The organism is Novosphingobium subterraneum, assembly GCF_000807925.1.
GTDB lineage: Bacteria > Pseudomonadota > Alphaproteobacteria > Sphingomonadales > Sphingomonadaceae > Novosphingobium > Novosphingobium subterraneum.
In genome coordinates this window covers 57,081-98,696 of record NZ_JRVC01000019.1, presented here as the reverse complement: position 1 = coordinate 98,696, position 41,616 = coordinate 57,081, and the positions used below count along the sequence as shown (strand labels likewise).

The following is a 41,616-nucleotide window of genomic DNA, read 5'->3' as shown; positions in this document are numbered from 1 at the left end:
GGCATCCCCCATTTTTGTCCAGGCACCCCGGCCTGCGCCGGGAAGACCCCACAAGCCGGGGGTTGTTAAGGGCCTCCGGCTTTCCACACGCAAAGGCCCCGCCTCTCCCGCCCGCCGGAGTGGCGGGGCCTTTGCATGAGCAAAGCTGGAGTCCCTTAACGACCCCGTTCTTGTGTCGTCATCCCGGCGAAGGCCGGGATCCATGACAAAAGTTGGCGAATGCAACAGCGCAAATTGGCCTCGGCGTGCGGCCTAAACCTGCGGCGCCTTGGCAAACGGCGAAAAGTCGGTGTCCGTATCATAGACGTCCGCGCCTTCGCGCGCCTTCAGCCAGCCGACCACGGCATATGTCACCGGCGTCAGCACCGCCTCCCACACCACCTTCATCAGCCAGTTGGTCACCATCACGGTCAGCACCTGGCTCGTCGTCCAGATGCCGAGGAACGCGATGGGGTAAAACAGCAGGCTGTCCACCGCCTGCCCGAACACGGTCGAGCCGATCGTGCGCGTCCACAGCATCTTGCCCCCGGTCAGCAACTTCATCTTGGCCAGCACGAAGGAATTGACGAACTCGCCCGCCCAGAATGCCGTCACCGATGCCAGCACGATCCGCCAGGTCGATCCGAACACGCTTTCGTAAGCCGCCTGCCCGTCCCAGCCCGGCGCGGGTGGCATTTTCACGACCACGAAGCTCATGAACGCCATGAACACCAGCGCGAAGAACCCCATCCACACGCAGCGCCGCGCATTGGCATAGCCATAGACCTCGGTCAGCACGTCGCCGATGACGTAGGACACCGGGAAGAACAGAATGCCCGCCCCGAAAGTGAACCCGCCAACCTGCGCCAGCTTGGCCGCCCCGATCAGGTTCGACAGCAACAGGATCGCCACGAACGAGGCCATCACATAATCAAAGTAGCGGAAATGCCGACGCGCGCTGGTGGAGCCGTCGATTCTCGAAATCTGGGGATCGCTCATGGAGTGTGGTGCTAACCCGGTTTGCACGATCCGCAAAGCGTGCTTATGGGAAGCCGGCGCGCGCCCGTAGCTCATCTGGATAGAGCGCGAGACTTCTAATCTTGAGGCAGCAGGTTCGAGTCCTGCCGGGCGCGCCATCAACACGATCAGGTGTGTTTCCCCACCTACCATAGGCGCGCTGTCTGCGTTGACAGTTGGGACTTCTGGTCCATTACGAAGTCACTACCGCACAAAATCTCAATTCGGCAAAATCAATAACAAGTCTTCCCTCCTATCGATTGGACAGAAGGAGTCGGTCCCGGCAGAGGTATGAGACCGGTTTCACATTGCATGATCGCCGCTGCGAACAGGCGCGCCGGTCGATTGCAGCGTGAGAAAATACTTGCGAGGAGACGGATGCTGCCATGACAAAGCATCACATACCGAGTTTCATGACAGGGATCGCGCTGCTGCTGCCGATCACGCTCACCACGATGGCCGTCGTACTTCTTGCGCCTGTCGTACCCCAGATCATGGCAGAATTCGGTACAACCCCGGGACATGAATACCTTGTCCCAATGGTGTTGACCCTTCCGGCGCTGTGCGTGGCGCTGCTATGCCCGTTCGCTGGCATTCTCGGGGATTATTTCGGCCGCCGTAAGCTCTTGCTGGCCTCCTTCGTGATTTACGCGCTGGTCGGTCTGGCTCCAATCTTTCTGAAGGACCTGACTACCATTCTGGTGTCTCGCGTTGGCGTGGGAATTGCCGAGGCGCTGATCTACGTTCTCTCCACAACCATGATCGGCGACTATTTCAAGGGTGCCGAGCGCGACAAATGGCTTGCAGGCCAGACGGCGTTTGCCTCGATGTCCGCACTTCTGTTTTTCAATGTCGGTGGCATTCTCGGAGATTTCGGCTGGCGCACGCCGTTCTGGGTCTATTCGTCAGCTTTAGTGATGTTCGCACTTGTCTGGATCTTCACATGGGAGCCCGCAGGAGACGACGATGCGGATGAGGAAGCTGATGCCGCTCCTCACAAGCTCAGCTGGGCAGGTTTTCCGTGGGCCCGGATGGCAACGATTGTCGCCGTGACGATCTATGGCTCGGTATTCTTCTATACCGTGCAAATTCAGGCCGCGAGCGGTCTCACCGAACTCGGATTGACCAGCGCCGCCCGAATCGGCTTCCTGACGTCTGTTGCCAGCGTCGGTGTTCCCCTCGGCACCTTCCTGTACTCCCGGATCGCTCGCATCGGTGTGGGCAAGCTTCTTCTCATCGAACTCACGCTGCTGGCTATCGGATTCATGCTGATGGGCAAGGGTGGAAACGTGACGGGATTCCTTGCCGGATGTTTCATCAACCAACTCGGTGCCGGCATGCTCCTGCCAACCCTTCTCGTATGGGCAATGAGCATCCTGCCCTTTGAATTCCGGGGCCGCGGGACCGGCTTCTGGCAGTCAGCCTTCTCGCTGGGGCAATGGCTGAGCCCGCTCGTGGTGACGTTCGTTGCGCTTCGTGCCGGCGGACTTATGGGTAGCTTCCAGGTCCTGGCTCTGTTTGCCGGTGCCGGTGCAGCAATTGCTCTTGCGTCGCTGCAAATCAGCCGGAAGGCGCAATGATGCCTGGTCGTTTAGCCAACAAGATCGCCGTCGTTACCGGTGCCGGCAACGGCATCGGCAAGGGCTGCGCCAAGATGTTCGCTGCCGAGGGTGCCAACGTGATCGGTCTCGACCTCGGCGGCGCGGACACGACGTGCGACCTGCTCGACGAGGACGCGACACGGGCGACCTTTCAGCACATCGGCCAGAAGCATGGCCGCATCGACATTCTTGTCAATGCAGCCGCCTTCGCAGTCTTCAATTGGATCGAAACCATGTCCTATCACGAATGGAAGCGGACGCTTTCAGGGGAACTGGACATCGTCTTTCTCGCGACGCGGGCCGCATGGCCGTTTCTGAAGTCCAGCGGCAAGGCGAGCGTGATCAACTTCGCAAGCGCCAATGCGCGCCATGCTCTCGATGGTTCTCCGGCCATCGCGCATTGCGCAGGCAAGGGAGGCGTTCTTGCCATGACCAGGCAACTGGCCATGGAAGGCGCGCCGCACAACATCCGCGCCAACACGATCGCACCTGGCTTCATCCAGACCGAAGCCACGCGCCGTCATATGGAGATGGACCCAGGTCTTGAAGGGGCGGTCCTCAAGAAGAACATGCTCAAGCGTCTTGGTGACCCGGAGGACATCGCCTGGTGCGCCACATGGTTGGCCAGTGATGAGGCACGCTACGTGACCGGCGCCGACTTTGCCATCGATGCGGGAGCGACTGCCTGGTAATCATTCTTGCACGAAACCTGTGTCCCCGGACAGGATCCGCACAGGGCCAAAATCCGGGGACACAAACAGATTGCTATCAACCAGGCCCAAACGCCGCCTACGAAACCCCTGTTGTCAACCAAGGGGTGTCGCTCACCACGAGCGTCATCGCGGGGGAACCGTCAGTTCGCGGCCGGCGGACAGGGGATGGCCTCGCCCACCCCCTCGATAAGTGCGCTACGGACGCTGACCGTGAATCCCTTATCTGCGCTTAGTCGAAGGGGGGAGCCCACCGCGCCCAACTTCGCACCATGCTCCGCAAAGCATGTCAGTGGGATACGCAGGGTGGCAGCCTTGCCAAGAGCCCCAAGGCTCTTGCCGACGTCCAGCTTCACGCCCGCAAAGGCAACCGTCACCGGCCCCGACCCGCGCGCATCCAGCCGCCAGTCCAGCCGCAGCGCGAAGCCGCCGTTGAGGTGCCGTTGCATATCGACCACCGGCCCGTCGAGCGCGATGTCGCCCTTGCCGCTCCAGGTGAACTGCCGTGCGTCCTCCTGCGCTGCCACATCGACCGCGCGCATGGTGACTACGCTGTCCAGGCCGAGCCGCCACGGCTCGATCACTTTCCCAGCGCGGATGAACGTGGTTTCACTCAGCAGGCTGCCCACCTCGACGCGAGGGTCCTCGTTGACCCTTCCGACGCTCGCGGGCTTTGCGTAACTGAGGCCATGGCCCACCCGCCACAGCGGCTCCACAATCGGCGAGCGCGCATCGCGCGGCCAATCGAACGGCAGCGTGCCGGTGAAATCGCGCGGTGGCTTGCCGTCCTTGCGCGCGACCAGCACATCAGCCACGCCCTGCCCCTGGGAGCCCGGCTGCCACGCGGCGACGAAGGCATCGGCCACGTTCATCTCGGGTCCAACGAACATCGGACGGCCCGAAAGGAACACCGCAACCACCGGCACGCCTTGGGCCTTTAACTGCTTCATCAGTTCCAGTTCGCCCTCGCGCGACTGGAACAGAAGGTTCGGCACATCACCCTGAAACTCGGCATAGGGCTGTTCGCCGAACACCACGATGGCGACATCGGGCCTGACGCTGCCCTGAGCCTTGGCAATCTCGGCGGTACCGCCCGCTTTGGCCACAGCCTCGACGATCGCGCGACCGATGGTGCGGCCCTTGGGGAAGTCGGCGCCTGTCGTGTCGGTGCCCTGCCAGGTGATGGTCCAGCCGCCGGCCTGCATCGCCATGCTGTCGGCCCCCGGGCCGGTCACGAGCACCTTGGCGCCCGGCTTGATCGGCAGCACCGAACCTTCGTTCTTGAGCAGGACGAGCGACTTGGCGACCGCTTCGCGCGCCACATCAAGATGCGCCTGCGCCCCCACCGCCGCCGGATCACCGCGCTCGACCAGCTTCGGCCCCGTCAGGCCGAGCTTGTACTTCACCCGCAGGATCCGCCGCACGGCATCGTCAAGCCGCGCCATGGGAATCTTGCCCTCGCGCACCTGGCGCAGGGTGTTATCGAACAGGCCCTTCCAGCTGTCGGGCGCCATGTAGAGATCGAGGCCGGCGTTGATCGAGGCGGCGCAGTCGGTCGGCGTGCAGCCCTCGACCTGCCCGTGCCCGTTCCAGTCGCCAACCACCAGGCCTTCGAAGCCCATTCGGTTCTTGAGCACGTCGGTGAGCAGCGACCGGTTGCCGTGGTTCTTGACCCCGTTCCAGCTCGAGAAACTGGCCATGACAGTCAGCGCGCCCGCATCGATGGCTGGCGGATAGCCCTGCGCATGCAGACGGACGAGTTCGGGCTCGGCCAACTTGGCATCGCCCTGGTCCTTGCCCTGTTCGGTCCCGCCATCGGCAAGGAAGTGCTTGGCGCTGGCGGCCACCTTCTCGGCCGTCAGCGGCTTTCCGGCGAGAAGCGGCCCCTGCAGCCCCTCGACCATCGCCTTCGAATAGCTGGCGATCACCGCCGGGTCGCTCGAATAGCCTTCATAGGCGCGCCCCCAGCGCAGGTCCTGCGGGGCGGCAAGTGTCGGGGCGAAGGTCCATTCGATGCCCGAGCCGGCAACCTCGGCTGCAGTCGCTGCACCGATCCGCTTGATCAGTTCGGCGTCATGCGCCGCCCCAAGTCCGACGTTGTGCGGAAAGATCGTTGCGCCCGGCAGGTTCGAATGCCCGTGGACAGCATCGACACCAAACAGGATCGGCACCCCCGCCCCCGCCTTGCGCGAGGCTGCGCGGAATTCGTTCACCAGCTTGAGCCACTTGGCCGCATCGGCACGCTCGTCGCCATAAGGCCCGCTGTTGCCCCCAGCGAGGATCGACCCGAGCGGATAGCGGGCGAGGTCCTCGGGCTTGATCGAACTGATATCGCCCTGGATCACCTGGCCGACCTTCTGTTCGACCGTCAGCTGGCGGAGCAGCCGGGTGATCGCCTGCTCGGTCCGGGCATCGGTGATGGTCGACGGGCTGTGAGCAGTCGGCCAGTTCGCGGGATTGGCCACCGGGCTTTCGTGCGCTGCTACCGGCGCAGCGGCAAGCAGGAATGATAGCGCCACCACACTTGCCATGGCAGGACGCAGGCTTCCCTTCGACATCGACTTCCCCAGATTCTGTGAACGTTCTCAATCAGACGTCTCACACGTTTGCGAGTGGAAATCAACCCTTGACGAAACTGGTGTCAGGCAGTCCGTCGCAATCCGGCGAGAAGCAAGGTTGCGCAAAGGGCGAGCAACGCCAGAACCACGAAAAGCGCGCTGAAGCCGAGGCTTGGTACAAGAGCCAGCGTCAGCGCTGGCATCGCCAGCGACGGGATCGTGTTTGTCAGGTTGAACAGGCCCAGATCGCGCCCGCGCCGTGCACTGTCAGGCAAGACCCTCAGGGTGTGGGCGCTGTGCAAGGCCAGGAACGCCGAGGTCGAAAGGCCGAACAGAATGTACCCGGCAATCGCTCCGTCGCGTCCTTCGGCAAGCGCCATGATGATCAGCCCCAGCGCGGCCCCGATCGACGAGATCACCAGCGGTGAAACAGGCTGCCCGGTGCGATCCGCCCTGTCGCCCGCCACCAGCGCGACCAGCGCGCCGATCACCATCGCCGTCAGCAGCACGCGGGCAATGGCGCCATCGGCAAGGCCCGGATCGACCGAGCGCAACCACAGGTAGAAGAACGCGAACAGCGAGGCTTCGGAAATCTGGACCAGCAGGCGGGCAAGCCACATGCGCGTTGCCATGCCCTTGAGAACTTTGCGTGCAACGTCGCTTCCCTCGGCCGGCCTTGCCCGGGTTTGCGCGAAGCCGTCCTCACCCAGAAGCACGAGCGGGAGGACGCACAGCGCCACGATCACGCCCACGACGGCAAAGCGCGTCTCCAGCGAGAAGGCATCGCCCAGAGTCGCCAGTGCTCCGGCAAGGGCGCCCGAGGCCGGGGCGAAAGCCAGCAGGCCGCCGAGCAGCCCCTTGCGCCCATCGGGCACCTGATCCCCGGCCCAGGCAGACAGCGGCCCCAGCATCATGTTGAGCCCGACCTGCCACAGCGCGATCACGGCGGTCAGCGAAAGCAAGGTCCCGGTACGCGGCGCAATCTGGAGCATGACGCTGGAGAGCAGCAGCCCCGCCAGCACGAAGGGGCGGCGCCTGCCCACGAGGTCGCTCGCCCAGCCAAACGCGATGTTGCACAAGCTGGCAGCAATCGCGCCCAAAAATGTCGTTGCAGCAAGCCAGCGCACGGCCTCGCTTCCCGCCAGTTCGCGCACGTGCATCGGCAACAGCAGCGTCAGGAACGGGACATAGGCAATCGTCGATCCAGCCCACGCCAACGCATAGAGCGCCAGAAAGCGGTGCTCGCGGCCTTGTCCGCCAATCACGCCCCGCAGGCCGCTGCCGGGCCGGTAGAGCCGCGAACCTCGAAGCCCATCGGCAGGATCACCGCGCCAGCAACATCTTCGCCCTTCTGCGCGGCGATCAGGCTGCGCACCGCAGTGGCCGTCGTCTCGGCAATCGGCTGATCCACGGCTGTCAGCGCGGGCCGGGTAAAGCGCACCAGCGGAGTGTTGTCGAAGCTGACCAGCGAGAGATCCGACGGGATGGCAAGCCCCAGTTCGTCGGCGATCTCGACCGTGGCCAGCGCCATCTGGTCATTGCTGGCAATGATCGCGCTCGGCCGGTCGAGGCTGGCGAGCAAGGCGCGAGCGGCGCGCACGCCAGAGGCATAGGTGAAGTCCCCTGCCTCGAGCAGGCCCTCGGTGGGAAGTCCCGCCGCGTCCATCTCGGCTTGCCATCCGTCCACGCGCTTGGCCGAAAGCCGATACTCGGAAGGCCCCGAGATGAAGCCGATGCGCTTGTGGCCAAGGCCGATCAGATGCCGGGTCGCCGTGCGTGCGCCGCCTTCGTCATCCATCGAGACCATGATGCCATCGGGCAACCCTTCCTTGTGCACTTGCGCGCCAATGCGGGCGAACGGCACGTTGTGGCGGGTCAGCGTCTCGAGAATCTGGGGATTGTCAGAGTGCGGCGGCGTGAGGATCGCGCCATCGGGCTGTAGTGCCGCAATCGCCGCGCCCAGTTCGCGCTCGACATGGTCGTTGTGGGTGTCGACCAGTTCGAAGATCAGGCGATAGCCATGTTCGGCGCATTCGAGCATGCCGCCCAGCAGCATCTGGTCGACCCAGTCGGTGCCCTGGCGCGCCCGCCAGTCGGCAATGGTGCGTTCGCGGTCGTTGAGGGCCAGGATAAGATAGGAACGCGATCCGCTCATCCGCTGTGCCGCGATCGAGGGCACATAGCCGAGCTTGTCGATCGAGGCCTGGACCTTTTCGCGCATTTCCGGCCGGACATTGGCCTCGTTGTTGATGACGCGGCTTACCGTCTGCAGCGAAACACCTGCATCAGCCGCCACGTGCTTGATGGTTACCGCCTGCCGCCTTCGCGCCATGGTAGCTCAGTTACCCCCGCTCTTCGTTCCGGCGCCCGCGTTAGCGGTTTCGCTGGGCTTTTGCCATACGCGGACCCAGTCAACCGCCATTGCCTTGGGAAAGCCTGAAGCGTTGACGCCCGTGGTGTTGCGCCCCTCTGGCAAGTGACCGCCGATGGCGAGGTTGAGGATGAGGTGGAAAGGCTTGTCGAAGGGCGCACCGGGCTTGTCAGAGCCCAGCGTGTGCCATTCGTGAGGCATGCGTCGAGCGTATTCCTTGCCGTCAACGCGCCAGACCATGCCATCCTTGTCCCATTCGACCTCGTAAGTGTGGAAGGCGGTCGGATCGGGCAGCGGCGTTTCTTCCGAGATATAGCGATTGCGCGGTGGTTGGCCGCCGAAGTGGATCGTGCCAAGCACATGGTTTTCGCGGCCACCCTCGCAGGTCTCGCAAGGTTCGCCAAGATTGACCGCCTCCATGATGTCGATTTCGCCGGAGCGCGCCCAGCCGCCATAGGCCCAGTCTTCGGGCAGCATCCAGATCGCTGGCCAGGTGCCCTGCCCCTGCGGCAGGCGGGCGCGGACTTGGATCTTGCCGTAGAGCCAGGCAGCTTTGCCTGCCGTCGACAGCCGGGCGGAAGTGAACGGCTTGTACCGCTTGGCCTCGGCCTTTTCCATGCTGTCGCGCTGATCGCGCGGGAAGGCAGGGCCGGTGAAGTCCTCGCGCTGGGCGATGATCTCCAGCACCCCGTCGCTTAATCGATGGTTGGCCTTGCGCGCGGTGTAGCACTGGCGCTCCTCGTTGCCGCCGCCCCAGCAGTCCTCGGCCAGGACCCAGCGATTGCGGTCAAGCGTGGTACCGTCGAACTCGTCGGCCCAGACGAGTTGCCAATCGGGTTGGACCGCCGCTGCGGCCAGAAGCAGAAAGCTCATGCTGCGGCCGGAACCTCGGCGCCACAATAGCGCGCCACGTAATCGCCGTGCGAGGGCAGCGCCGCGACGGTGCGGCTGACCTGTTCGCGCAAGCTCCCGAGCAGGTGTTTCAGTTCCTCGTCACGCAGCTTGGCGGCAACCGGGTGGTGGCTTTGCGGATTGATCCCCTGCCCCATCATCACCTGCACCCACGAGTTCTCGGCGAAAAGCTCTTCGTTCTTGCGGAAAACGCGGCCGGTTTCGCGGAACAACTCGATCTTGTGCTCGAGGCTGGCAGGAATCTCCATGCTGGCGCAATGCCGCCAGAACGGCGTGTCACGGCGATCGGTCGCCTTGTAGTGCAGGACCAGGAAATCGCGGATCTGCTCCATGTCGGTGAACTGCTGGTCGTTGAATTCGTCGATATCGCGCTGGCTGATGGCGCCCGCAGGCAACATCCGCACAATGCGCAGGATGGCGCGCTGGATCAGGTGGATAGAGGTGGACTCCAGCGGCTCCATGAACCCGCCGGAAAGCCCCACGGCCACGCAATTGCGGTGCCACTGCTTGCGCCGCGCCCCCGTGCGGAAGCGGATATGGTTGGGCTTGACCAGCTTCTCGCCCTCGACCGTCAAGAGCAGCTTTTTGAGCGCAGCCTCGTGGGCAAGGTAGTCGCTGCAATAGACCACGCCATTGCCCTGCCGATGCTGCAGCGGAATGCGCCACTGCCAGCCCGCCTCGTGCGCGATGGCGCGGGTGTAGGGCACGGGCGGGCGCACGCTCGAAGTCTGGATGGCGATGGCGCTGTCGCAGGGAAGCCAGTGGGTCCAGTCATCATAGCCCGCTCGCAGTGCGCCCTCGATCAGGAGTGCGCGAAAGCCGGTGCAGTCGATAAACAGGTCGCCCGCGATGCGGCGGTCCCCTTCCAGCACCAGCGCGGCGATGTCACCGGTTTCACCGTCAAGTTCCACGCGGGCGATCTTGCCTTCGATCCGGATGGTGCCGTCGGCTTCGGCCATGGCGCGCAGGAACTTGGCGTAGAGGCCGGAATCGAGCTGGTAGGCGTAGTTCATCCGGTCATCGGGAAGATGCGCGAACTTGCCCGCCTCGGCGGCCTTCAGCTCAAGGCAGTATTCGCCATAAGGGGCGGTGTGACCGCGCTCTCGCCCGTTGAGCCAGAAGTGCTGGAAGCCCGCCGACCAGTGGTCCTTGCCGGTACCGCCGAACGAGTGGAAGTAGTTCTCGCCCGGCACCCGCCAATTCTCGAAATTGATGCCGAGCTTGAACGTCGCCTGCGTGGCACGCATGAACTCGGCCTCGTTTATGCCGAGCAGGCGGTTGTAGGTGACCAGCGGCGGGATCGTGCTTTCACCGACGCCGATCGTGCCGATTTGCTCGCTCTCGACCAGCGTGACCTCGGCCACCGGGCCCAGCGTGCGGGCAAGCGCGGCGGCGGTCATCCACCCGGCGGTGCCGCCTCCGGCGATGACGATACGGCGGGGCAGATGCGAAGCGGTCATTGGCTGAGGCTCCTCAGGATGAACTGGTGGATGCGGGCAGCGCCCTGCGCGTCGATGGGGCCCAAGGCGCCCTGCCCCTCTTCGGGAATGTGCGCGCGCGCTTCATCACCGCCCGAGAACACGTAGTAATCGAACAGGTCGCGCCACACCGCGCGGTCCGCCTCGGCCAGGTCTCGGATGGCGAGCAGGGCGTGGGTCAACGCCGTCTGCGGCTGTCCCATGTAGCGCGGGGTATCGCGCCACCAGTAATTGAGCAGGATGTTAAACGGCTCAGTCGCCTCGACATGGTGCCACCACATCGAAGGCACGAACAGCGCGTCGCCCGGTTCGAGTTCCGCCACCTGCCCGTGCTCCAGAGCTTCGGCAAAGCGCGGGTAAGCCTCGAAATCGGGCGCCGCGAAATCGACCATGCTCACCGCGCGGCCCGCTGGCGTGTTGTCGATGGGGCCGAGGTAGAGATTGCGGAACTGGTTCGGCGGGAACAGCGTGAAGCGGCGACGCCCTGCCACGCAGCAGGCGAGGTTGTCGGGGAAATCGTTGTGCGCGGCGATGCGCGTTGGCGATCCGATCCACAGGCTGGTGATGGGATCGCGCGAGCCGAGATCCACCCGGTTTTCGGTATCGACGCCGTGGAAGTGCGTCGGCACGTCGATCGAGCCGAGGTAGATCACGGGGTGATCGGCGCTGCCTTCGTTGGCATCGAAACCTGAAAAGATATCCGCCAGCTTGCCGCGCGCCGTCCTGAAATTCATCTGCATGGCAGCGTCATAGAACAGCCGACCACCGCAGCCGGGGTCGGCCAGCGAGACTGTGAACGGCACGGGTCGCGCCCTTTCGACCAGATAGGCGCGGGCGGCGCGGGCAGATTCAAGGCCCGCCTGCACCAGCGGCCACTCCCGCACCAGTCCGCGCAGCACGAACGGTTCGCGCGTGCTCTGCAGCAGGGCGTCGAGGCCGCCCGGATCGTCAAGCGTCCTTTCGGCAACGGCAGGAAGCTTCGGGGCGGTCGCTTCAGCCACCGGCGACCTTGGCGTTCTTGCGCGCGACCAGATCGCCGAAGTGCGAGAGCGAGGCGATGATCATGTAGATCCGCGCGAGGTGGCCGCTGGCCATGAGGTCCTGCAGCGCAGCGCCGTCCAGGGTCGAGAGCTTTTCCTCGTTGATGGTATGATAGCCGACGAGCGAGTTTTTCGCGCCATCGTCGAGCGTGACTTCCAGCGTGAAGGATTCCGCCAGTTCATAGCGATCGAGCGCGGCGAAGAAATCGGCGGATTCGCGGTGGGCGTGATCGAGGTCGCCCAGCTTGGCGGCGATGTCCTCCAGGTAAGGCGTGGGCTGGCCGCTGGCATCGAACACCCGCACACCCTCGCCCGTCCTGCTGATGCGAGGGTGGTCGAGGTCGACATGGACCTGGCCCACGCCGTCGGGCGTTGGCGCGCGACCGATCAGGAACGGGCGGATCGCCATCGACAGCGGGCGGTAGGGCGCATCCCACCTACCACTGCGCAGGAACAGGTTCTCGCCCGTCTCGAAGCCCAGCAGCGCCAGCGCCTCCAGCTTGCCGGTCGCAAGATCGCGGCGCAGGACGATGGGATAGTGCGCCTGAACCGAGCGGAACTCGGCCGGGACCGTGGCACAGGCCATGACGTTGTCGCCAAGTTCGGCGCTGGCGGCAGTGTCGATGCGCAACTCGCCGTGGTCGGCGGGATTGAGGACTGCGTGGTTGCTCATTTCACTGCCGCTCCGTGCATGGCGATTGGGGCTGCGGCCGCAACGGGGCGCAGGGCATCGAGATAGGTCCGATTGGACGGCAATGCCGCGGCCAAGGCGCGCGAACGCTGGCGCACTTCGGCAAGCGCTTGCGTGGCTGTAGCGTCGGCTGCTCCGCCCGGCACAGGGAAGCCCATGCCGTAGAGCACGTATTGCTGGCTGGCGGCGCAGAACAGTTCGTCCATGCGAGGGAAGTCCCACGCCGACGGCGGCTGATCGCGCCAAAGCTCCAGACACTCGGCAAGGCGCGCCGGGACTGTCGCCGGATCGCGCTGCGCCAGCCAGTAAGGCTCGGGCCGGCGGCTGAGGACGTAGTGCAGCTTGAGAAATTCGACGATGCGGTCCCAGCGGTAGCGGAACAGCTCGTTGAACCGCCCGGCGAGCAGGCCCAACGTATCCGAGCGGCGCGGAAAGTTTTCGGCCAATGCCTTGATCGACAGTTCGATGGTGACGATGGCCGAGGCCTCGAGCGGCTCGATGAAACCAGCGGAGAGGCCCACGGCAAGGCAGTTGCCCTGCCAGAAGCGTTCACGGTGGCCCGTGGAGAACGTGAGCTTGCGCGGGCGCAGGGTCTGCAGGTCAGCGGACGGTAGCCGCGCGGCAATGTAGTTCCGCAGCACATCCTCCGCCCGCGCATCATCCATGAAGCGCGAGGAGAAGACGCAACCGATGCCGCACCGCGTCGGCAGGGCAATGTCCCAGATCCAGCCCGCTTCATGCGCGGTGCCGATGGTCTGCGACGCAATCGGGCTGCCGGGTTCGACCGGGACCTGCACGGCAAGCGCGCTGTCGTTGAAGGACACGTCGGACCGGTCCACCCACGGCACGCCGCAGTGGTCACCGATCAGGATCGCGGCAAGCCCTGAGCAATCGATGAAGAAGTGGCCGGCTATTTCGCGCCCGTCGAGCAGGCGCAGACTGGCGATATTGCCGGCCTCGTCATCGGCAATTGCAATGACTTGCGCCGAAACATGCGTCACGCCGAGCCGCGTCGTCGCGTGGCGCTTGAGCAGTGCGGCGAACTTGCCGGCATCGAGATGATAACCGTAGTTCAGCGCCCCGGCATAATCGGGCATGGCCCTTTGCCTTGGTGCAAGGTTGTCCTCGCAGGCCGCAGCTTGTGGCGTCACCAGCGCTGCGAAGGACAATTCCGGTGCCTGTGTGTGCCACGCCTGCAGCATGGCAGCCATGTCGCCCGGCGGGGGCGGTGTGAACGGATGGAGGTAGCTGTCCTGCGCCGAACCATCGACCCAGCCATCGAAGCGCGAACCCTGCTTGAACGAAGCGTCGCACTCGGCAAGGAACTCGGCCTCGGGAATGCCGATGGTCGAGAGCGTTTCGCGCATCGTCGGCCAAGTGCCCTCGCCGACGCCGATTGTCGGGATGTCGGGCGCCTCGACCAGCGTGATTGCCAGCTCGGGCCGTCGCGCGGCCAGCAGGCACGCGGAGAGCCACCCTGCGGTGCCGCCTCCGACGATGACAACCTGCTTCACCGACCCGATCATCTCTCACCCGTTTCAGCCGCCGGTTGATCCGGCCAACCTGTCAGTCCTTGAAAACCCCTGCGGCCCGCACTGCCGAAGCAATACGGGCCGCCGGTTCCTCGTCACCCGAAGGTCATCCCCTCAGGCTCAGAAGGTAAACCGCGCACCGGCAGCATAGCGCGCATATCCCGGTGCCGCAAAGAACACGGTCTGGGTGTTGCGCTGGTAGCCCTTGCGGTCGGCGTTGGTGATGTTGATGCCTTCGACGAACACCGTCACGCCCTTGCGGATTTCGTACGATGCACTGGCGTCGAACTGGCCATAGGCCTTCACGTAGTACGGATCGAAGCCGTAGCCCGAGAGGAACCCATCGCGCCAGTTATAGGCAACGCGCGCCTGCAGGCCGTTCTTGTCGTAGAACAGCACCGCATTGGCACTGTCGCTAACCCCGTTCACCGCGAACTGCGGGATGGTGTAACGCAGGGTGTTGTCGAACTTCGTGTCGCTCTTCACCACGGTGTAGTTCAGGATCGCACCGAAGCCGGTATCCCAGAAGCTGTGCTGGACCGCGAATTCCCAGCCCCACAGCTTGGCCTTCTGATCGCTGTTGGTCGGCTGCGTGGTGATGAAGTTCACCAGCGGATCAGAGGCTTGGCCGATGACGCCGGTGACGACCCCGTTGTTGTCACGAATGACCGTCGAGGGGAAGTTGGCGCCGATGTAATCGAGCAGTTGCTGCGCCGTAGCATTGGGACCCAGCGCTGCCCGCGCTGCTGCGGCATTGGCACCGGCAGCAGCGTTGGTCAGGCCGAACGCGGGCTGGTTGACCTGCGTCTGGCTGATGAAGTTCTTCACGACCTTGTGGAAGAAGCCCACCGAAACGTAGCTCGCCGGCGCGTAGTACCATTCGGCCGAGAGATCGACGTTGTTGGACTTGTAGGGCAGCAGGCCGGGGTTGCCGCTCGAGGCCGTGCTGCCTCCGATGCGGATCGGCGAAGCCAGCGTGGTGCCACCCTGCAGCGAGGCATAGTCAGGACGGGTGATCGTCTGGCTATACGATGCGCGCAGGCGGACGTTGTCGATCGGCTCCATGTCGAAGTCGATGGCCGGCAGCCAGTTCTCGTACTCACCCTTGAGCGAGGCGGCAGCGACCTGCTGCGGATTGCCATAATCGATCGCGGTTTCGTTGCCGCCGGTCCAGATCGTGCGGACCGGGATCGGAACCTGCGCAGTGGAGTCGACCTTGGTCTTCTCGTAGCGCAGGCCGAAGCGCAGGTTAGCCGTGCCCGCGCCCAGATCGAACGAGTGCTTGGTCTGCAGGTACGGCGCCCAGGTCCGTTCGCGGACGGTGCGGTCGGTCGTGTACTTGGCAATGCAGGTGCCGGCAGTGACGGCGGTGCTGCAGATCCCGATCTTGCTGTCGAGCAGACGGATCAGGCCGTCCGTGTCGATGTTGAAGTAGTTCGGGATGATCGAGCCATCGTTTGAGCCCGACATGCCCGCCAAGTCCTTCGGCAGGTCACGGATCTGGTAGAGGTCATCCGGGGTTTCGGCTGCGGAAAGCGTGCCGCCCCAGGTATCGTTCTGGATAACGCCGAATGCAGAGCGCACCTTGTTCTCGGTGTAGGTGACGCCGAAGTCGAGGCTGTCGATGAACGAGGCGTCGAAATCCCAACCGCCGCGGAAAGTAACTTCGTTGATCTCGTCACGCATGTAGGCGGTGCGGAAGGCGTTGCCGGCAGGGCGGATGTTCGAGGCCTTGATCTCGGCCCCCGGATACATCTGAACGCTGATGACGGGCATGTCGGAGGTGTAATCGACCTTCTGCGACTTCACGCCGAAGATCGCGCTACCGACGGCAATGCCCGAACCATAAGGCTTGGTCGGCTTGCTTTCGGCGGTCGAGTGGTGACCATCTAGTTCGAGGCGCAGGCCGCCGGGGCCATCCCACTTGAGGTTGCCGCCGATCGACTGGTTGCGCGAGCGGTTAGCCGCAACTGCGCCGGTGATGGCGAGGTCCTTGTCGGTGCCACCGAAGTTCTCGGCATAGAAGTTCGGGCCAGCTGCCGGGCCATCGGTCCAGCTGCTCGAGGTGTCGCCGTGGTTGAACCAGACGCCGATCGAGTTGGTGCGGGCGTCGATGGTGTTCTGCGAGAAGGTGTAGTCGACGGTCGCAGTCAGCGTGTCGGTCGGCTTGACCTGCACCACGGCCTGACCGTTGATGCGCTTGCGGCGGAACGTGGTGAAATCGTAGCCCGCGTTCTGCGTCACCTGATAGATGTCGTTCGGGCCGGGGCGGTTCTGGATGTTGGCAGCGCCCGGCGTGCCCGGCTGTGCCAGCGAACCCCAGTTGTTTTCCGAGCCGAGATAGCCTTCGCGCCAGCCCGCGTTGAACTGCGCCTGGCTGGCCTTGCGATCCTGGTAGGAACCGGTCAGCAGAACGCCGATGCGGCCATCAGCAAAGGTATCGCTGATGATGCCCGAGACTTCAGGCGTGATGCTGGTGCCATCGAACAGCGAGGTGTCATAGACCGCCTTGGCGCCAATGCTGCCGTGGAAGCCTGGACGTTCGAGCGGCTTGGCGGTCTTGATGTTGATGACCGAACCGATACCGCCAGTGGCGAGCGAAGCGCGGCCCGACTTGTAGACTTCGACGCCGGCAATGCCTTCGGAGGCGAGGTTGGCGAAATCAAACGAGCGCGAGGCGGGGGCGCCGCTGCTTCCGCCGAGGCTGGAAGCGGGCATCTGGCGGCCGTTGAGCAGGACGAGGTTGAAGTCCGGACCGAAGCCGCGAACGGTCACGGTCGAACCTTCACCGCTGTTGCGGTCGATCGAAACGCCGGTGATGCGCTGCAGCGACTCGGCAAGGTTGGTATCGGGGAACTTGCCGATGTCTTCCGCCGAGATCGCATCGACCACGCCCTGCGCGCTGCGCTTGATGTCGAGTGCCTTCGACAGCGAGGCGCGGATGCCGGTGACGACGATGGCTTCGCCTTCTTCAGCGGGAGCAGCAGCATCCTGCGGCGCTTCCTGCGCGTGGACGGCTTGCCCTGCAAGTGCGAGTGCAAGGGCACCCATGCTGGCTGCACGAACGGCAGCGGAACGTGTCATGGAAACCTTCATGATCCTCCCCTTTTACAACCTCGGCACTGCCACGCGAAATGCTCGCCATCAGCGCTCTTGTGAACGTTCACCTAAATGAGAACGTTCACGCGGTCAAGGGCCTTCGCCGACAATAGCCGGAAAACCTAGTTCTTTTGGGCAATCCAGGCAGGCACTTGCGCGAAACCTGCGCAAATCCGTTTGGTGGTGCGCTGCTCTTGGCATAGCGTTTTGCCCAAGCGGCGGCGTCAATGGTGCCTTCTCTCCTGCCAGCCGCGTCAGGGATTTTCACCCATGCGCGACCATGACCTTCGAAGCAGGGCCGTTGGCGAGATGCACTTGCGGCGCTGGCCGCCCCTGCCGGTCCCTTGCCATATCGTGCAGTGGGTCCTTGCGATCGACGACAGCGAGCGTGCCGATGAACTGTCCGCGATTGAGGCGTTGACGGCGAGCAACGACAGCGTCGGCAACCCAACGCACCGCGAAGGCCGGATCAACCAAAGGGTCACCTTCACCTGGGAACGCCAGAGCGAAGGCAGCAGCCTGACGCTGTTTTGCGCGCCTTGCGATGATGAAGGCTTTCTCGAACCGACGACGGATGTCGAGCTATCGGCCGCAATCGCCTGGGCACGCACTCTGCCTGGCCAGATCGTGCGCAGCACGCGCGTGTGGCTGGCGCAAACCGATGCCGACGTCGAGCGGGTTCTCGATCGCCATCCGATTAATCGCGATGAACTTGTTTCCAGCACACTGGGCGGCGGCATCCGCATATGGTCGGACTTCAGGCTGAAGGATGACGGCTTCGGGCGATTGCTTGCAGCGGCCAACGGCATTGACCGGCGCGATCTCACCCGACAGATCCAGCGTCTTCAGGAACTGGGCAACTATCGCAACAAGGCGCTGCTCGGCCTGCCGGTCGCCCGCGAATGCTGGCCCAAGCTTGATGCTGCCGAAGAACGCCTGAGCGATCTTGCCAACCGTATCGCAGATAGCGACGCACGCGACGACAGCCTGCTGGAGGAACTGTCGCGCCTTGCGCTCGATCTTGCCTCTGTCGCGACTGCAATTTCGTTCCGCATGGACGCCACCCGCGCCTACGGTCAGATCGTCGAGGAACGTCTGGAACAACTCGATGTGCGGCCGGTCGGAGGGTACGCCTCGCTGGTTGATTTCACCCAGCGCCGTTTCCGCCCGGCCATGAATACCTGCATCGCCACCAGCGAGAGGATCGAACGCATCGGTGAGCGTACCGAGCAACTGACTTCGCTGCTGCGTGCGCGGATCGATACGCGGATCGAGAACCAGAATGCAGAGCTTCTGCGATCGATGGAGCAGTCGATCTCGATGCAGGCACGTTTGCAGCAGCTGGTCGAAGGCCTCTCGGCGGTCGCGCTAAGCTACTACGTCCTCGGCCTCATCAAGTACGCACTCTATGCTGTGCCAGACAGCGCATTGGGGGTTTCGGACGAGTTCGTGATTGGTCTTCTTGTCCTGCCGATGGTGCTGGGCGTGTGGTGGACGATGCACACCCTCAAGGACCGACTGATCAAGACTTCAGATCAGCGATAATTCCGCTTGTCCTGACGGCCATATGTGTCCACAGTTCTGGACAGATGGCGCGCTTCCCCTTCTCTGCGATCGTCGGTCAGGACGAAATGAAGCTCGCGCTCCTGATCGCAGCGGTCGATCCCTCCATCGGCGGAGTGATGGTGTTCGGCGACCGTGGAACAGGCAAGTCCACCGCCGCCCGCGCACTGGCCAGTCTGTTGCCGCCGATCATGGTCATGGACGGCTGCCGCTATGGCTGCTCGCCCGAAGCGCCGCATAGCTGCCCCGGCCCGTGCGAATCCAACAAGGCCAGCAAGCGGCCGGTGCCGTTCGTTGATCTGCCACTGGGCGCCACGGAAGACCGCGTGCTGGGCTCGCTCGATCTGGAACGGGCGTTGCGCACCGGGGAAAAGACGTTCGAACCCGGCTTGCTGGCGCGTGCGCATCGCGGGTTCCTCTACATCGACGAGATCAACCTGCTCGAAGACCACCTGGTCGACCTGCTGCTCGACGTGTCCGCCTCGGGCGAGAACGTGGTTGAGCGCGAGGGTCTGTCGGTGCGCCACAAGGCCAAGTTCGTGCTGATCGGCAGCGGCAACCCGGAAGAAGGCGAACTGCGCCCGCAACTGCTCGACAGATTCGGTCTTTCGGTCGAAGTACGCACCCCGCGCGAGATCGAAAACCGCGTCGAGATCATGCGCCGCTGCGCCTCGCACGATGCCGACAGCGAGGCTTTTGCCGCACAGTGGGCCGAGGAGGACGAGAAAGTCCTGCAGCAGATTGCGCGCGGACAGAAAAAGCTGGCGAAGATCGAGGTGCCGGACGGTGTGCTCGTGGACGCCGCCGGTATCTGCAGCGCCGTGGGCGTTGACGGCCTGCGTGGCGAACTGACCCTGATGCGCGCCGCGCGCGCGTTTGCCGCGCTGAAGGGGGCAAAGGTGGTCAAGCGCGATCACCTGCTTCACGTTGCGCCGATGGCCTTGCGCCACCGCCTGCGCCGCGACGTGCTAGACGAAAGCGGATCGACCGCACGGATTGATCGCGCGATCGCCGAACACTTCAGATGACCGAGGCACTGGCAGATGCGCTCCTGGCAGCGCGCCTGCTGGCCGCAGACCGCAAACTTGGCGGCCTGGTCCTGCGTGGCGGCGGACCGGCGCGCGATCTCGTCTTGCAAGCGCTGCGAGGATTGCTTCCGGCGGACACGCCCTTCCGCCGCCTGCCCGGTCATATCGACGAGGACCGGCTGACCGGGGGCACCGACATTGCTGCCAGCCTCGCCAACGGCACGCTCGTAAGGCAACGGGGCCTTCTGGCTGAGGTGGCAGGCGGCGTGTTGGTCGTTCCCATGGCCGAGCGTCTGCGCTCGGACACGGCGGGCAGGATCGCGCAGGCGCTCGATAATGGTCCCGGCTTCCTGCTCATCCTGCTTGACGACGGCGAAGGCCCGGACGAGCGGCCACCGCTCGCCCTGATGGAACGGGTCGCTTTCGACCTCAGCCTGCAAGACGTGCGCCCGGCGGACCTCCACTGCGAAATGCCCGAGCCGGGCGCTCTCGGGGCCGCACCATCGCTCGATAGCGAAGCACTCTCGGCCCTTGCCGCCACCGCAACGGCGCTGGGTATCGCGTCGATCAGGCCGCTCCTGCAGGCAGCGGCCGTTGCCCGGGCGCACGCGGTGCTTGGCGGCCGGGACACGGTTCACCGCGCCGACCTTGAAGCCGCGACGCGCCTCGTCCTTGCCCCGCGCGCGACAAAGCTGCCGCCGGAGCCTGAAGCGCCCGCTCCTCCAGAACCCGAGCATGAGCCGGAAGAGGCAGAGCGGCCGGACAATGACGAAGATGACGACGACAGCGCGCCCGACATTCCCGAAGACCTGCTGATCGAAGCGGCCCGCGCCATGATCCCGCCTGATGTGCTGGAACTGATCGCCTCGGGCCGCGCCCAGCGGGATGCGCGTGGCGGAGGCGCCGGACGCCGCACCGGTTCAGCACTGCGCGGCAAGCCCCTGGGTGCGCGGCCCGGCATGCCCGGCGGCGGTGTGCGCATGGCGCTGGTCGATACGATGCGCGCCGCCATACCGTGGCAGCCCCTGCGCAGGCGTGATCCGGCTCCCGAAGGCGCAGGTCCGATCCGCTTCCGCCGGGACGACCTGCGGGTCCGCCGCTTCGAAGAGCGCGCCACCACGGTCACGATCTTCGCGGTGGACGCATCGGGCTCGGCGGCACTCGCCCGCCTGTCGGAAGCCAAGGGCGCGGTCGAGTTGATCCTCGCCCAGGCTTATGTGAAGCGAGCCGAAGTTGCGCTGGTCGCCTTCCGCGGGACCGATGCCGACCTGCTGCTGCCCCCCACCCGCTCGCTCACCCGCGCCAAGCGCGCCCTTGCCGAACTGCCCGGTGGCGGCGGCACCCCGCTTGCCCGAGGCATTGCCCTTGCCCGGCAGCTTGCCGATGCCGTGATGTGCCGGGGCCGCACACCGTTCCTCGTGTTCCTCACCGACGGCAGCGCGAACGTCGCCGCAGACGGTACATCCGGCCGCGCCCAGGCCAATGCCGACGCGCTGACGGCCGCGAGGGGAATTGCCGGCGCCGGCCTTGATGCCGTGGTGATCGACATCTCGCCTCGCCCTCGGCCCGAAGCTGCCCGCATCGCCGAAGCGATGCGGGCGCGTTACCTGCCGCTGCCCTTCGCCGATGCCAAGGCGCTTAAGGCGGCGGTGACGCTTGCTGCCGAGCCGCAGAAGAAGCGCGCATGAGCGGGCCGCGCTGGGAGGTCGAAGGGCGCAACTGGCCGAACCGCGAAACAAGCCGCTTCGTGGAGACGCCGGGGCTCAAGTGGCACGTTCAGGTGGCCGGCGATGGGCCGGCGATCCTGCTGCTCCACGGCACCGGCGCGGCAACGCATAGCTGGCGTGACGTGCTGCCACTGCTGGCGCAGGACTTCACTGTGATTGCCCCTGACCTGCCCGGCCACGGCTATACCAAGGGCCGCCCGCGACAGGGCCTGACGTTGCCTGGCATGGCGAGTGCCGTGATCGCCCTGCTCGATACCCTTGGCCAGAGGCCGTCGCTGATCGTCGGCCACTCGGCCGGCGCGGCCATTGCGATCCAGACCGTCCATCTGCAGGGCGCGGCCACGCCCCTGATCGGCTTCAATCCCGCCCTGATGCCCTTCCCCGGCCTTGCCGCCAAGCTGTTCCCGTCGCTGGCCAGGATGCTGTTCGTGAACCCCTTCGTCCCGCGGATGCTGGCCGGCATTGCCCGCATTCCGGGCGAGACCGGGCGCTTTCTGCGCCGCGCCACCGGCTCTGCCATCGATGTGCGGGGGATCGCTGCCTACGAGGCGTTGATGGGCAACCATCACCACTGTGGCGGGGCAATGGAAATGATGGCCAGTTGGGACCTCGACGCGCTCAGCCGCTTGCTACCGCAGTTAATAAGCCGCGTGCTGCTGGTCCATTCCAGCGGCGACACAGCCGTGCCGCTGTCGTCTGTCGAACAAGCCGCGAGGTTGATCCCCGATTGCCGTCTGGAAGTGCTGCCGGGGCTTGGGCATCTTGCGCACGAAGAGCGCCCCGAGAAGGCCGCTGAACTGATCCGCACGTTCGCCTCCGCAAGTGCGAGTGACGAAAGCGAGGGAGAGCCAGGATGAATTCGATGAGCGAACACTTTGGCTGGGTGGAAATCGTCTTCACCGCCGTCATCGCGCTGGGCTTCGGCATTTACCAGCTATGGTCGGTCAACCGCGAGATCGCGAAGGACAAGGCGAAGAAGCAGAACCCGGACGACTAGCCACGCGGTATCCGATATGGCAGCATGAACTGCACGATCGGCGAAGAAAAGCGATCAAGATCAAGACTTTCCTGCACCGCCACGACGGGCTCTCCGAACAGGCGCGATGACAGGGTGGAGCGCGCATAGAATGGTGCGTCCTCCCAGGTGCGGATGACGCTGGCGTGGCCCCTGTCCGCCCGCGTCTTGCGCTCCATCTGCCAGAGCGTGTTCGGCAAGGGCGCAACGGGCGGCAGCGCCTCCTCCTCGTGCGGCACGCCGTCCGCGCCAAAGCGCAACGCGCTGGCAAAGCCCTGGCCATTGCGACGGATACCCTCGTAGCAGACCACCGATCCGCTGCGCCCATGGGCGCGGGACCAATGCCAGACGCGGAAGCCCTCCTCCAGCGATTCCGCGCCGAAGTTCGAATCGAGATAGGCGCTGCCCTTCCACTTGAGCCCAGGCTTTTCCATCCGGACCTCGATCCGCGCGCGCGGGGCAATGCAGTGCCAGCGGTGGCGCCCGGCCGGGTCCAGCGAGAAGGCGCGGTCGTTGGTCGCTTCCGGGTAGACGCGGACCTTGCCGGCGACACGCCGCTGCCAAGGCACACCAACCCGCTTGTCCATCTCCTCGATATCGATTTCGAGCGCGTCACCGGTCCAGCGAACCGAACTCGGCCCGATCTGCAGATTGTCGGCATCGCGCGCAACACTGCCACGCTCGCGCTCGGTCATGGTCCAGCGTGCGCCGGGGCCATAGAGCGCCACGTTCAGGGCGCAGTGCTGCAACGGATCGGCGCGGCCGCTCTTCTTGTAGTAGGGCGAGAAAACACTGCCGATGAATGCGATGATCGTCAGCCCATGGCGTCCGCATTCGCTGATCGCATCGACATACCACCAGCCATAGCCACCGGGCGGAACTTCCGCATCGAAGCGAGGTCTTGCACCACAGCCTGCATCGCCAGTTGTCCGGACAAGGCGGCCATCGGCACCCCGGCCCCCGGATGGGTGCTTCCACCCGCGCAGTAAAGCCCAGGGATCCGGGTCCGCGTGCCCTGCCGGAGGAAGGACGCCGCCCAGCCGTGCGAGGCCCGACCATAGATCGCCCCCCCGGTCGAGGGCAAAAAGTTCTCGAAGGCGTTCGGCGTCAGCAGCGTGTGGGGAAAGTCTTCCTCCAGCTCCAGTCCGCAACGCTGAAGGCTGCGCCTCATGGCCTGTGTGCACCGGGCCTTCTCCTCTTCGGTATAAGTGTGGCTGTCGCCATTGGCAGGCGCGTTGACGATGATCTGCAGACGTTCACGCTGGCCCGGCGGCACATCGGCCCCGCCCTCGCGATCGAGCGCGCAGACATAGACGCTGGGATCACATGGCGGAGCGCCGCCACGAATGTCGCTGAATTCGCGGGAATAGTCGGGCGAGAAGAACACGTTATGACGCTGCAACGGAAAGCCCGATGTCCGTGCATTAGCCAGCCAGACCATCGCCGAGAGCGAACGCTTGCGCACGCCATGCGATGGCACCGCCATGGCGCCCAAGGGGCCGAAGCGCCCTGCCGCCAAGGCCTCGGGATCGGCATTGGCGATAACCGCGTCGGCGGCAATGCGCTCGCCATTGCAGAGGATCAGGCCCGATGTGCGTCCTTGCGCGGTCTCAATCAGGGCTGCGCCCGTGCTGAAGCGGAACTTCGCGCCATGCATCTGGCCCAAGCGCATCAACGCACCCGCAAGCGCGCTCATGCCACCTTCGATCAGCCAGACACCTTGCGCTTCCACGTGGGCGATCAGCATCAAGGTTGCCGGTGTCTCGAACGGCGAGGACCCACAGTAGGTCGAATAGCGCGCGAAAAGCTGGCGCAGGCGCTGGTCGGCAAAATGCTGGCCCAACACCTTCCACATCGATTCGTAGGGCCGGATCGCCAGAAGGTCGCCCATGCGCCACAAGCCGATGCGCCACATCAGGGGGAGCGGCCAACTGACCTTGCTCCCGCGCATCATCGGACGATCGATGATGCCGTGAATGCGCGCGGCCTCCCTGCGGAAGGCACGAAAGCCCGCTGCGGCCGAAGCGCCGGCAAAGTCACCAATGGCCTGCTCGCTCAGCTCCGGATCGGCATGGAGATCGAGATGGCGCTCTGGATCCCAGGCGTGACGGGCAATCACGTCTGCGCGGCGAATGTCGACAAAGTCGGCGAGATCGGCGCCGCAAGCCGCAAAGATGCCCTCGAATACGTCGCGCAGGGTGAAGACCGTGGGACCGGCATCGATGGAGGCACCATCGACGATCAGCTGACGCGCCTTGCCACCGGGGTGCGCTGCCTTTTCTACGACGGTGACATCTGCCCCGCGCGCAGCCAGCAGCGCGGCTGCCGTCAGGCCGCCGATGCCCGCGCCGATGATCGCCACCCGCGATGCCAAGGCAAGCTCCTCTCCTGAAGGGAAACCCTCCGGCGAATACAATTGACCTTTACATCATAAATGTCCAATCTTTTGGACATATGCTGGACGTTGCCCCTTTCACGGATGCGCCGCCGGTGCCCCACCCTCCTGAACGGCCTCCCGAATGGCGACGCCGCTGGACCCATTGGCGCAACCGGGTTCTGGGCAGCCCGGTCTTCCAGGACTGGGCGTCGCGCCTTCCCATTTTTGCAAGCGTATCAAGGCGCCGCGCCGCCAGCGCGTTCGATCTGGTGGCAGGCTTCACCTATTCGCAGATACTGCTTGCCGCGGTCCAGACCGGCCTGCTCGACCTGCTCGACGCAGGGCCTTGCAACGCCGATGATATCGCCCGCTCGACCGCGCTGAGTCATGCCGCCGCGACTCGGCTGCTCCGCGCCGCCGCCGCGCTGGATCTTGCCGAAGAAGTTGCCCCGGGATGCTGGATGCTCGGCCAGCAAGGGGCGGCTCTGCGATCAAACCCCGGGGCGCTCGCCATGGTCGCGCATCACCCGCTGCTTTACGCGGATCTCTCCGACCCGCTTGCCCTGCTGCGGCAGGACCGACAGGAGCCGACGGCCCTGTCGCGCTTCTGGCACTATCACTCTGAAACCGATGGCGAAATTGCCGGTCGCTACTCTTCACTTATGGCCGCGTCGCAGCAGATGGTGGCGCAGCAGGCGATGGGTGCCTATGCTTTCGACCGCCATTGCCGCCTCCTTGACATAGGGGGCGGCCATGGCGCTTTCGTCAACGCGCTGGCCCCGGCATGTCCATCGCTGGAGCTGGGCATATTCGACCTGCCTCCTGTTCTTTCCGGTGCAACGAATCTGCCGTCGCGAGTCTCCCTTCATCCTGGTGACTTCTTTGCCGACGCCCTGCCCACCGGCTACGATTGCATAACTCTTTCGCGGATTCTCCACGATCATGACGATGATCGCTGCCTGCGGATCCTGCGCGGAATTCGCGCAGCTCTTCCCGAAAACGGGCGCCTAGTCATTGCCGAACCGATGGCCGGGGCACGCGGGGCAAAGGCCATGGGAGATGCCTATTTCGGCCTTTATCTCTGGGCGATGAACTCTGGCCGCCCGCGCACGCCCACTGAATACGGCGAGATGCTTCACAAAGCGGGCTTCCGGCACTGGCAACAGAAGCGAACGGCAACGCCGGTCATCGCCAGCGTCATTGTTAGTTCATATTGACAGCTATGACCGTCCAATCTGTTTGACACTCTTTGGCGTTAGCGTATGGTGAACACTGCCTGACAGTACCCATCCGGATACTGCGGCAAGGCCCGGATCACCGGGAGAGGGGAAGACCGGCATGGAGTCGCTGGCGGTCATACTGGAAGCACCGAGGCGCATCGCGCTTCGCAGGCTTGCCTTGACCTCAGGACAAGGCTCCGAAGCAGGCTTCTCCGCACTCGCTCCTTCAGACGTCCTCATCGAAGTCCAGTGGAGCGGCGTAAGTGCCGGAACCGAAAAGCTTCTCTGGTCGGGCGAGATGCCGAACTTCCCCGGAATGGGCTACCCGCTGGTGCCCGGATACGAGAGCTTGGGCCGCATCGTCGATGCCGGAAGCGAAGTCCAGACGCGCATCGGCGACTGGGTCTTTGTCCCCGGCGCAACCTGCTATCGCGATGCGCGCGGCCTGTTCGGGGGCACCGCGCGGCAGGTCATCGTCCCGTCCGCACGCGCCCTTCCCGTCTCCGAGTCGCTGGGTCGTGACGGGGTTCTGTTTGCGCTCGCCGCGACTGCGCTTCACGCGATGAACGGTGGCGATCCGCCCGATCTGATCATTGGCCACGGCACGCTGGGCCGCCTGCTCGCGCGCATGACCATCGCTGCAGGTGCCCCCGCCCCCACGGTCTGGGAGCACAAGCCCGCCCGCCGGACCGGCACCCAAGGGTACAACGTCATCGCTCCGAAGGACGACGATCGCCACGATTACGCGAACATCTATGACGCCAGCGGCGATGCCGATTGCCTCGACCTGCTCGTCCCGCGCCTGCGCAAGAAGGGCGAGATCGTGCTGGCAGGCTTCTACGCCAACCGCCCGAGCTTTGCCTTCGCACCTGCCTTCCGGGCCGAGGCACGCTTCCGCGTTGCCGCCGAATGGGGGCCGGATGATCTCGCCTCGACCCGCGCCCTGATCGACTGCGGCGCGCTCGATCTTTCGGGCCTGGTCTCGCACCAACGCCCGGCCGAAGAAGCCCAGGATGCCTATCCCGAAGCCTTCCTCGATGCCGACTGCCTCAAGATGGTCCTCGACTGGAGCAACTGCGCATGACGATGCTGGATACACATGCCGCTGCCCTGCGCGCTGAAGCCGCGATCGAGCCTGACGCGCCGCACACCGGCGAGGTACAGAAGGAAACGCAGATCATCGCGATCTACGGCAAGGGCGGCTCGGGCAAGAGCTTTGCCCTGTCCAACCTCAGCTACATGCTCGCCCAGCAGGGCAAGCGCGTGCTGCTGATCGGCTGCGATCCCAAGTCCGATACCACCAGCCTGCTCTTTGCCGGCAAGGCCTGCCCGACGATCATCGAGACGTCGTCCGCCAAGAAGCTGGCCGGTGAGGAAGTCCGCATCGAGGACGTCTGCTTCCAGCGTGACGGCGTCTTCGCCATGGAACTGGGCGGCCCCGAAGTCGGCCGTGGCTGCGGCGGTCGCGGCATCATCCACGGCTTCGAACTGCTCGAGAAGCTCGGCTTCCATGACTGGGGCTTTGATTACGTCCTGCTCGACTTTCTGGGCGACGTCGTCTGCGGCGGCTTCGGCCTGCCGATTGCGCGCGACATGTGCCAGAAGGTCATCGTCGTCGGCTCGAACGACCTGCAGTCGCTGTACGTTGCCAACAACGTCTGCAAGGCGGTGGAATACTTCCGCAAGATGGGCGGCAATGTCGGCGTCGCCGGCATGATCATCAACAAGGACGACGGCACCGGCGAGGCGCAGGCCTTTGCCAACGCGGTCGACATCCCCGTGCTCTGCGCCATTCCGGCGGACGAGGACATCCGGCGCAAGTCGGCCAATTACCAGATTATCGGCAAGCCCGGCGGGCAATGGGGCAGTCTCTTCGCAGAGCTTGCATCCAATGTCGCGTCGGCGCCGCCGCGGCAGCCCACGCCCCTCGACCAGGATGGACTGCTCGGCCTCTTCTCCCCCGAAGACACCGGAGGCAACGTCGAGTTGGTCCCGGCGACACAGGCTGACATGCGCGGCGGATCTTTCGAGCAGCGCCCCTCTCTCGAGGTGGTCTATGACGAGGTCTGAGGCATGACTGACCTCGCCGACAGGGCGCGTCATGCGCGCGAGCCGGACCGAATCGCTCTCGATCCGCCAGTCGAAGGTGGCGGCTGCCATGCCGGCGCCGATGTGTTGCGCGAGGCGACCAACAAGGCGCAAGGCTCGGAACTGCTCGATCGCTATGCCGCCGACTACCCGGTTGGCCCGCACGATCAGCCGCAATCGATGTGCCCCGCCTTCGGTTCACTCCGCGTTGGCCTCAGGATGCGCCGCACTGCCACCGTGCTCTCGGGCTCGGCCTGCTGCGTCTATGGCCTGACCTTCACCTCGCACTTTTACGGCGCACGGCGCACCGTCGGTTACGTGCCGTTCAGTTCCGAGACCCTGGTCACCGGCAAGCTGTTCGAAGACATCAAGGAAGCCGTCGAAGGCCTTGCCGATCCAGCCGATTACGATGCAATCGTCGTAACCAACCTGTGCGTCCCGACCGCCAGCGGCGTACCGCTGCGGTTGCTCAAGAAGCAGATCAACGGCGTGCGCATCATCGGCATTGACGTGCCGGGCTTTGGCATACCCACGCACGCCGAGGCCAAGGACGTGCTCGCCGGAGCGATGCTTGCATATGCCCGCGAGGAAGTGGCGCAAGGCCCGGTCGCGGCCCCAACCAACCGTGCCGACAAGCCGACCGTAACCCTCCTTGGCGAAATGTTCCCGGCTGATCCCGTGGGCATCGGCATGATGCTCGAACCATTGGGCCTTGCCGCCGGGCCGGTCGTCCCAACCCGCGAGTGGCGCGAGCTTTACGCTGCGCTCGATTGCGCGGTCGTGGCTGCAATCCATCCGTTCTACACCGCCAGCGTCCGTGAATTCGAACATGCCGGGCGCACCGTGGTCGGCTCGGCCCCGGTCGGCGCGGAAGGCACGGCGGCTTGGCTCGATGCCATCGGTACTGCCTGCAACGTGCCAGCCGAAAAGGTCGAAGCCGCCAAGGCGCGCTTCGTGCCGATGATCCGTGCCGCGCTTGCCGCCAACCCGATCAAGGGCCGGATCACCGTCTCCGGCTACGAAGGCTCCGAACTGCTCGTCGCCCGCCTGCTGATCGAAAGCGGCGCTGACGTACCCTATGTGGGCAGCGCCTGCCCGCGCACGCGCTGGTCCGATCCGGACCGCGAATGGCTCGAGGCGCGCGGGGTCCGTGTCCAGTTCCGCGCCAGCCTCGAACAGGACATAGCCGCGGTGAAGGAATTCCGACCCGACCTTGCCATCGGCACGACCCCGGTGGTCCAGCACGCCAAGGCCCAGGCGATTCCGGCGCTCTACTTCACCAACCTGATCTCGGCCCGCCCCCTGATGGGCGTGGCCGGCGCCGGCAGCCTGGCGCAAGTGATCAATGCGGCGATGGCCAACAAGGCGCGCTTCGACAGGATGACCGCGTTCTTCGAAGGCGTCGGCACTGGCCCGGCCGCCGGGATCTGGGAAGAGACGCCGCAGGATCGCCCGGCCTTCAAGAAGAAGTACGCCGCCCTCAACGAAGCCGCGCGCAAGGCGGCAGAGGCGGTGGGCACATGACCCTCGTCCTCGACCATGATCGGGCCGGCGGCTACTGGGGCGCCGTCTATGTCTTCACTGCGGTAAAAGGCCTGCAAGTGATCATCGACGGGCCGGTGGGTTGCGAGAACCTTCCGGTTACCTCGGTCCTGCACTACACCGATGGCCTGCCTCCGCACGAATTGCCGATTGTGGTCACCGGTCTTGGTGAGGAAGAGCTGGGCAAGACCGGTACCGAAGGCGCGATGAAGCGGGCATGGAAAGTGCTCGATCCGGAACTGCCCGCCGTGGTCGTGACAGGCTCCATCGCCGAGATGATCGGCGGTGGCGTGACGCCGCAAGGCACCAACATCAAACGCTTCCTGCCGCGCACGATCGACGAGGACCAATGGCAGTGTGCCGACCGCGCGCTCAGCTGGCTCTGGTCGGAATTCGGCCCGAAAACCGTCCCTGCGGTCAAACCGGTCAAGGACGGCGAGAAGCCCAGGGTCAACATCCTCGGCCCCAGCTACGGCATGTTCAACATGGCGAGCGACGTTCACGAAATCCGCCGCCTGATCGAAGGCATCGGTGCAGAGGTCAACATGGTCTTCCCGCTGGGCAGCCATCTTGCCGATATCCGCAGGCTGGCAGATGCCCAGGCGAACGTCTGCATGTATCGCGAATTCGGACGCAACTTGTGCGAACTGATGGAGCGGCCCTACTTCCAGGCGCCGATCGGGCTCGACAGCACCACTCGCTTCCTCCGCGCGCTGGCCGCCGAACTCGGGCTTGACCCAGAACCGTTCATCGAACGCGAGAAGCACACCACGATCAAGCCGCTGTGGGACCTGTGGCGCTCGGTCACGCAGGACTTCTTCGCCACGGCCAGCTTCGGCATCGTCGCCAACGAGACTTATGCGCGCGGTATCCGCCACTTCCTCGAAGATGACATGGGCCTGCCCTGCACTTTCGCCTTCTCCCGCAGCGCGGGCGTGAAGCCGAAGAACGAGGACGTGCGCGCCGCGATTCACGCGAACCCGCCGCTGGTGCTGTTCGGAAGCTACAACGAACGCATGTACAGCGCCGAAAAGGGCGGCCGGTCGATCTACATTCCGGCCAGCTTCCCCGGCGCCGCCATCCGCCGCCACATCGGCACGCCGTTCATGGGCTATTCGGGCGCGACCTACCTCGTGCAGGAAGTCTGCAACGCACTGTTCGATGCGCTGTTCAACATCATCCCGCTGGCCACGCAACTCGACGCAGTGGAAGCAACGCCCGCGCGCGCCACCCGCGAACTGGCTTGGGATGAAGACGCCAAGGCCCGGCTCGACCAGATCGTCGAGGCACAGCCCGTGCTGGTGCGCATTTCCGCCGCCAAGCGCCTGCGCGATGCCGCCGAACGTGTCACCCGCCGCAACAACGAAACCCGCGTCAGCGCCGACAGGCTCGCCGATGCCATGCTCGAGGCGCAGGTCACATGATCCGCACATCGATCCTTCCGCGCTCATCCCGGGCGCATCAGCTTGCACGGTCGCCCATCTCCGGTCGCCCGTGTTCCCCCATCCACGCGGGTCAGTTCCGCGCGGATACCGAAAGAGGTCTTCCGCCTCTCGCACATCAACAACGACTGGAGATTGGGCAATGAGTGATCATGACGATCGCTTCGGGCTGAGGACCTACCTCACCCCAGAGGAAGCAAAGGAATTCCACAAACTCTTCATGAGCAGCTTCGTCGGCTTCACCGCCGTCGCGGTGGTCGCACACGTCCTCGTCTGGATGTGGAAGCCCTGGCTCTGACGCATCCGCCTGCCCGCGGCGACAGCCTGAGGCAGGACCTTCAACACTTGCACAAGGACTAAGACCATGTGGAGGATTTGGCTTATTTTCGATCCGCGCAGGGCTCTGGTTGCCCTGTTCGCGTTCCTGTTCGTGCTCGCACTGGTGATTCACTTCATCCTGCTCAGCACCGATACGTTCAACTGGCTCGATGGCCCGAATTCGGCCCAGGGCATGGCGAACGCAGCAGCAGCGGCGCCCGCAGCGCCCTGACGCAACTGTGCGAGAGGCGGCGGCGCTCCCGTCGCCGCCTCCTGTGGCAGCCAATCAGAACACAGCTAAGCCCGTCGCGCCGCGGCGGGGAGGGGTAGAACCATGGCACTCCTTAGTTTCGAACGAAAATACCGCGTTCGCGGTGGCACGTTGATCGGCGGCGACCTGTTCGATTTCTGGGTGGGTCCGTTCTACGTCGGCTTCTTTGGTGTGGTGACCGCGATCTTCGCATCGCTGGGCACCGCCCTCATCTTCTACGCGGCCTCGCAAGGACCGACGTGGAATCCCTGGCTCATCTCGATCGAACCGCCAGACCTCAAATATGGCCTTGGCCTCGCGCCGCTGGCGCAGGGCGGGTTCTGGCAGGTCATCACCGTCTGCGCGCTGATATCCTTCAGCAGCTGGGCGCTGCGCGAAGTCGAGATCTGCCGCAAACTGGGCATGGGCTATCATGTGCCGGTCGCCTTCAGCATGGCGATCTTCGCGTACTTCACGCTGGTGGTGATCCGCCCCGTCCTTCTGGGCGGATGGCACTTCGGCTTCCCCTACGGCATTTTCAGCCACCTCGATTGGGTTTCCAACACGGGGTACCAGTACCTGCATTTCCACTACAATCCGGCCCACATGCTGGCAGTCTCGTTCTTCTTCACGACGACGCTCGCGCTCGCCCTGCACGGCGCGCTGGTGCTCTCGGCGGTGAACCCGCCAGAAGGTGCCGAAGTGAAGTCGCCAGAGTATGAAGACACCTTCTTCCGCGATCTCATCGGCTATTCGGTCGGCACGCTGGGCATTCACCGCGTCGGCCTTCTCCTTGCCCTCAACGCGGGCTTCTGGAGCGCCGTCTGCATCGTGATCAGCGGGCCGCTGTGGACCAAGGGCTGGCCCGAATGGTGGACCTGGTGGCTCAACCTGCCGATCTGGTCGTGAAGGAGCACTGAGCGATGGCGACCTATCAGAACATTTTCACCCAAGTCCAGCTGCGGGGCGAACCCGAAGCCGGGATCGCCCTTCCCCCCGGCAGCGAGCCGCGGATAGGCAAGGGATCGTTCAACCACCTCATGGGCCTGATCGGCCATGCGCAGATCGGCCCGGTATATCTTGGCTGGACCGGGGTGTTCGCCCTGATCTTCGGGTTCTTCGCGATCGAGATCATCGGGCTCAACATGCTCGCCTCGGTGGGCTGGAACCCGATCCAGTTCGTGCGCATGCTGCCCTGGCTCAGCCTTGAACCTCCGGGGCCGGAATATGGCTTCACGCCCTTCGTCCCGCTGGCCAAGGGCGGCTGGTGGATCATGGCCGGGTTCTTCCTGACCACCTCGATCATCCTCTGGTGGATCCGCACGTATACCCGCGCCCGGGCGCTCGGCATGGGAACGCACGTGGCCTGGGCCTTTGCCTCGGCGATCTGGCTCTACCTCGTGCTCGGCTTCATCCGCCCGTTCTTCATGGGCTCGTGGGCGGAAAGCGTGCCGTTCGGCATCTTCCCGCACCTCGATTGGACCGCCGCCTTCTCGATCCGCTACGGCAACCTGTTCTACAACCCGTTCCACGCCTTCTCGATCGCCTTCCTCTATGGATCGACCCTGCTCTTCGCGATGCACGGTGCGACCATCCTGGCGGTCGGTCGCTACGGCGGTGAGCGCGAGATCGAGCAGATCACCGATCGCGGCACGGCATCGGAACGCGCGGCGCTGTTCTGGCGCTGGACCATGGGCTTCAACGCCACGATGGAATCGATCCACCGCTGGGCCTGGTGGTTCGCAGTGCTGACGACGCTGACCGGCGGCATCGGCATCCTGCTGACCGGCACCGTGGTCGACAACTGGTACCTCTGGGCGCAGCAGCATGGCTATGCTCCGATGTATCCCGATACCGGGGTCATTGATCCCGCCACGCTGGGGAGTGCGGGCCAATGAAAAGGACAATCGCAATCGCCGCATTGGCGAGCGCTGCTCTGACCCTTTCGGGTTGCGAGCTGGGGCCGAAGCAGTCGGTCCAGAACGGGCATCGCGGCACCGGGATGGACCAGGTCACCTTGAAGAAGGTGGCCATGGCCAAGGACGACGTGCCCGCCCCGCCCTACGATCCGCCCTCGAACGATGGACCTCGGGCTGGCGCCGCCTACCAGAACGTCCAGGTCCTGGGCGACGTCTCGGAAGAGCAGTTCACCTACACGATGGCCGCAATCACCGCGTGGGTTTCCCCGGAACAGGGCTGCAATTACTGCCACAACCCCGAGAACATGGCCTCGGACGAAAAGTACACCAAGGTCGCCGCGCGCAAGATGTTGCAGATGACGCGCAACATAAACTCCAATTGGAACAAGCACGTGGCGAGCACGGGCGTGACCTGCTGGACCTGCCACCGCGGAAATGCGATCCCGGCCAACTACTGGGCGCTGCCGGAAGCTGGCAAGAACGGGATCATCGGCAACCGTCATGGGCAGAATAATCCCGTTGCGGCATCAGCTTACTCGTCGCTGCCGGAAGCGTCGCTGGCGCTTTACCTGACCGGTGATCCGAAGACGGACAGGTCGATCCGGGTCGTTTCCGACACCCTGCATCCGACCAAGGCCAACGAACTTTCCATCAAGGAAACCGAGCCGCAGTATGCACTTATGAACCATCTGTCGCAGTCGCTGGGCGTGAATTGCACGTTCTGCCACAACGCGCAGGCGTTCAAGCCGTGGAACATCAGCACGCCCAAGCGCGCCACGGCGTGGTACGGCCTGCGCATGGTCCGCGATATAAATGGCCAGTATATCAGTAGTTTGAAGGACGTCTTCCCGGCGCACCGCAAGGGGCCGATGGGTGATCCGTTCAAGGTGAACTGCGCCACCTGCCACCAGGGCAAGAACAAGCCGATGGGCGGGTACAAGATGGCCAAGGACTACCCGGCACTGTGGGGCCCACCGATGGCGATGCCGGCGGCAGCTCCGGCAGCGCCTGCGGCACCGGCGGCTCCGATTGCCGCTGCGGTATCAACCGCAACACACTGATCCCCCGCAGGAATGTGGGACCTGAAGGGTCCGCTGGAGCACTCCGGCGGACCTTTTTTTGGGTTTCCAACTCTCGGGGGCAGAGGGGCAACTCCCCCCTAACTCACCCCCAACTCTTGCAGACGGACGTGCGACTGTCAGAGGCTGCGGCGACGGCGCATGACGTCGACTATGTGCACCGGGAAGGACAGCGCGATCGGGGCCGAAATCCACGGCCAGTCCGCTCCGACCAATGCGGCGCGAAGTCCAACAACGATCAGCGCTGCGGGAAGCAGCATGGTGAGGAGATCCCCAACGCTCCAACCGCGCCAACGCAGCCAGAGCGCTTCGAGCAGGAGTGCGGCGAGGACAATGTCGGCGGCGTGGCCCGAGGCGAAGAGCGCTTCCATGGTGCCGGGCGAGGCCCTTCCCTTAACCGAACGGCGCGTTGAGGCGGACGATTTCCCAGTTGAGTGCGCCGGCAACGGTGACCCAGGCGATGTAGGGTAACAGCAGCACCGCCGATAGGCGCGAGATGCGGCCGCAATACACGATCAGCGTGGCAATCGAGAGCCACAGCAGGCAGAGTTCCCAGAATGCCCAGTCGGGCCGCTGCATCCGGAAAAAGAGCAGGCTCCACAAGATATTGAGGAAGCCGTTCAGGGCGAACAGGCCGATCACCGTGTCCGACGTGCGTGAGCTGCGTGCTGCGCGCCAGGCTGCGACTCCGGCGATGGCGCACAGGGCGAAGATCGTGGTCCATGCGATCGGAAAGACCGGGCGTGGCGGAGTGAAACCGGGTTTGATCAGCGAGTCATACCAGGGCCCGAGATCGGTGATCGTCCCGCCGACCAATGCCGTGGCGAAGGCGGCCAGCGAGGCGATGCCGATGGGAATGCCGGCAGGCATGAGCGAGGCGGGCTTCATCCGACTGCAGGCCTCAACCCGAGCAAGTGCGCGCAATCCTTGAGGAATATCCGCACGTGCGCCATCGGTTTGGCGCGCACGAGCTTCTTGTTCATGTAGGCCTGCCAGGTCAGTTGCTGCACGTCCTTGTCCGCGCACATTTCGACGAAGCGTTCGCGCCGCCTGTCGCTGGAGTACCAGAAGTACTGCATGATCCCGAGTATCCAGAACACGCGGCCATGTTCGCGCAGGAACGCCTTGCGCGCCCGCTTCAGCAGCGAAGGATTGCCGCTGGCAAGGAAAGCGTCCCCAGTTTGCGCGGCGATCCGCCCGCAGACCATGGCATAATAGATGCCCTCGCCCGAGGCAGGGGCGACGACGCCGGCAGCGTCCCCTGCGACCAGCACGTCGCGGCCATTGTCCCAGCGCTTCAACGGCTTGAGCGGGATCGGGGCGCCTTCGCGGCGGATCGTCTCGCAACCTTCAAGGCCGAGTTCATCGCGCATCTGCTTGACCGAACCGCGCAGGGAAAAGCCCTTGTTGGCGCTGCCGACGCCGATGCTCGACGTTTCGCCATGAGGGAAAACCCATGCATAGAAATCGGGCGAGAGCTTGCCCTGATAGAGCACGTCGCAACGCGAGGCATCAAACCCTTGTTCCGTGCTTTGCGGCGAACGGACGACTTCGTGATAGGCGAAGACGCACGGGTTACGTGTCGCACCAGGAATGTTTTCGCGCGCTACGCCCGAGCGCGCGCCGTCAGCACCGATGACGAGGCGGGTGCGGACTTTCCGGACTTCGCCGCCGCGCGCTTCATGATAGCACACGATCGCGCCGGGCTTGCCGTCACGCTCGATCCGTTCGTAGGTGCCGACGCGGCGGTCAGCTCCGGCCCTGGCGGCACGGGCCCGCAGCCATTCGTCAAAGTGATCGCGATCGACCATGCCGACATAGCCGATCTCGCCCACCGGCATGTCCACCGCCCGGTTCGACGGCGCGACCATCCGCGCCGATCGGGCGCGAGCCACGAGCAGCGATTGCGGCACTTCGAATTCCTCGAGCAGACGCGGCGGCACTGCGCCGCCGCAGGGCTTGATCCGCCCTGCCCGGTCAAGAAGCAGGACCTTCCGGCCCAAGCGTGCCAGATCCCAAGCGGCCGTGGCGCCCGAAGGTCCACCGCCAATCACGACGACATCGTATTCAAGCCTGTCGGTCATGCCCCTGCCGCCCCTAGTTGGGCGGGGATGTCCCGCCGATGAGTCACCCGCATCGCGAGGATTGCCGAGACGAGGAACAAGCTCGCCTCGAATGCGAAGATGAGCTGGAAAGACTCGGCCACCTGCCCCGTCGCGCCGCGCACGAGATCGACGCCCAGAGCGCCGGTCAATCCGCCGAGGCCGAATGCGGTGGCCTGCGCCGTGCCCCATACGCCCATGCGAACGCCTTCGCGGGTGCGCTTGCCCGCCCCGGCCAGTCCCATCATCGAGCCGATGGCGGAGACGGCGAAGGCACCGTTGAAGAAGCCAAGCGCGGCAATGTTCGCCGCCAGTGGCCAGACCGGACCCGCTTGGGCCGCCATGGCAAGCCCTGCCAGCGCAACAGCCGAGCCGACACAGCCAAGCATGGTCCAGATGCGCAGTTCGATGGGCATGCGCCCGGCAAAGGCACTGCCGCCAAGGCCCGTCACGATCATGCCGACGAGCACGCCGCCGTGCTGGAGGCCGGAAAGGCTGGTCGACTGTCCCGGCGACATCTGGAACACGAGCCCGGCAAAGGGTTCGAGGATCAGGTCCTGCATCGAATAGGCGAGCATCGAGACGAAGATGAACATGGTGAAGCGACGCGACTGCGGATCGCCGAGGATTTCGGCAATGGCTTCACGCAAGGACGCAGGGGGCTGACGGCTTTCCGCTGAAAGGGCGCCGGTGGCCTTGGCCTCTAGCCCGACCATCGCGATGCAGGTGAGCGTGATCGCCGCAGCTACGACGCACCCTGCGACCATGAACAGGCGCTGTTCGGTGAACGGATCAAGCAAGGCTCCGGCAGTGCCGGCGGAAATGACGATGCCGAAGACCATCATGATCCAGGTCGTGGCAGCGGCGGCGGCACGGCGTTCGGGAGCGACACCGCTGGCGAGAATGGCAAGCATCGAGGTTCCCGCTGCGCCAACACCGGCACCGATCAAGGTGAAGGCGACCGTGGCGAGGCCAATCCCAAGCATCCGCGCATCATCAAGCATCGTGGTCGCCTGTACCGCGAGCAGCGCACCTGTTCCGAGAACTGCCATGCCGCCGATGACCCAAGGCGTGCGCCGGCGGCCGAGATCGGAGCCGTGGCCCCATAGCGGGCGCGATAGCTGCACCATGTAATGCCATGCCACGAGACCTGCAGGCACGCCTGCCGCCAGGCGGTATTCCAGCACCATCAGGCGATTGAGCAGGGAAGTGGCGATCATCACCATCGCCCCGATCGAGGCCTGCACGGACCCCAGCCGGACAATCGAAAACCAGCCGAAACTGCGGTTCATCAGACATACCCTCCAAGGCCGAGTGCCGAGGCGAGCATGCCAAGCACGTAGAGTGAAACGCCGGTGGCATTGTACCAGGGGGCATGGCGCGCAGGCGCCGACACCAGCCTTGGCATGAGCGCGAGCTGCGCGGCGAGCAGGACTGCGACCACCCCTGCGGAGATGTGGTGTCCCCACATGACCATCAGCGCAACGACGATCGCTTGCGGGATGGCCATGACGGCGCTGGCCAGCAAGGCGGCTGGCCTTTCGCCGAGCACCACCGGAAGCGAGCGCAGGCCGGTCGCCCGGTCACCCTCCACGGCCTTGAAATCGTTGAGTGTCATGATGCCGTGGGCACCGATGCTGTAAAGCACAAGGATCACGAGAACGTGCATCGGTGGCAATGATCCAGCCATCACGGCGGCGCCGGTAAACCAGCTCAAGCCTTCGTACGTGAGGCCGACGACGGCCGGGCCGATCCAGCCGCTGGTCTTCAAGCGGAGGGGCGGCGCGCTGTAGCCCCAGGCGCAGGCGAGGCCGAACACGGTGGCGATCAGGACCCAGGGGCCGGTGAAGGCAGCGACCGCCAGCGACAGGACCGTCCAGCCGATGGCGATATAAAGGCCCCAGCGCCCGCCGATGCGGCCCGAGGGGATTGGCCTATCAGGCTCGTTAATCGCGTCAACGTGGCGATCGAACCAGTCGTTCACGGCCTGGCTGGTGCCGCAGACCAGTGGGCCGGCCAGAAGGATGCCGGCGATGAGGAAGGTCCAGCGGCTGAGGGGGGAGACGCCCGAAGAAACCACGCCGCACATCAGGGCCCACATCGGCGGGAACCAGGTGATCGGCTTGAGGAGTTCCAAGACGTCACGAGCCGCCGGAGGCGGCGTCAATCCAGTAGAGACTGCAGATTGCGCCATGGGCAAAGACTATGCCCATGCACCCCAAGCGTCAAATCAAATTGACACTCTATTCGTCAAGTGAATCTACCAGATTGCCAAGGCCATAGCGATGAAGCTTCGAATAGAGGCTCTGCCGGCTGAGGCCGAGGATTTCCGCGGCCGATGCGCGGTTGTTCGACGTGTATTCGAGCGCTGCCTCTATGCAGAGACGCTCGATCAGGTCGGTGGATTCGCGCACGATATCGCGCAGCGACATGCGCCCGACGAGATCGGTAAGTTGTTCGACCGAACGCGGGGCGTCTGCGGTAACGGGAAGATCGCGCAGGCGCCGCCCGATCGGGCGAATCACGAAACCGTAGTGAGTCTGGTCGTCGCCGGTCTTGACGGCGGAGAGTTCGACCGGCTCGCCATCGAAGCCATCGCGTGCACCGACCACCGTGCTGACATTGCGGGCAATGTCGTGCTTGGCAAGCTGGCCGTCGATCAGATCGAGATCGATGCCTGGGCGCCCGACGAAATCCGCCAGCGGTCGCCCGCGCAGCTGATCGACGGTGGCGGCAGAGACAAGTTCGACAAAGGCCGGATTGGCGGCCTGGATGAGCATGCGGGCGTCTGTCAGCACGAAGGCATCCGGCATGGCCTCGATCACGCGCATCACCTCGCCCGACGCGTGTTCGGCGGCGCTGGCAGCACCCGACAGGCGGATGAGCAGGAACTGCCCGCCGCGTTCGCGAAAGCCGCTGGCCGAAAGCATTACGGCATCGGCGCTGTTATTGGGCTGCACCTCGATCGGGAGGACGCCCGGGGAAACGAGTGTCGACCCGAGGAAAGCGATCAGATGCTCGCGCGCGGGGCGGGAGAACAGCGCGGTAAGCTTGGCTCCCTGCAGCGTGCCGTTGCGGGCCTGGAACAGCTGGTGCGCGGCGCGGTTGGCCTCGCGAATGCGGAAGGCTTCGGCATCGACGATCAGCACCGGGTCGGCCGACTGGTCGAACAACATGCGGTAGCGCGCTTCGAGCTGGCGCAGGCGCAGATAATCGCGCTCAAGCGATTGCTGCGCCTGGAGGACACGCTGCTGCAAGGCCGCGGCATCGCGCATGTCCCGACCGATGGCGATGGCGTTCGTGCTTTCACCGAGGCGAACCACCACGAAACGCAGCGGCACTTCGCCTTCATTCGTGATATGGTTGACCTGGCGCCAGTGCTGGGTCACGCCCTTGCGCGCATTGGCCAGCATTTCCATGACCTTGGCACGGCTTTCCACCGACACCGTATCGAGCCATTCGCGGCCGATCCACTGCTGCGCATCCGGAAATTCGCGCGGGTTTGCCGTCACGTCGACGATCCGCCCAGCTTCATCGAGGACCAAGGCAAGGTCGCCCGCCACCATCGCCAGGGTAGCTGCAGCGTCCGGCCCGAGCACCTCGAAATGGGTGCGGGCACTGGCGAAGGGCAGCTTCCCTTCGATGGAGTTATTGCGGGAAGGCATCAGTCGAGCCGGCTATCCGAGGGGAAATTCGGTGCGGACTGATCCGGCGCGTTTCCTGGCAACCAGCTTTTCAGCGAGGACAAGAGCCGATCGTGCATCGGGAGCGGTGCCATCGGCGCCCACTTCATCGACGATACCCGGATTGGCATTGACCATTCGTCCACCAATAAAGACCTGAACCCCGGGCGTCCGCGAGACGCTGCGAATGGAACAAATTAGGTCACTGAGATTCGCGTTAGTGCAATCGCAACTGACGGTCAACCCTATGACATCAAAGTGTCTTTCGGCGATAATCTGCAGCAATTCCTTACGCTTGGGTTCGATCAGCGCCTCGGTTTGCCAGCCGGCCCGGGCGAAGACTTCCTCGATCATCAATGTCCCGAGTGCATGCCTGTCACCGGGCATCGGGGAGAAGAGTGCGCTGCGGGCGCGATCCCCATCGGAGTCGTCGGCCGGAAAACGCAAGGCGACCTGTCGCATGACTTCCTGCAGCCGCCACAAGCCCATCGTCACATCGAGAAAATCGCACTCGTCCTCTTCCCAATGCTGGCCAAGCCGACGCGCGGAAGGGGCGAGCAGATCGACGAAGATCGATTCAATCGCGATGCCCCGCGCGATGAAGCCTTCGACGACCTCGAGCAACTCCTCCGCATCAAGATCAAGCGGCAGCGAGGCGAAGCTGGCGGCGTCGGCCGGATCGACCGAAAGCGTGCCGGTCACGCGCCCACGTTGCACGCCGGAAGAATGAGCAAGCAGGAGACGGGGAATGATCTGCTCCTCGATCAGGCTGTTGACCGACGCCGGGCCTCTGGCCGGCGAGGAACTGTGCCCATCCGTGTGGGTCGAACCTGGTCGCAGGCCCGGAGCACGCCTGCGACGTGTCCGCCTTGCTGCATTGGCGTTGGCCTCAGTCCCGTAAACAGTCGCCATGGCAGACCCCTCCGGCCTGTGGGCGATGATACGCCCGCCGGACTGTCGGATCGATAGTTCGACTCTGACCGGAGCCAACACTCTACGCCTGTAAAGTGTTGCTGACAAACCCGGATATGTCATTTTTATTTGTCGTCAAGATAGATTGACACTTGGACAAGGCGAGGCGTAGTCTCCGGTTCTCGAAGGCCTTGTGCCTCAGCCCGCGAAAGGGGCCGGATGAGAGGGGACGCGATCAGATTTAGAGCCGCAGGCCAAGGACTTGGCCCGCAGGCTGCGCGCCCGACGCTTTACACTGCGGAGGAACGCAAGAAGCGCGACTCCACGCGGTGGACGCTGGTGCAGGGCCTTCTCGCCCCCTTC

Annotated in this window: 37 protein-coding genes and 1 tRNA gene (1 of these 38 cut by a window edge); 19 read left to right on the top strand and 19 right to left on the bottom strand. The window is 64.6% G+C overall.

The genetic code is table 11. The features are described 5' to 3' along the window. Positions 1 to 252: 252 nt before the first annotated feature. Entirely contained in the window at positions 253 to 978 is a 726-nt protein-coding gene (locus tag NJ75_RS17080) for a queuosine precursor transporter (RefSeq protein WP_039336654.1), read from the bottom strand. Between the two features lie 60 nt (positions 979 to 1,038). On the opposite strand from NJ75_RS17080, the gene NJ75_RS17075 reads away from it, so the two are divergent. The 3 genes from NJ75_RS17075 to NJ75_RS17065 all read left to right on the top strand — a co-directional run bounded on the left by NJ75_RS17075 (position 1,039) and on the right by NJ75_RS17065 (position 3,289). Continuing rightward, positions 1,039 to 1,115, top strand: a tRNA-Arg gene (locus NJ75_RS17075). A gap of 267 nt (positions 1,116 to 1,382) precedes the next feature. Beyond that, a complete protein-coding gene (locus NJ75_RS17070; protein WP_082013440.1) occupies positions 1,383 to 2,576 on the top strand; it encodes an MFS transporter in 1,194 nt (397 codons plus the stop codon). After that, on the top strand, positions 2,576 to 3,289 hold the full coding sequence (locus NJ75_RS17065; RefSeq protein WP_039336696.1) for an SDR family NAD(P)-dependent oxidoreductase: 714 nt from the start codon (positions 2,576 to 2,578) through the stop codon (positions 3,287 to 3,289). The genes NJ75_RS17070 and NJ75_RS17065 overlap by 1 nt, the downstream gene beginning before the upstream one ends. A gap of 161 nt (positions 3,290 to 3,450) precedes the next feature. On the opposite strand, the gene NJ75_RS17060 is transcribed toward NJ75_RS17065, so the two are convergent. The 9 genes from NJ75_RS17060 to NJ75_RS17020 form a co-directional block, all read right to left on the bottom strand. Further along, positions 3,451 to 5,865, bottom strand: coding sequence for a glycoside hydrolase family 3 protein (locus NJ75_RS17060; RefSeq protein WP_039336651.1), 2,415 nt, complete (start codon positions 5,863 to 5,865; stop codon positions 3,451 to 3,453). Between the two features lie 83 nt (positions 5,866 to 5,948). Further along, positions 5,949 to 7,130, bottom strand: coding sequence for an MFS transporter (locus tag NJ75_RS17055; protein ID WP_039336649.1), 1,182 nt, complete (start codon positions 7,128 to 7,130; stop codon positions 5,949 to 5,951). Further along, positions 7,127 to 8,197: a LacI family DNA-binding transcriptional regulator gene (locus NJ75_RS17050; RefSeq protein ID WP_039336646.1), complete on the bottom strand. Its 1,071-nt coding sequence runs from the start codon at positions 8,195 to 8,197 to the stop codon at positions 7,127 to 7,129. Before NJ75_RS17050 ends, NJ75_RS17055 begins: the two co-directional genes overlap by 4 nt. A gap of 6 nt (positions 8,198 to 8,203) precedes the next feature. Then, positions 8,204 to 9,109, bottom strand: a complete 906-nt coding sequence (locus tag NJ75_RS17045) for a glycoside hydrolase family 16 protein (protein WP_039336644.1) — start codon at positions 9,107 to 9,109, stop codon at positions 8,204 to 8,206. Then, positions 9,106 to 10,608, bottom strand: coding sequence for a tryptophan halogenase family protein (locus NJ75_RS17040; protein ID WP_039336641.1), 1,503 nt, complete (start codon positions 10,606 to 10,608; stop codon positions 9,106 to 9,108). Before NJ75_RS17040 ends, NJ75_RS17045 begins: the two co-directional genes overlap by 4 nt. Further along, positions 10,605 to 11,627, bottom strand: coding sequence for a cupin-like domain-containing protein (locus NJ75_RS17035; RefSeq protein WP_039336639.1), 1,023 nt, complete (start codon positions 11,625 to 11,627; stop codon positions 10,605 to 10,607). The genes NJ75_RS17040 and NJ75_RS17035 overlap by 4 nt, the downstream gene beginning before the upstream one ends. Continuing rightward, the gene (locus NJ75_RS17030) at positions 11,620 to 12,339 is read right to left on the bottom strand and encodes a SapC family protein (RefSeq protein ID WP_039336637.1); all 720 of its coding nucleotides are present in this window, start codon (positions 12,337 to 12,339) and stop codon (positions 11,620 to 11,622) included. Before NJ75_RS17030 ends, NJ75_RS17035 begins: the two co-directional genes overlap by 8 nt. Further along, entirely contained in the window at positions 12,336 to 13,883 is a 1,548-nt protein-coding gene (locus NJ75_RS17025) for a tryptophan halogenase family protein (RefSeq protein ID WP_039336635.1), read from the bottom strand. Before NJ75_RS17025 ends, NJ75_RS17030 begins: the two co-directional genes overlap by 4 nt. 126 nt (positions 13,884 to 14,009) lie before the next feature. Then, positions 14,010 to 16,985 (bottom strand): TonB-dependent receptor, encoded by a 2,976-nt coding sequence (locus NJ75_RS17020; RefSeq protein WP_039336633.1) that lies wholly within the window; start codon positions 16,983 to 16,985, stop codon positions 14,010 to 14,012. 273 nt (positions 16,986 to 17,258) lie between these two features. Between NJ75_RS17020 and NJ75_RS17015 the strand changes: the two genes are divergently transcribed. The 5 genes from NJ75_RS17015 to NJ75_RS25325 are packed head-to-tail and all read left to right on the top strand — an operon-like array spanning position 17,259 to position 22,303. After that, positions 17,259 to 18,533 (top strand): DUF3422 domain-containing protein, encoded by a 1,275-nt coding sequence (locus NJ75_RS17015; protein WP_039336631.1) that lies wholly within the window; start codon positions 17,259 to 17,261, stop codon positions 18,531 to 18,533. 44 nt (positions 18,534 to 18,577) lie between these two features. After that, on the top strand, positions 18,578 to 19,579 hold the full coding sequence (bchI, locus tag NJ75_RS17010) for a magnesium chelatase ATPase subunit I (RefSeq protein ID WP_039336629.1): 1,002 nt from the start codon (positions 18,578 to 18,580) through the stop codon (positions 19,577 to 19,579). Continuing rightward, complete coding sequence (locus NJ75_RS17005) at positions 19,576 to 21,267, top strand: magnesium chelatase subunit D (protein WP_039336627.1); 1,692 nt, start codon at positions 19,576 to 19,578, stop codon at positions 21,265 to 21,267. Before bchI ends, NJ75_RS17005 begins: the two co-directional genes overlap by 4 nt. Next, entirely contained in the window at positions 21,264 to 22,163 is a 900-nt protein-coding gene (gene bchO, locus NJ75_RS17000) for an alpha/beta fold hydrolase BchO (protein WP_039336625.1), read from the top strand. Before NJ75_RS17005 ends, bchO begins: the two co-directional genes overlap by 4 nt. Positions 22,164 to 22,168: 5 nt before the next feature. Beyond that, positions 22,169 to 22,303, top strand: coding sequence for a hypothetical protein (locus NJ75_RS25325; RefSeq protein ID WP_255355113.1), 135 nt, complete (start codon positions 22,169 to 22,171; stop codon positions 22,301 to 22,303). On the opposite strand, the gene NJ75_RS16995 is transcribed toward NJ75_RS25325, so the two are convergent. Further along, positions 22,300 to 23,070 (bottom strand): hydroxyneurosporene dehydrogenase, encoded by a 771-nt coding sequence (locus NJ75_RS16995; protein WP_322788222.1) that lies wholly within the window; start codon positions 23,068 to 23,070, stop codon positions 22,300 to 22,302. The genes NJ75_RS25325 and NJ75_RS16995 overlap by 4 nt on opposite strands. Positions 23,071 to 23,135: 65 nt before the next feature. Further along, entirely contained in the window at positions 23,136 to 24,695 is a 1,560-nt protein-coding gene (gene crtD / locus NJ75_RS16990) for a 1-hydroxycarotenoid 3,4-desaturase CrtD (protein ID WP_039336622.1), read from the bottom strand. A gap of 80 nt (positions 24,696 to 24,775) precedes the next feature. On the opposite strand from crtD, the gene NJ75_RS16985 reads away from it, so the two are divergent. The 10 genes from NJ75_RS16985 (at position 24,776) to pufC (ending at position 34,538) form a co-directional block, all read left to right on the top strand. After that, the gene (locus tag NJ75_RS16985; RefSeq protein WP_082013439.1) at positions 24,776 to 25,915 is read left to right on the top strand and encodes a methyltransferase; all 1,140 of its coding nucleotides are present in this window, start codon (positions 24,776 to 24,778) and stop codon (positions 25,913 to 25,915) included. Between the two features lie 121 nt (positions 25,916 to 26,036). After that, a complete protein-coding gene (bchC, locus tag NJ75_RS16980) occupies positions 26,037 to 27,002 on the top strand; it encodes a chlorophyll synthesis pathway protein BchC (RefSeq protein ID WP_039336620.1) in 966 nt (321 codons plus the stop codon). Next, complete coding sequence (locus tag NJ75_RS16975) at positions 26,999 to 27,988, top strand: chlorophyllide a reductase iron protein subunit X (protein WP_039336619.1); 990 nt, start codon at positions 26,999 to 27,001, stop codon at positions 27,986 to 27,988. The genes bchC and NJ75_RS16975 overlap by 4 nt, the downstream gene beginning before the upstream one ends. A 3-nt stretch (positions 27,989 to 27,991) precedes the next feature. Beyond that, a complete protein-coding gene (gene bchY / locus NJ75_RS16970; RefSeq protein ID WP_039336617.1) occupies positions 27,992 to 29,530 on the top strand; it encodes a chlorophyllide a reductase subunit Y in 1,539 nt (512 codons plus the stop codon). Beyond that, positions 29,527 to 30,972, top strand: a complete 1,446-nt coding sequence (bchZ, locus tag NJ75_RS16965; protein WP_039336615.1) for a chlorophyllide a reductase subunit Z — start codon at positions 29,527 to 29,529, stop codon at positions 30,970 to 30,972. The genes bchY and bchZ overlap by 4 nt, the downstream gene beginning before the upstream one ends. A 160-nt stretch (positions 30,973 to 31,132) precedes the next feature. Then, positions 31,133 to 31,288 (top strand): light-harvesting antenna LH1, beta subunit, encoded by a 156-nt coding sequence (gene pufB, locus NJ75_RS23840; RefSeq protein ID WP_082013438.1) that lies wholly within the window; start codon positions 31,133 to 31,135, stop codon positions 31,286 to 31,288. Positions 31,289 to 31,354: 66 nt separating this feature from the next. After that, the gene (gene pufA / locus NJ75_RS16960; protein WP_039336613.1) at positions 31,355 to 31,540 is read left to right on the top strand and encodes a light-harvesting antenna LH1, alpha subunit; all 186 of its coding nucleotides are present in this window, start codon (positions 31,355 to 31,357) and stop codon (positions 31,538 to 31,540) included. A gap of 102 nt (positions 31,541 to 31,642) precedes the next feature. Beyond that, the gene (gene pufL / locus NJ75_RS16955; protein ID WP_039336611.1) at positions 31,643 to 32,467 is read left to right on the top strand and encodes a photosynthetic reaction center subunit L; all 825 of its coding nucleotides are present in this window, start codon (positions 31,643 to 31,645) and stop codon (positions 32,465 to 32,467) included. Between the two features lie 14 nt (positions 32,468 to 32,481). Continuing rightward, positions 32,482 to 33,456 (top strand): photosynthetic reaction center subunit M, encoded by a 975-nt coding sequence (gene pufM / locus NJ75_RS16950; protein WP_039336609.1) that lies wholly within the window; start codon positions 32,482 to 32,484, stop codon positions 33,454 to 33,456. Next, complete coding sequence (pufC, locus tag NJ75_RS16945) at positions 33,453 to 34,538, top strand: photosynthetic reaction center cytochrome PufC (protein ID WP_039336607.1); 1,086 nt, start codon at positions 33,453 to 33,455, stop codon at positions 34,536 to 34,538. The genes pufM and pufC overlap by 4 nt, the downstream gene beginning before the upstream one ends. 137 nt (positions 34,539 to 34,675) lie before the next feature. Here the strand turns inward: pufC and NJ75_RS16940 are convergent, their stop codons facing one another. The 7 genes from NJ75_RS16940 to NJ75_RS16910 are packed head-to-tail and all read right to left on the bottom strand — an operon-like array spanning position 34,676 to position 41,043. Continuing rightward, entirely contained in the window at positions 34,676 to 34,927 is a 252-nt protein-coding gene (locus NJ75_RS16940; RefSeq protein WP_052242594.1) for a hypothetical protein, read from the bottom strand. Positions 34,928 to 34,949: 22 nt separating this feature from the next. Then, the gene (locus NJ75_RS16935) at positions 34,950 to 35,426 is read right to left on the bottom strand and encodes a TspO/MBR family protein (RefSeq protein ID WP_039336687.1); all 477 of its coding nucleotides are present in this window, start codon (positions 35,424 to 35,426) and stop codon (positions 34,950 to 34,952) included. Positions 35,427 to 35,440: 14 nt separating this feature from the next. Next, complete coding sequence (locus tag NJ75_RS16930; RefSeq protein WP_039336605.1) at positions 35,441 to 36,640, bottom strand: geranylgeranyl diphosphate reductase; 1,200 nt, start codon at positions 36,638 to 36,640, stop codon at positions 35,441 to 35,443. Then, positions 36,637 to 37,950, bottom strand: a complete 1,314-nt coding sequence (locus NJ75_RS16925; RefSeq protein WP_039336604.1) for a BCD family MFS transporter — start codon at positions 37,948 to 37,950, stop codon at positions 36,637 to 36,639. The genes NJ75_RS16930 and NJ75_RS16925 overlap by 4 nt, the downstream gene beginning before the upstream one ends. Beyond that, a complete protein-coding gene (chlG, locus tag NJ75_RS16920; protein ID WP_039336602.1) occupies positions 37,950 to 38,852 on the bottom strand; it encodes a chlorophyll synthase ChlG in 903 nt (300 codons plus the stop codon). The genes NJ75_RS16925 and chlG overlap by 1 nt, the downstream gene beginning before the upstream one ends. A 49-nt stretch (positions 38,853 to 38,901) precedes the next feature. Next, positions 38,902 to 40,323, bottom strand: a complete 1,422-nt coding sequence (ppsR, locus tag NJ75_RS16915; protein ID WP_039336600.1) for a transcriptional regulator PpsR — start codon at positions 40,321 to 40,323, stop codon at positions 38,902 to 38,904. A 12-nt stretch (positions 40,324 to 40,335) separates the two neighbouring features. Beyond that, the gene (locus tag NJ75_RS16910; RefSeq protein ID WP_169745738.1) at positions 40,336 to 41,043 is read right to left on the bottom strand and encodes a cobalamin B12-binding domain-containing protein; all 708 of its coding nucleotides are present in this window, start codon (positions 41,041 to 41,043) and stop codon (positions 40,336 to 40,338) included. 429 nt (positions 41,044 to 41,472) lie between these two features. Here NJ75_RS16910 and bchF point away from each other — a divergent pair, with 429 nt between their 5' ends. Then, positions 41,473 to 41,616 carry the start of a 2-vinyl bacteriochlorophyllide hydratase gene (bchF, locus tag NJ75_RS16905; RefSeq protein WP_082013436.1) on the top strand. 384 nt of this gene lie beyond the right edge of the window, so 144 of the gene's 528 nt are visible here — the first part of the coding sequence; it begins with the start codon at positions 41,473 to 41,475; its stop codon lies beyond the right edge, outside the window.

Bases quoted from the DNA above. Each gene is read 5' to 3' on its own strand.
- NJ75_RS17080 (WP_039336654.1), bottom strand. From the start codon at position 978: ATGAGCGATCCCCAGATTTCGAGAATCGACGGCTCCACCAGCGCGCGT.
- NJ75_RS17070 (WP_082013440.1), top strand. From the start codon at position 1,383: ATGACAAAGCATCACATACCGAGTTTCATGACAGGGATCGCGCTGCTG.
- NJ75_RS17065 (WP_039336696.1), top strand. From the start codon at position 2,576: ATGCCTGGTCGTTTAGCCAACAAGATCGCCGTCGTTACCGGTGCCGGC.
- NJ75_RS17060 (WP_039336651.1), bottom strand. From the start codon at position 5,865: ATGTCGAAGGGAAGCCTGCGTCCTGCCATGGCAAGTGTGGTGGCGCTA.
- NJ75_RS17050 (WP_039336646.1), bottom strand. From the start codon at position 8,197: ATGGCGCGAAGGCGGCAGGCGGTAACCATCAAGCACGTGGCGGCTGAT.
- NJ75_RS17045 (WP_039336644.1), bottom strand. From the start codon at position 9,109: ATGAGCTTTCTGCTTCTGGCCGCAGCGGCGGTCCAACCCGATTGGCAA.
- NJ75_RS17040 (WP_039336641.1), bottom strand. From the start codon at position 10,608: ATGACCGCTTCGCATCTGCCCCGCCGTATCGTCATCGCCGGAGGCGGC.
- NJ75_RS17030 (WP_039336637.1), bottom strand. From the start codon at position 12,339: ATGAGCAACCACGCAGTCCTCAATCCCGCCGACCACGGCGAGTTGCGC.
- NJ75_RS17025 (WP_039336635.1), bottom strand. From the start codon at position 13,883: ATGATCGGGTCGGTGAAGCAGGTTGTCATCGTCGGAGGCGGCACCGCA.
- NJ75_RS17020 (WP_039336633.1), bottom strand. From the start codon at position 16,985: ATGAAGGTTTCCATGACACGTTCCGCTGCCGTTCGTGCAGCCAGCATG.
- NJ75_RS17015 (WP_039336631.1), top strand. From the start codon at position 17,259: ATGCGCGACCATGACCTTCGAAGCAGGGCCGTTGGCGAGATGCACTTG.
- bchI (WP_039336629.1), top strand. From the start codon at position 18,578: ATGGCGCGCTTCCCCTTCTCTGCGATCGTCGGTCAGGACGAAATGAAG.
- NJ75_RS17005 (WP_039336627.1), top strand. From the start codon at position 19,576: ATGACCGAGGCACTGGCAGATGCGCTCCTGGCAGCGCGCCTGCTGGCC.
- bchO (WP_039336625.1), top strand. From the start codon at position 21,264: ATGAGCGGGCCGCGCTGGGAGGTCGAAGGGCGCAACTGGCCGAACCGC.
- NJ75_RS25325 (WP_255355113.1), top strand. From the start codon at position 22,169: ATGAGCGAACACTTTGGCTGGGTGGAAATCGTCTTCACCGCCGTCATC.
- NJ75_RS16985 (WP_082013439.1), top strand. From the start codon at position 24,776: ATGCTGGACGTTGCCCCTTTCACGGATGCGCCGCCGGTGCCCCACCCT.
- bchC (WP_039336620.1), top strand. From the start codon at position 26,037: ATGGAGTCGCTGGCGGTCATACTGGAAGCACCGAGGCGCATCGCGCTT.
- NJ75_RS16975 (WP_039336619.1), top strand. From the start codon at position 26,999: ATGACGATGCTGGATACACATGCCGCTGCCCTGCGCGCTGAAGCCGCG.
- bchY (WP_039336617.1), top strand. From the start codon at position 27,992: ATGACTGACCTCGCCGACAGGGCGCGTCATGCGCGCGAGCCGGACCGA.
- bchZ (WP_039336615.1), top strand. From the start codon at position 29,527: ATGACCCTCGTCCTCGACCATGATCGGGCCGGCGGCTACTGGGGCGCC.
- pufB (WP_082013438.1), top strand. From the start codon at position 31,133: ATGAGTGATCATGACGATCGCTTCGGGCTGAGGACCTACCTCACCCCA.
- pufA (WP_039336613.1), top strand. From the start codon at position 31,355: ATGTGGAGGATTTGGCTTATTTTCGATCCGCGCAGGGCTCTGGTTGCC.
- pufL (WP_039336611.1), top strand. From the start codon at position 31,643: ATGGCACTCCTTAGTTTCGAACGAAAATACCGCGTTCGCGGTGGCACG.
- pufM (WP_039336609.1), top strand. From the start codon at position 32,482: ATGGCGACCTATCAGAACATTTTCACCCAAGTCCAGCTGCGGGGCGAA.
- pufC (WP_039336607.1), top strand. From the start codon at position 33,453: ATGAAAAGGACAATCGCAATCGCCGCATTGGCGAGCGCTGCTCTGACC.
- NJ75_RS16940 (WP_052242594.1), bottom strand. From the start codon at position 34,927: ATGGAAGCGCTCTTCGCCTCGGGCCACGCCGCCGACATTGTCCTCGCC.
- NJ75_RS16935 (WP_039336687.1), bottom strand. From the start codon at position 35,426: ATGCCTGCCGGCATTCCCATCGGCATCGCCTCGCTGGCCGCCTTCGCC.
- NJ75_RS16930 (WP_039336605.1), bottom strand. From the start codon at position 36,640: ATGACCGACAGGCTTGAATACGATGTCGTCGTGATTGGCGGTGGACCT.
- NJ75_RS16925 (WP_039336604.1), bottom strand. From the start codon at position 37,950: ATGAACCGCAGTTTCGGCTGGTTTTCGATTGTCCGGCTGGGGTCCGTG.
- chlG (WP_039336602.1), bottom strand. From the start codon at position 38,852: ATGGCGCAATCTGCAGTCTCTACTGGATTGACGCCGCCTCCGGCGGCT.
- ppsR (WP_039336600.1), bottom strand. From the start codon at position 40,323: ATGCCTTCCCGCAATAACTCCATCGAAGGGAAGCTGCCCTTCGCCAGT.